The organism is Devosia sp. J20-27 (assembly GCF_055808595.1).
The window spans coordinates 3,388,758-3,443,371 of the sequence record NZ_CM147875.1; the positions used below are offsets into that span (position 1 = coordinate 3,388,758).

At 64.9% G+C, this 54,614-nt stretch carries 57 protein-coding genes and 1 tRNA gene (2 of these 58 cut by a window edge); 29 read left to right on the plus strand and 29 right to left on the minus strand.

Going from position 1 to position 54,614, the window contains the following annotated elements; all coding sequences use genetic code 11:
- The 4 genes from AC0L4C_RS16790 to AC0L4C_RS16805 all read right to left on the minus strand — a co-directional run.
- On the minus strand, window positions 1-8 hold the beginning of the coding sequence (locus AC0L4C_RS16790) for a LuxR C-terminal-related transcriptional regulator (RefSeq protein ID WP_473400853.1). The gene continues 163 nt to the left of window position 1, outside the view; only the first 8 of its 171 coding nucleotides appear in the window; the start codon lies at window positions 6-8; its stop codon lies beyond the left edge, outside the window.
- 138 nt (window positions 9-146) lie between these two features.
- Complete coding sequence (locus AC0L4C_RS16795) at window positions 147-1,490, minus strand: UDP-glucose dehydrogenase family protein (RefSeq protein ID WP_473400854.1); 1,344 nt, start codon at window positions 1,488-1,490, stop codon at window positions 147-149.
- 687 nt (window positions 1,491-2,177) lie between these two features.
- Complete coding sequence (locus AC0L4C_RS16800) at window positions 2,178-3,137, minus strand: tyrosine-type recombinase/integrase (RefSeq protein ID WP_473400855.1); 960 nt, start codon at window positions 3,135-3,137, stop codon at window positions 2,178-2,180.
- A gap of 529 nt (window positions 3,138-3,666) precedes the next feature.
- Window positions 3,667-3,757 (minus strand) — tRNA-Ser (locus tag AC0L4C_RS16805).
- A gap of 262 nt (window positions 3,758-4,019) precedes the next feature.
- On the opposite strand from AC0L4C_RS16805, the gene AC0L4C_RS16810 reads away from it, so the two are divergent.
- Window positions 4,020-4,514 carry a DUF2147 domain-containing protein gene (locus tag AC0L4C_RS16810; RefSeq protein ID WP_473400856.1) on the plus strand — a complete coding sequence of 165 codons (495 nt, stop codon included), beginning with the start codon at window positions 4,020-4,022 and terminating at the stop codon, window positions 4,512-4,514.
- A gap of 32 nt (window positions 4,515-4,546) precedes the next feature.
- Here AC0L4C_RS16810 and AC0L4C_RS16815 read toward each other — a convergent pair whose 3' ends face one another.
- Window positions 4,547-5,263, minus strand: coding sequence for a glutathione S-transferase N-terminal domain-containing protein (locus AC0L4C_RS16815; protein ID WP_473400857.1), 717 nt, complete (start codon window positions 5,261-5,263; stop codon window positions 4,547-4,549).
- A 109-nt stretch (window positions 5,264-5,372) separates the two neighbouring features.
- Window positions 5,373-5,807 carry a glyoxalase superfamily protein gene (locus AC0L4C_RS16820; RefSeq protein ID WP_473400858.1) on the minus strand — a complete coding sequence of 145 codons (435 nt, stop codon included), beginning with the start codon at window positions 5,805-5,807 and terminating at the stop codon, window positions 5,373-5,375.
- A gap of 287 nt (window positions 5,808-6,094) precedes the next feature.
- Between AC0L4C_RS16820 and AC0L4C_RS16825 the strand changes: the two genes are divergently transcribed.
- The gene (locus AC0L4C_RS16825; RefSeq protein ID WP_473400859.1) at window positions 6,095-6,853 is read left to right on the plus strand and encodes a sulfite exporter TauE/SafE family protein; all 759 of its coding nucleotides are present in this window, start codon (window positions 6,095-6,097) and stop codon (window positions 6,851-6,853) included.
- On the opposite strand, the gene AC0L4C_RS16830 is transcribed toward AC0L4C_RS16825, so the two are convergent.
- Together AC0L4C_RS16830 and efp are read right to left on the minus strand one after the other, a co-directional pair.
- The gene (locus AC0L4C_RS16830; RefSeq protein WP_473400860.1) at window positions 6,854-8,941 is read right to left on the minus strand and encodes a molybdopterin-containing oxidoreductase family protein; all 2,088 of its coding nucleotides are present in this window, start codon (window positions 8,939-8,941) and stop codon (window positions 6,854-6,856) included. It lies immediately after the preceding gene.
- A 76-nt stretch (window positions 8,942-9,017) separates the two neighbouring features.
- Complete coding sequence (efp, locus tag AC0L4C_RS16835; RefSeq protein ID WP_473400861.1) at window positions 9,018-9,587, minus strand: elongation factor P; 570 nt, start codon at window positions 9,585-9,587, stop codon at window positions 9,018-9,020.
- 139 nt (window positions 9,588-9,726) lie between these two features.
- On the opposite strand from efp, the gene epmA reads away from it, so the two are divergent.
- Both epmA and AC0L4C_RS16845 read left to right on the plus strand, forming a co-directional pair.
- Window positions 9,727-10,785, plus strand: coding sequence for an EF-P lysine aminoacylase EpmA (gene epmA / locus AC0L4C_RS16840; protein WP_473400862.1), 1,059 nt, complete (start codon window positions 9,727-9,729; stop codon window positions 10,783-10,785).
- Window positions 10,779-11,825 carry a lysine-2,3-aminomutase-like protein gene (locus AC0L4C_RS16845; RefSeq protein WP_473403544.1) on the plus strand — a complete coding sequence of 349 codons (1,047 nt, stop codon included), beginning with the start codon at window positions 10,779-10,781 and terminating at the stop codon, window positions 11,823-11,825. Before epmA ends, AC0L4C_RS16845 begins: the two co-directional genes overlap by 7 nt.
- Before the next feature lie 46 nt (window positions 11,826-11,871).
- Here the strand turns inward: AC0L4C_RS16845 and AC0L4C_RS16850 are convergent, their stop codons facing one another.
- Window positions 11,872-12,063 carry a hypothetical protein gene (locus AC0L4C_RS16850; RefSeq protein ID WP_473400863.1) on the minus strand — a complete coding sequence of 64 codons (192 nt, stop codon included), beginning with the start codon at window positions 12,061-12,063 and terminating at the stop codon, window positions 11,872-11,874.
- 185 nt (window positions 12,064-12,248) lie between these two features.
- On the opposite strand from AC0L4C_RS16850, the gene AC0L4C_RS16855 reads away from it, so the two are divergent.
- Window positions 12,249-12,671, plus strand: coding sequence for a DUF1801 domain-containing protein (locus tag AC0L4C_RS16855; RefSeq protein ID WP_473400864.1), 423 nt, complete (start codon window positions 12,249-12,251; stop codon window positions 12,669-12,671).
- Here AC0L4C_RS16855 and AC0L4C_RS16860 read toward each other — a convergent pair.
- The 3 genes from AC0L4C_RS16860 to ndk all read right to left on the minus strand — a co-directional run bounded on the left by AC0L4C_RS16860 (window position 12,658) and on the right by ndk (window position 13,978).
- On the minus strand, window positions 12,658-12,843 hold the full coding sequence (locus AC0L4C_RS16860; RefSeq protein ID WP_473400865.1) for a tautomerase family protein: 186 nt from the start codon (window positions 12,841-12,843) through the stop codon (window positions 12,658-12,660). The genes AC0L4C_RS16855 and AC0L4C_RS16860 overlap by 14 nt on opposite strands.
- A 43-nt stretch (window positions 12,844-12,886) precedes the next feature.
- Window positions 12,887-13,387: an SH3 domain-containing protein gene (locus AC0L4C_RS16865; RefSeq protein ID WP_473400866.1), complete on the minus strand. Its 501-nt coding sequence runs from the start codon at window positions 13,385-13,387 to the stop codon at window positions 12,887-12,889.
- A gap of 168 nt (window positions 13,388-13,555) precedes the next feature.
- Window positions 13,556-13,978, minus strand: coding sequence for a nucleoside-diphosphate kinase (gene ndk / locus AC0L4C_RS16870; RefSeq protein WP_473400867.1), 423 nt, complete (start codon window positions 13,976-13,978; stop codon window positions 13,556-13,558).
- Window positions 13,979-14,175: 197 nt separating this feature from the next.
- Here ndk and AC0L4C_RS16875 point away from each other — a divergent pair, with 197 nt between their 5' ends.
- The 5 genes from AC0L4C_RS16875 to AC0L4C_RS16895 all read left to right on the plus strand — a co-directional run bounded on the left by AC0L4C_RS16875 (window position 14,176) and on the right by AC0L4C_RS16895 (window position 18,914).
- On the plus strand, window positions 14,176-14,673 hold the full coding sequence (locus tag AC0L4C_RS16875; protein WP_473400868.1) for a hypothetical protein: 498 nt from the start codon (window positions 14,176-14,178) through the stop codon (window positions 14,671-14,673).
- A gap of 197 nt (window positions 14,674-14,870) precedes the next feature.
- The gene (blaOXA, locus tag AC0L4C_RS16880; protein WP_473403545.1) at window positions 14,871-15,632 is read left to right on the plus strand and encodes a class D beta-lactamase; all 762 of its coding nucleotides are present in this window, start codon (window positions 14,871-14,873) and stop codon (window positions 15,630-15,632) included.
- 131 nt (window positions 15,633-15,763) lie between these two features.
- Window positions 15,764-17,644, plus strand: a complete 1,881-nt coding sequence (locus tag AC0L4C_RS16885; protein WP_473400869.1) for an ABC-F family ATP-binding cassette domain-containing protein — start codon at window positions 15,764-15,766, stop codon at window positions 17,642-17,644.
- Window positions 17,641-18,063 (plus strand): cupin domain-containing protein, encoded by a 423-nt coding sequence (locus tag AC0L4C_RS16890; RefSeq protein ID WP_473400870.1) that lies wholly within the window; start codon window positions 17,641-17,643, stop codon window positions 18,061-18,063. Before AC0L4C_RS16885 ends, AC0L4C_RS16890 begins: the two co-directional genes overlap by 4 nt.
- A 41-nt stretch (window positions 18,064-18,104) precedes the next feature.
- Complete coding sequence (locus AC0L4C_RS16895; RefSeq protein WP_473400872.1) at window positions 18,105-18,914, plus strand: DUF4344 domain-containing metallopeptidase; 810 nt, start codon at window positions 18,105-18,107, stop codon at window positions 18,912-18,914.
- Window positions 18,915-18,918: 4 nt separating this feature from the next.
- Here AC0L4C_RS16895 and AC0L4C_RS16900 read toward each other — a convergent pair whose 3' ends face one another.
- A complete protein-coding gene (locus AC0L4C_RS16900; protein WP_473400873.1) occupies window positions 18,919-19,365 on the minus strand; it encodes a DNA polymerase III subunit chi in 447 nt (148 codons plus the stop codon).
- A 9-nt stretch (window positions 19,366-19,374) separates the two neighbouring features.
- Complete coding sequence (locus tag AC0L4C_RS16905; RefSeq protein ID WP_473400875.1) at window positions 19,375-20,868, minus strand: leucyl aminopeptidase; 1,494 nt, start codon at window positions 20,866-20,868, stop codon at window positions 19,375-19,377.
- 204 nt (window positions 20,869-21,072) lie between these two features.
- Here AC0L4C_RS16905 and AC0L4C_RS16910 point away from each other — a divergent pair, with 204 nt between their 5' ends.
- The 5 genes from AC0L4C_RS16910 (at window position 21,073) to pdxA (ending at window position 27,586) form a co-directional block, all read left to right on the plus strand.
- Window positions 21,073-22,155 carry an LptF/LptG family permease gene (locus AC0L4C_RS16910; protein WP_473400876.1) on the plus strand — a complete coding sequence of 361 codons (1,083 nt, stop codon included), beginning with the start codon at window positions 21,073-21,075 and terminating at the stop codon, window positions 22,153-22,155.
- Window positions 22,152-23,210, plus strand: a complete 1,059-nt coding sequence (locus tag AC0L4C_RS16915) for an LptF/LptG family permease (RefSeq protein ID WP_473400877.1) — start codon at window positions 22,152-22,154, stop codon at window positions 23,208-23,210. The genes AC0L4C_RS16910 and AC0L4C_RS16915 overlap by 4 nt, the downstream gene beginning before the upstream one ends.
- A complete protein-coding gene (locus tag AC0L4C_RS16920) occupies window positions 23,207-25,498 on the plus strand; it encodes an LPS-assembly protein LptD (protein WP_473400878.1) in 2,292 nt (763 codons plus the stop codon). The genes AC0L4C_RS16915 and AC0L4C_RS16920 overlap by 4 nt, the downstream gene beginning before the upstream one ends.
- An 87-nt stretch (window positions 25,499-25,585) precedes the next feature.
- Entirely contained in the window at window positions 25,586-26,461 is an 876-nt protein-coding gene (locus AC0L4C_RS16925; protein WP_473400879.1) for a SurA N-terminal domain-containing protein, read from the plus strand.
- A 90-nt stretch (window positions 26,462-26,551) separates the two neighbouring features.
- Window positions 26,552-27,586 (plus strand): 4-hydroxythreonine-4-phosphate dehydrogenase PdxA, encoded by a 1,035-nt coding sequence (pdxA, locus tag AC0L4C_RS16930; RefSeq protein WP_473400880.1) that lies wholly within the window; start codon window positions 26,552-26,554, stop codon window positions 27,584-27,586.
- On the opposite strand, the gene copM is transcribed toward pdxA, so the two are convergent.
- Window positions 27,587-28,012, minus strand: a complete 426-nt coding sequence (gene copM / locus AC0L4C_RS16935) for a CopM family metallochaperone (RefSeq protein ID WP_473400881.1) — start codon at window positions 28,010-28,012, stop codon at window positions 27,587-27,589.
- A gap of 93 nt (window positions 28,013-28,105) precedes the next feature.
- Between copM and rsmA the strand changes: the two genes are divergently transcribed.
- Together rsmA and AC0L4C_RS16945 are read left to right on the plus strand one after the other, a co-directional pair.
- Window positions 28,106-28,945: a 16S rRNA (adenine(1518)-N(6)/adenine(1519)-N(6))-dimethyltransferase RsmA gene (gene rsmA, locus AC0L4C_RS16940; RefSeq protein WP_473403546.1), complete on the plus strand. Its 840-nt coding sequence runs from the start codon at window positions 28,106-28,108 to the stop codon at window positions 28,943-28,945.
- A complete protein-coding gene (locus AC0L4C_RS16945) occupies window positions 28,945-29,304 on the plus strand; it encodes a hypothetical protein (RefSeq protein ID WP_473400882.1) in 360 nt (119 codons plus the stop codon). The genes rsmA and AC0L4C_RS16945 overlap by 1 nt, the downstream gene beginning before the upstream one ends.
- Before the next feature lie 66 nt (window positions 29,305-29,370).
- Here the strand turns inward: AC0L4C_RS16945 and gmk are convergent, their stop codons facing one another.
- From gmk to AC0L4C_RS16985, 8 genes are all read right to left on the minus strand, one after another.
- Window positions 29,371-30,009, minus strand: a complete 639-nt coding sequence (gene gmk, locus AC0L4C_RS16950; protein WP_473400884.1) for a guanylate kinase — start codon at window positions 30,007-30,009, stop codon at window positions 29,371-29,373.
- Between the two features lie 60 nt (window positions 30,010-30,069).
- Window positions 30,070-30,963, minus strand: a complete 894-nt coding sequence (locus AC0L4C_RS16955; RefSeq protein ID WP_473400885.1) for a YicC/YloC family endoribonuclease — start codon at window positions 30,961-30,963, stop codon at window positions 30,070-30,072.
- Window positions 30,963-32,099 (minus strand): endolytic transglycosylase MltG, encoded by a 1,137-nt coding sequence (gene mltG / locus AC0L4C_RS16960; protein WP_473400886.1) that lies wholly within the window; start codon window positions 32,097-32,099, stop codon window positions 30,963-30,965. Before mltG ends, AC0L4C_RS16955 begins: the two co-directional genes overlap by 1 nt.
- A 67-nt stretch (window positions 32,100-32,166) precedes the next feature.
- On the minus strand, window positions 32,167-33,435 hold the full coding sequence (fabF, locus tag AC0L4C_RS16965) for a beta-ketoacyl-ACP synthase II (RefSeq protein ID WP_473400887.1): 1,269 nt from the start codon (window positions 33,433-33,435) through the stop codon (window positions 32,167-32,169).
- Between the two features lie 29 nt (window positions 33,436-33,464).
- Window positions 33,465-33,701: an acyl carrier protein gene (locus tag AC0L4C_RS16970; RefSeq protein ID WP_473400888.1), complete on the minus strand. Its 237-nt coding sequence runs from the start codon at window positions 33,699-33,701 to the stop codon at window positions 33,465-33,467.
- 268 nt (window positions 33,702-33,969) lie between these two features.
- Window positions 33,970-34,707, minus strand: a complete 738-nt coding sequence (gene fabG / locus AC0L4C_RS16975) for a 3-oxoacyl-[acyl-carrier-protein] reductase (RefSeq protein WP_473400889.1) — start codon at window positions 34,705-34,707, stop codon at window positions 33,970-33,972.
- A 10-nt stretch (window positions 34,708-34,717) separates the two neighbouring features.
- On the minus strand, window positions 34,718-35,668 hold the full coding sequence (gene fabD / locus AC0L4C_RS16980) for an ACP S-malonyltransferase (protein ID WP_473400890.1): 951 nt from the start codon (window positions 35,666-35,668) through the stop codon (window positions 34,718-34,720).
- 153 nt (window positions 35,669-35,821) lie between these two features.
- Window positions 35,822-36,760 carry a threonine/serine dehydratase gene (locus AC0L4C_RS16985; RefSeq protein WP_473400891.1) on the minus strand — a complete coding sequence of 313 codons (939 nt, stop codon included), beginning with the start codon at window positions 36,758-36,760 and terminating at the stop codon, window positions 35,822-35,824.
- 344 nt (window positions 36,761-37,104) lie between these two features.
- On the opposite strand from AC0L4C_RS16985, the gene rpsF reads away from it, so the two are divergent.
- The 3 genes from rpsF to rplI all read left to right on the plus strand — a co-directional run bounded on the left by rpsF (window position 37,105) and on the right by rplI (window position 38,515).
- Window positions 37,105-37,500 carry a 30S ribosomal protein S6 gene (gene rpsF, locus AC0L4C_RS16990; protein ID WP_473400892.1) on the plus strand — a complete coding sequence of 132 codons (396 nt, stop codon included), beginning with the start codon at window positions 37,105-37,107 and terminating at the stop codon, window positions 37,498-37,500.
- A gap of 21 nt (window positions 37,501-37,521) precedes the next feature.
- Window positions 37,522-37,776, plus strand: coding sequence for a 30S ribosomal protein S18 (gene rpsR, locus AC0L4C_RS16995; RefSeq protein WP_473400893.1), 255 nt, complete (start codon window positions 37,522-37,524; stop codon window positions 37,774-37,776).
- Between the two features lie 160 nt (window positions 37,777-37,936).
- On the plus strand, window positions 37,937-38,515 hold the full coding sequence (gene rplI, locus AC0L4C_RS17000; RefSeq protein WP_473400894.1) for a 50S ribosomal protein L9: 579 nt from the start codon (window positions 37,937-37,939) through the stop codon (window positions 38,513-38,515).
- A gap of 71 nt (window positions 38,516-38,586) precedes the next feature.
- Here the strand turns inward: rplI and AC0L4C_RS17005 are convergent, their stop codons facing one another.
- Window positions 38,587-39,120 (minus strand): cytochrome b, encoded by a 534-nt coding sequence (locus tag AC0L4C_RS17005; protein WP_473400895.1) that lies wholly within the window; start codon window positions 39,118-39,120, stop codon window positions 38,587-38,589.
- A gap of 69 nt (window positions 39,121-39,189) precedes the next feature.
- Between AC0L4C_RS17005 and AC0L4C_RS17010 the strand changes: the two genes are divergently transcribed.
- Window positions 39,190-39,630: a MarR family winged helix-turn-helix transcriptional regulator gene (locus AC0L4C_RS17010; RefSeq protein WP_473400896.1), complete on the plus strand. Its 441-nt coding sequence runs from the start codon at window positions 39,190-39,192 to the stop codon at window positions 39,628-39,630.
- Between the two features lie 16 nt (window positions 39,631-39,646).
- Here AC0L4C_RS17010 and AC0L4C_RS17015 read toward each other — a convergent pair whose 3' ends face one another.
- Window positions 39,647-40,906, minus strand: a complete 1,260-nt coding sequence (locus AC0L4C_RS17015) for a DUF2254 domain-containing protein (RefSeq protein WP_473400897.1) — start codon at window positions 40,904-40,906, stop codon at window positions 39,647-39,649.
- Between the two features lie 206 nt (window positions 40,907-41,112).
- Between AC0L4C_RS17015 and AC0L4C_RS17020 the strand changes: the two genes are divergently transcribed.
- The 8 genes from AC0L4C_RS17020 to AC0L4C_RS17055 all read left to right on the plus strand — a co-directional run bounded on the left by AC0L4C_RS17020 (window position 41,113) and on the right by AC0L4C_RS17055 (window position 50,205).
- Window positions 41,113-42,600: a replicative DNA helicase gene (locus AC0L4C_RS17020; protein ID WP_473400899.1), complete on the plus strand. Its 1,488-nt coding sequence runs from the start codon at window positions 41,113-41,115 to the stop codon at window positions 42,598-42,600.
- On the plus strand, window positions 42,600-43,739 hold the full coding sequence (gene alr / locus AC0L4C_RS17025; protein ID WP_473400900.1) for an alanine racemase: 1,140 nt from the start codon (window positions 42,600-42,602) through the stop codon (window positions 43,737-43,739). Before AC0L4C_RS17020 ends, alr begins: the two co-directional genes overlap by 1 nt.
- An 18-nt stretch (window positions 43,740-43,757) precedes the next feature.
- Window positions 43,758-44,108, plus strand: a complete 351-nt coding sequence (locus tag AC0L4C_RS17030; RefSeq protein WP_473400901.1) for a hypothetical protein — start codon at window positions 43,758-43,760, stop codon at window positions 44,106-44,108.
- A gap of 93 nt (window positions 44,109-44,201) precedes the next feature.
- Complete coding sequence (locus AC0L4C_RS17035) at window positions 44,202-44,867, plus strand: 2'-5' RNA ligase family protein (protein ID WP_473400902.1); 666 nt, start codon at window positions 44,202-44,204, stop codon at window positions 44,865-44,867.
- A 68-nt stretch (window positions 44,868-44,935) separates the two neighbouring features.
- Window positions 44,936-46,330: a DNA repair protein RadA gene (gene radA / locus AC0L4C_RS17040; protein WP_473400903.1), complete on the plus strand. Its 1,395-nt coding sequence runs from the start codon at window positions 44,936-44,938 to the stop codon at window positions 46,328-46,330.
- An 859-nt stretch (window positions 46,331-47,189) separates the two neighbouring features.
- Window positions 47,190-47,837, plus strand: a complete 648-nt coding sequence (locus AC0L4C_RS17045; protein ID WP_473400904.1) for a CvpA family protein — start codon at window positions 47,190-47,192, stop codon at window positions 47,835-47,837.
- 74 nt (window positions 47,838-47,911) lie between these two features.
- Window positions 47,912-49,402, plus strand: coding sequence for an amidophosphoribosyltransferase (gene purF / locus AC0L4C_RS17050; RefSeq protein ID WP_473400905.1), 1,491 nt, complete (start codon window positions 47,912-47,914; stop codon window positions 49,400-49,402).
- 68 nt (window positions 49,403-49,470) lie between these two features.
- Window positions 49,471-50,205: an SDR family NAD(P)-dependent oxidoreductase gene (locus AC0L4C_RS17055; protein WP_473400906.1), complete on the plus strand. Its 735-nt coding sequence runs from the start codon at window positions 49,471-49,473 to the stop codon at window positions 50,203-50,205.
- Window positions 50,206-50,209: 4 nt separating this feature from the next.
- On the opposite strand, the gene AC0L4C_RS17060 is transcribed toward AC0L4C_RS17055, so the two are convergent.
- From AC0L4C_RS17060 to guaA, 4 genes are all read right to left on the minus strand, one after another.
- A complete protein-coding gene (locus tag AC0L4C_RS17060) occupies window positions 50,210-51,487 on the minus strand; it encodes a hemolysin family protein (RefSeq protein ID WP_473400907.1) in 1,278 nt (425 codons plus the stop codon).
- Between the two features lie 82 nt (window positions 51,488-51,569).
- On the minus strand, window positions 51,570-52,997 hold the full coding sequence (der, locus tag AC0L4C_RS17065; protein ID WP_473400908.1) for a ribosome biogenesis GTPase Der: 1,428 nt from the start codon (window positions 52,995-52,997) through the stop codon (window positions 51,570-51,572).
- A 30-nt stretch (window positions 52,998-53,027) separates the two neighbouring features.
- Complete coding sequence (locus tag AC0L4C_RS17070) at window positions 53,028-53,855, minus strand: tetratricopeptide repeat protein (RefSeq protein ID WP_473400910.1); 828 nt, start codon at window positions 53,853-53,855, stop codon at window positions 53,028-53,030.
- 161 nt (window positions 53,856-54,016) lie between these two features.
- Window positions 54,017-54,614 carry the 3' end of a glutamine-hydrolyzing GMP synthase gene (gene guaA / locus AC0L4C_RS17075; protein WP_473400911.1) on the minus strand. Its footprint extends 974 nt past the window's final position, so the window shows 598 of its 1,572 coding nt (coding positions 975-1,572); its start codon lies beyond the right edge, outside the window; its stop codon occupies window positions 54,017-54,019.

Genomic DNA, 54,614 nt, shown 5'->3' on the forward strand with positions numbered 1-54,614 from the left:
CGCAGCACCGTCCTCTCCGCGAGGTCCAGAGACTTATGCCCGGTGGCGCTCGCAGACTGACTGGTCATAGGCAGTGTTATGCCACAGGGGCAGATAACGTTCCATCACTTGAAGCGCGCACGAACCCGAGCAAGGCCCTTCACCTACTACTCGGCCGCGTCGGCGAAAGGCGGCTCTGAAAGTTCAACCGGGCGACCGATGCTGGTATATTGCAGCCCAGACGCCTCAACGTCCGGACGGCGATACACATTGCGCAGATCGACAAATACAGGCGTCCTCAGGAGAGAGGCAACGCGCCGCAGGTCGAGCGATCGGAATTCGTTCCACTCGGTGACCAACACCAGCGCGTCGGCGCCGGTCGCAACCTCGTAGGCGTCCGAACAGCAGCTAAGTTCATCGATCATGGTTTTGGCCATCGCCATGCCCTCAGGGTCATACGCTCTAATCTGCGCACCGGCATCCTTTAGCGATTGAATTATAGCCAGCGACGGCGCTTCCCGCATATCGTCGGTGTTGGGCTTGAAGGTCAGGCCGAGAATGCCGATCGTCTTGCCTCGGACATCGCCTCCCAAGGCAGCGATGACGCGCCGAGCCATGGCGCGCTTGCGCTGATCATTGACGGCGACGGTGGTTTCGACCAAACGCAACGGACTCTCATTATCCTGTGCAGTCTTGACCAACGCCAAAGTGTCTTTCGGGAAGCATGACCCGCCGTAACCCGGACCGGCATTGAGGAATTTGGGGCCGATGCGGTTGTCCAGGCCGATGCCGCGCGCTACGTCCTGTACATTGGCACCCGTTTTCTCACACAGATCGGCAATCTCATTGATGAAGGTGATCTTCATGGCAAGAAACGCGTTGCCAGCATATTTGATGAGCTCGGCTGTCCGGCGAGCCGTAAACATAAGTGGAGACTGATTGAGGTAGAGCGGACGATAGACTTCGGTCATCACGCTCTTTGCACGAACGTCCTCGAAACCGACGACAATGCGATCGGGACGTTTGAAGTCATCGATTGCGTCCCCCTCCCGAAGGAACTCAGGGTTTGACACGACGGCAATGTCCGCCTGCGGGGCGGCTTCACGCATGATACGTTCAACCTCGTCGCCTGTCCCAACGGGCACGGTTGACTTGGTCACAATAACCGTAAATCCCCGAACCGCTCGCGCGACTTCGGCAGCGGCGGCATAAACATAGGACAAATCCGCATAGCCATCGCCGCGCCGGGAGGGCGTCCCCACCGCGATGAACACGACGTCCGCTCCAGCCACTGAATTGGCCAAGTCTTTGGTAAAAAACAGCCGGCCTGCCTTTGAGTTCTCATTGACCAGAGTCGCAAGACCCGGTTCGTAGATCGGCATCTTCCCCGCCTGAAGGCTCTCAACCTTCCTCTCATCCATATCAACGCAGATCACGTCATGACCGAAATCGGCGAGACATGCGCCGCTGACAAGGCCCACGTAGCCACTGCCAATCATGGTTATTTTCATTGTGCACTCAATGTTTTAGCGGCGTATTGCCCAGTCTTGGCAGGGTAGGGTTTTGACGTACTGTGGAGGACTGGACGCGGATCATTACCATGATCCCAAAACAGCTGTCAGGCCGCTAGCATTGTCTGGAAAGTTGCTGCGTAGCGCTTGAGCCTAGCCAAAAACGTGCCCGATTGAAACCGTCGGTCCGATAATCAAGACGTCGAGGCGCAGTGTCCACTCTCGCTATTGCCGCTTCGACGTTTCGTGTGGATCCACGCAAGGAGCCTCTGGGAGCTGGAGTGAGAGAAGTGGGCATCTGAGCTGCTGCTGGCAGCGGCTCCAACCACAGCCGTTTTCCAACACCGGGCTAATTTACGCTCTACCGCCCCATCTGCCCTGGTCCTTCTGGGCAGGTCAAGCTCGCTTACCCCCACATCCAAATCCACCTTCTCGACATATCGCGCAACGACGTTCAGCGATCGCTAGCCGCCGGCGCGCACGGCCTACAGGATGTCAAAACCATAGAGGGTCACCTGTTGGGCGGCACCCACGCGCAAGGAATGGCCGGACACCCGGACTGCAGTTTCGGCCGAGGTGGCGACGCGGCTGGACAGCTTTGAGGACGCGACCGGCCGTGAGAGGCCCAAGGTAGTGGGCCAGGTCCTCTTTCCATAGAAGGCCGTACTCGCGATCCCCTATCGGAGCCTAACCCCACACGTTGATGTCTACATTCTCCACATATCGTGCAACGACGTTGGTCGAGCGCCAACCACCCGCCCTCATAATAGGGAGCAGTTGAACCCCGTTGATCGTGAGTTGCTGAGCGGCGCCCACACGGAGTGAATGGCCGGAGATGCTGGCGACGGTTTCAGCGTCCATCCCAGCTGCCGCAGCCAACTTCTTGAGGATGCGGGTGACGGCAAATGGGTTCATGTGGCGGGAGAGGGCGACCGATCGATAGACCGGGCGGAAAAGTGGGCCGCTGGTGAGGTTGGACGCTTCCATCCAGACGCGCAATGCCTGCAATCCGAGGGGAGTCAGGTGGGCGATACGACCTGCACCATCCGGGTCGTTCTTGGCGCGGCGGATGAGGAGGCTGGCGGTGCCGAAGTGGTTGGGCTGGAGGTCTTCGGCGCGGAGTGCGACCAGTTCGCTGCGGCGGCAGAGGGTGTCGAAGCCGACGGCGACGAGGGCGCGGTCGCGGAGGCCGGTGAGGTCGGAGCCGCAGGCGGCGAGCAACTGGTCACGCAGGTCGGCGGTAATGCCGAGCGCCTGGTCAGGTCGTTGCGGTTTCAGGCGGCGGGCGCGGCGGATGGCGAGGTCGACTTCCACATCGCCGGTGGGGTCGCCCAGGCGCAGCAGGTAGTGGATCTTGCGGATGCCTGCGAGTTTGCGCTTCAGAGTCGATGGTTTCAGTCGCGTCGTCTCGGCTGCGAGGTAGGCCGCAACTGTCGCTGGCTCGGTCGGCAGGAACGCGAGCTGCTTGGCTCTGCACCAGATCTCGAAGGCGGAAAAATCCGATTTATAGCTGAGAAGCGTGTGGGGCGAGTAGGCGCCGTCGAGACGCTCGAGGGCCTTGGGCCAGTCGGCGGGCTCAGGGGTTCCGCCCAGCAGGAATCCCGGCGGGCGGCGATGGCGGTGCGCCATCCCGGTGCGATGTTGCATGGCGCCCTCCCCTAACGGGACGGCGCGGCGCGGTCACGCGCCGGCGGGAGCGCCGTGGGAAGGCGTTTCGAGGCGGCTTTGAGGATGCGCCGAAGCGCACTAAAGAGAAGGTCAACCATGTCCGGTCCTGTCTTCAGCAGGCGTGGGTGTGGCCAGGTCGCTGCCGCGGCACCACCCGCGGTGGCGACCGACCTTTTATCAGGCCGAGCGCCGGAACTGGCAGCCTTCCCGAGGGAAGGTCATGGCAGAATCATAGGGCAATCATCGGGGGACGCAACGGCTATTTGGGGCCGGCAGATGGCGTGAGAGCCCAGTATTTCCCGGCAAATCCCGCTTCTTCCCAGCCGTTCCCGCTATCTCCGGTTCCAGCTGCGGACGTGCAATAACGCCCCGACTGGCGTATTATGCTCAATGTCAACGGAGAGGCCGACGGACCCTGGAGACCGCAAGGAAGAGTTTGGGAGCGGCCGGTGGGTGCTTCCATGACGGGCTTGGCGTCAACTGGCTGCTTGGGGGGACCTCAGAAGGGTGGCGGAGAGGATGGGATTCGAACCCACGAGGCCCTTTAGGAGCCTGCGCCCTTAGCAGGGGCGTGCCTTCGACCACTCGGCCACCTCTCCGTCCCGCGCTGGATAAGGGGATGACGCGGCGGGCGCAAGGCTTTTGTCGCGGCAACGGAGCCGGCCAACAGAAAATGCGACAGACAGGCACTCTCCGGCCGGGTGATGCCGAACTGCCGCGCCCAGAAACAATTGCGGTGGAAGGCGGCCCGGGGATAGCTTTTACTGGCGAACAGCGCGATGAATATTCGTTCGTCCAAGTGAAAACACCGCCGGGACCTTCATGCGACGGGTCGTGGTGAGCGGACAGCAGGAGAGGTCCATGCACATTTCCATTCCAGGACTACTGGCTATCGCGACGCTGGGCATCGCGGTGCCGGCGCAGGCCGTCGCCGGCGCCCTTGTCGAGGGGACATGGGTGACACCGGACAAGGCGGAAATGACCATCGCCGAATGCCTCGAAGGCTATTGCGGGACGTTGAGCAAGATCGTGATCAGCGATGAGCAGGTCGCTGCCTATGGTGCCCGGGCTGCCGACATCAAGGTCGAAGACCTGACCGACACGTTCAACGAAGATCCGGCACTCAAGGGCCGGCCGATGCTGGGGCTGCAGATCCTGTCGCTCAAGGCAACGGACAATCCCTGGCACTTCGAGGGCGAGATCTACAACCCGCGGGACGGCAAGACCTATGCCGGCTACATGGAAGTCACCGGTGCCGACAGCGTCGTGCTCAAGGGCTGTGCGCTCTATGTGCTGTGCCAGGAGCAGACGTGGACGCGAGTGGTCGAGGCTGACTCGACCGTCGCGGCGCAATAGCCGGGCCGCGGCGCGACCCGGCCTGATCGGGGTTAGCGCTGGTTGAACATGACCTTGTGCGCTTCCTTGTCGGTCGCCAGGTTCACTTCCTTGGCCGGGTCCTGCTTGATCGCCATGGCGCGCGCCACGCCGGGCCGGGCCAGCATGCGGTCGCGCCAGGTGGCAAAATTCCTGAACTCCTCGGGATCGATCTCGTAGCGCAGATAGCTGTTGGACCAGTCGAGAATGGCCATGTCGGCGATCGAGATGTCGCCGGCGACATACTCCTTGCCAGCGGCGAACATCTTGCCCAACTGGGTGTCGAGGACGCGGAACAGGCGATGCGTCTCGTCCTTGTAGCGCTTGATGGCGTAGGGGATCTTCTCGGGCGCGTAGACAGAGAAGTGATTGTTCTGGCCGAGCATCGGGCCGAAGCCGCCCACCTGCCAGAACAGCCACTCGTCGACCTTGACCTGGGCGCGGGGATCGGACGGATAGAACTGGCCGAACTTGAGGGCGAGATACTTCATGATGGCGCCCGACTCGAAAATCGAGATCGGCTCGCCGCCCGGCCCTTCGGGGTCGACGATGGCGGGAATCTTGTTGTTGGGCGAGATCGCCAGAAACTCGGGCGTGAACTGATCGCCCTTGCCGATGCTGATCCAGTGCAGCGTGTACGGCACTCCCAACTCTTCAAGCAGGATGGTGATCTTCCGGCCGTTCGGGGTGCCGGCGTAGTAGAGATCGATAGGCTTGGTCTGGGTGGTCATATCGCTGTCCATTCTGCTGCTGGTGCCGAAAGATATATCGGCAGTTACCGATGGATGGCAAGGCGCGCGCAAAACGGTGAAGCGGCGAGAGCGCCCGCCGCCTCACTGATCAGGCACGCTGGATGCGCATATGCGGCTCGCCGTCGCTGGTCTGCGACAGGGAAATGCCGCGGACGTCGACGGTTGCGGTGACGCGCTGGCGGTTGTTGACCATGGAGGCGAACTTGGAGACGTTCACCGGCTGGTCGAACTTAACCGTCACCGTGTAATGCGGCGGCATCAGTTGCAGGCCGATCACCATGCCGGTGAAGGGCTTGCTCAGAAAGGTGCCCTTGACGCGCTGCCCCACCTGCACGGGCGGGACAAAGCGCTCCGGCAGGGCAGCGGCGGCGGTGTTCCAGTCGCGGTAGCCGTGCCGGCGGGCCACCTCCTCAAGCGCGGCACCGTGCGTCACGGAAGCGCCAGTCGCCAAGCGTTCCTCACGCAGCAGCTTGGCCTCGGCCTTGAGAGTGGCGGTGGTGGGGGTATCAAGTGAATACGACATATCGATCCTCGTCAAAAACGGAGGCCGGATTTGCCATGGGCGCCCGCCTTGCCATGCACCGCCTCGGTTTCGAGCGATCACGTCAGTTGTCCGCTTGCGCGGGCTGGACTTCACCGTCGGGTTTCCCCGGCGAGCGGCAGGCGCCAGCAGCCTCGGCGTAAATGACCCCGGCCCTATCGGAAGTCAAGATGCTCCATTCGCAAGGCTGATCCGCCCATCACGCAAATGCGCTGGCAACGGCGGGCCCGGAGCCCTACGGTGCCGCGGGAATTTGCGAGTAGTTGCCTGTGACTGAACTGTTATTGCTTTGCGCCGGCCTTGTGGCCGGGGCCCTGAACTCGCTTGCCGGCGGCGGGTCATTTGTGCTGTTCCCCGCCCTGCTGGCAGCGGGTCTGCCTCCTGTGATCGCAAATGCCTCGAACACCTATGCCAGCCTGCCCGGTTATATGAGCGGAGTAGCAGGGTTCTGGACCGACCTGCTGCGCTACCGCGACCGGCTGGTCCCCTACACGCTTGTCGCGCTGCTGTTTGGCTATCTGGGCGCCGAACTGCTGCTGCACGTTTCCAACGAAACATTCGCCACCGCTGTCCCCTGGCTGATGCTGTTTGCGGTGCTGCTGTTCAGTTTCGGCGGACGGCTCAACGCATGGGTGGTGCGGCGCGGGCATGGCCAGGGCCGGACCTTTGCCGCACTGATCTGGGTGCTGCTGGCGGCGATAGCGCTCTATGGCGGTTTCTTCAACGCAGGTCTCGGCGTGCTGCTGCTGGCGTTCCTGGCGTTTGCCGGGCTTACCGATATCCACGCCATGAACGGGCTGAAGCTCTGGGTGTCGTCGGTGGTGTCGACGGTGGGGGTGGCGCGGTTCGCCATGTCGGGCGCCATCGACTGGTATCACGGCTCTATCGCGCTGATCGGGGTGACGATCGGCGGCTATGCCGCGGCGCGGCTGGCGCATCGCATCCCCACGCCGGTGATCCGGGCCCTGGTGATCATCTACTCCAGCGGACTGACCGTCTGGTTCTTCTGGCAGACCTATTTTGCCTAGCTAGCCCCTGCGAAGCCATACAGCAGTATCGTGGAAGGCGGCGCCGCCGAACGGGCGCACCGGGTCGGAGCCGATCAGGGTATTGATCCCCCTGCCGTTGCGGTGGGCATCATTGGGAAATATGCCTTCCGCAATCAGCACGCCGCGCTGCATGCCGTCGAAGAGGCTGGCATTTAGGCCCACCTCCCCGCGCCGATTGCCCAGCGTGACCGCGTCCCCTTCGGCAATGCCCAGCGCGGCCGCATCGGCTGAATGGATCATCACTGTCGGCGAAGGCTGACGTTTCCGGCTGCCGACAGTTTCGGCGAAGCTTGAGTTGAGAAAGCCGCGCGACGGGCTGGTGGCCAGACGGAACGGCGTTTCCTCGTCCACCCCCTCGGTGACGTCCCAATGGTCGGCGAAGGCCGGCATCTCGGCGGGATCGCAGACCCAGTTGTAGCCCTTGGCCCGGGCGACGCCATCCCAGTTCGGGGCGAAACGGTAGCGGCCGTCGGGCCAGCCGAAGCCATCGCCGAAATGCGCCTCGCCAAACGGCTGGCGGCCATCGACAAAGCCGCTGCGTTCGATGACGTCCAGCTCACCGAAACCGGAACGGCGGAAGGTCTCGGCTACCATCTCGCGGTCAGTGAGGTGCATCGAGGCGTGGTCGGCGCCGAGCCGCCGCAGCAGTTCGTTGACGACATCGAAGTTCGAGCGGCATTGGCCCGGCGCCTCGACCAGCTTCGGGCCGAAGAGGACCCGCGTGTGGCCGCCGCGGCGGTAGTAGTCGTTGTGCTCGAGGAACATCGTTGCCGGCAGCACGATATCGGCCATCTTCGCCGTGTCGGTCATGAACTGCTCGTGGACGACGGTGAAGAGATCCTCGCGCTCGAATCCAGCGCGAGTCAGCCCCTGCTCGGGCGAGACGTTCACAGGGTTGGTGTTCTGGATGAACAGCGCCTTGACCGGGCCCGCACCGTTCAGCGCCCTGGCGTCGCCGGTCAGCACCTTGCCGATTTCGCTCATGTCGAGCTGGCGACCGCCCTGCCCCAGATCGGCGCCGAGGATCAGCGACTTGTCGAGCGTCCAGGCGCCGGAGTTCGAGTGGAACGCGCCGCCGCCGGTGTGCTGCCATGCGCCGGTCATGGCCGCAATCGAGAGCGCCGCGTGCATGCTGACGGCGCCGTTGCGCTGGCGGGTAAAGCCATAGCCGAGGCGGAAATAGCTGCGCGGCGTGGTGCCGACGAGCCTGGCGAAGGCCTCGATCTCGTCTACCGTCAGCCCGGTGATCGCGGCCGCCCAAGCGGGCGTGCGGCTGGCGAGATGCGCCTCGAACTCGGGCGAGAAGTCGGTGAACTCTGCCATGTAGGCACGGTCGGCGAGGTTGTCGCGCAGCAGGATATGCATGACGGCCACAGCCAGCGCACCATCCGTGCCGGGGCGGAGCACCAGGGCCATGTCGGCCTGTTCCATGGTGGCGTTGCGATAGATGTCGATGGCAACGATCCGGGCGCCGCGTTCCTTGCGGGCCCGAACGGCGTGGGTCATGACATTGACCTGGGTGGCAACCGCGTTGGTCCCCCAGATGACGATGCAGTCGCTCTCGGCCATTTCCTCGGGGTTTGGGCCCTGCAGTTTGCCGGCGCCGGCCAGAAAGCCGGGCCATGCCGTGCCGGTACAGATCGTGTCGTATTGCAGCGAGTAGCCGCGGGCGTGCCGCAACCGCTCGATGCCGTCGCGGTGCACGTGGCCCATGGTGCCGGCGTAGAAATAGGGCCAGATGGCCTCGGGGCCATCTGTACGCTCGATCTCGAGCCAGCGCGCCACGATCTCGTCGAGCGCCTCGTCCCAGCTGATCTGCTGCCACTCCCCCGCGCCCTTTTTGCCAACGCGGCGAAGCGGATAAGTCAATCTGTTCGGGTGATGAATCCGCTCGGCATAGCGGGCTACCTTCTCGCAGATGACGCCTGCGGTATAGGGATCGTCCTTGGCGCCGCGGACGCGGCCAATGGTGCGGTCATCCAGCAGTTCGACATCGAGCGCGCAGGTCGACGGACAGTCATGCGGGCAGACGGAGCGGGCGACTTTCGGGGCGGCGAGCTGGTTCATGCGACGGTGATAGCACGCAAAAAAGCCGCACGACAGGTCGCGCGGCTTGCAGCATGCTGGTGCCTGGAGCGGCCGGTCAGTCCTTGGCGCGCTCGACGTAGGAGCCGTCTTCGGTCATCACGACGATACGGGTGCCAACGCCGATGTGAGGCGGCACCATGGTCTTGGCGCCGTTCGAGAGCGTGGCGGGCTTGAAGGATGACGATGCCGTCTGCCCCTTCACGACGGGCTCGGTGTCGACCACCTCGAGGGTCACGCGAGCCGGCAGCTCGATGGCGATGGCAACGCCTTCGAAGGTCTTGAGATAGACCAGCATGCCGTCCTGCAGATAGGCGCCCTGATCGCCGACGACGTCTTCGCCGACAGCCAGCTGCTCATAGGTCGTCGGCTCCATGAAATGGTAGCCTTCGGCGTCGTGATAGAGGAACTGGTACTCGCGCTCATCGACATCGGCCTTCTCGACCATTTCAACGGTCCGCCAGCGACCGACGACCTTGGTTCCGTCCGACATGCGTCGCATGTTGACGTTCGTCACGGAATTGCCCTTGCCGGGGTGGACGTTTTCGGCGGTGAGAACGACGTGGAGATTGCCGTCCTGCTCGACGACGTGGCCCTTGCGGAGCGACGAGGCGATGACCTTGACCATAATTCTTCCTTGTTCAAGCGTTTGAGGCGGCCTAGAGGAGCGGCAACTTGGCCGGGCCGGCACTGATCCATATGTTCGGTGCCGCCCGATACATGAATTTCCTGCGAACCGCCAGTCCCGAGCACGAAAGACCGCCGCCTTGCCGCAACCGACTGCTACGCCCTGGTGGACACCGCACAAGCATGCCGACCGGCGGCCGGCGCTGCTGGCGCGCAACCGGATCGATGCGGCGGTGCGGGGGTATTTTGGCCAGCAGGACTTCGTGATGGTCGATCCGCCGGGGCTGCAGCGCTCGCCGGGCAACGAGACGCATCTGCATGCCTTTGGCACGACGATGATCGGCAATGACGGCGCCGGCACAGCGATGTACCTGCATACCTCGCCGGAATTCTCCATGAAAAAGCTGCTGGCAGGGGGCGAGGAACGCATCGCAAGTCTTGGACATGTCTGGAGAAACCGCGAGCGGAGTGCCCTGCACCATCCCGAGTTCACGATGCTCGAATGGTATCGGGTCAACGAAAGCTATGACGCGGTGATTGCCGATTGCGTGGCGCTGCTGCGGCTGGCGGCGAAGACGGTCGGAGCGCCGGTCTTGCGGTACAAGGACCGGGTCTGCGATCCGCAGGCGGAGCCGGAGCGGACTAGTGTTTTCGAGGCATTTCAACGGTTTGCGGGGATCAATCTGGCCGCGACGATGGATGAGGCGGGCAGCACGGACGGAGCAGCGCTGGCGGCGCAGATGCGACAGGTCGGGCTTGCGGTGCCGGAAGACATCAGTTGGTCCTATCTCTTCAGCCGTGTGCTGGTGGAAAAAGTCGAGCCAAATCTTGGACTTGGGCGGATCACCGTGCTCGATCGCTACCCCGCGGCGGAGGCGGCGCTGGCGCGGCGGACGGCCGATGACATCCGGGTTTCGGAGCGGTTCGAGGTCTATGCCTGCGGCGTGGAACTGGCCAACGGCTTTGGCGAACTGACCGACGCGGTGGAACAAAGACACCGTTTCGTCACCGAGATGAACGAAAAACAACGGATCTTTAACGAGCGCTACCCGATCGACGAGGACCTGCTGGCCGCCCTGCCCCTGATGCCGGAGGCCAGTGGCGTTGCCCTCGGGTTTGACCGGATGGTGATGCTGGCGCTCGGCGCGCCGCGGATCGAGGATGTGATCTGGGTGCCGGTGGCGGAGAGCGGATCGTGAGTGCCATCCGGACATCGGACGACCTGATCGCGGCGGGACTGGCGCCAGCGGCACGACGCGACGAACTGGATGCGGTGGCGGCGCGCTATGCGGTAGCCATTCCCCCTGCGATGGCAGCCCTGATCGACGCGGATGATCCCAACGACCCGATCGCCAGGCAGTTCCTACCCGATGGGCGGGAGCTCGTCACCACGCCCGATGAGCGGGCGGACCCGATCGGCGACCTGGCGCATTCGCCGGTCGAGGGGATCGTGCATCGCTACCCCGACCGGGTGCTGCTCAAGGCCGTGCATGTGTGTCCGGTCTATTGCCGCTTCTGCTTCCGACGGGAGATGGTCGGACCGCAGGGGCTCGGGACGTTGACGCCGGAGGCCCTCGACGCAGCCATCGGCTATATCGCCGGGCATCCTGAAATCTGGGAAGTCATTCTCACCGGCGGCGATCCGCTGATCCTGTCGCCACGGCGGCTTGCCGACATCCTGGAGCGGCTGCAGGGTATTGCGCACCTCAAGGTCGTGCGGTTCCATACACGGGTGCCGGTTGTGGAGCCGGAGCGCATTGACGACGCGCTGATCGCGGCGCTGAAGGCCAGCGGCAAGACCACCTATCTGGCAGTGCACGCTAACCATCCGCGTGAACTGACGGGCGCGGCGCGGGATGCGATCGGGCGTATGGCGGATGCCGGGATCGCGCTGATCAGCCAGACGGTGCTGCTCAGGGGCGTCAATGACGACGCCGATGTGCTGGCCGAGCTGATGCGCAGCTTCGTGGAGTTGCGAGTGCGGCCCTATTACCTGCATCACCCCGACCTGGCGCCGGGGACGAGCCATTTCCGGGTCACGATCGAGGCCGGGCAGGCGCTGGTCGCCGGACTGCGCGGACGCGTATCCGGGCTCTGCCAGCCGACCTACATTCTCGATATTCCCGGCGGCTACGGCAAAGCCGAGGTGGCTTCGGCCAGCATCCGGCCCAGCGGCGACGGCTGCTATGCGATCCGCGACTTCCGCGGCGGAGAGCACACGTACAAGGATGCGCTATAGGCTCAAGCGCAGGCGGCCTTTCGACGGGCGCTGCTCATCCGAAGCCCTATTCCTCGGCGCGGAGGCGGGCCAGTTCGGCGTTGTAGATGCGCAGGGCGAGGAAAATGGCGAAGCTGAAGCAGACGATGCCGGTCATCTGCGCCAGCGGCAGGAATGACAGGGCCGGTATGTGCTTGGCGGTGAGGAAGGCCAGGACGAGGCCAAGGACGGGAAGGACTTCTGAAAAGCGGACGAGCATAGTGGTGTTGCAACCCTTTCATCAAAGCGCTGACGCTAAGCGCGACATCAGTTTGATGATCCGCAGACCGGACCCCAAATCACACGTTACGGAAAATGCCCAAAGGTTCCATCAACATTTTCGTTAATGACGATTTTTGATGATCGACGGGTGTTCGTGCAACATGCGGTCGATCGGAGGCCGAGATGAACGAGCAATTCCAGACGCCCGAAGTGGCGGAGAAGTTCGCGTCCTATCCGGAGCCGTTGCGCGACCGGATGCTGGCGTTGCGTCGCCTGATCCTCGATACGGCGGCGAAGACGCCCGGCGTCGGGCGCATTGCGGAAACCCTGAAATGGGGGCAGCCGAGCTATCTGACGCCCGAGACCGGCAGCGGCACAACCGTACGGATCGATGCGCACCGCACAGGCGGCGTTGCCCTCTTTGTGCATTGCCAGACCAGCCTGATCGCCAGTTTCCGGACGCAGTATCCGGAGCTCAGCTACGAAGGGGACCGCGCCATCTTACTCGGCGATGCCGCCCTTGACGCACCTGCCCTGGCGCATTGCGTGGCCATGGCCCTCACCTATCACGCCCGGAAGGCGAGCGGGGCGGCTACATCTCGCTGAAGGGGATGCCGCCGCGCGACTTGCTGTCCTTGGGGGATTCGACGAGCTGCACGACGACACGCTCGGCCGGCACGCCGAAATTGCGGACGACGGCGTCGGTGATGTCCCTCATCAACGCCTTCTTGGCGTCAGCGGGGCGACCTTCGGCGAGATAGACGACGATTTCAGGCATGACAATCCTCCTGCCCTAAGGGGACGGGAGTCGGGAGAACGCGTCAATCGGCCGGAGTGAGGAAGTTCTGGCTCAGCCAGCCGGCGGTGCCGTCGGCGGTCGTGACATAGGCCCAGGAGCCGGCGGTCTCGCTGACCTCAACCCTGGTGCCTCGGGGCAGGCTGGCGATCAGCCCGGCATCCTTGTTGGGCTCGGTGCGCATGTTGAGGGCGCCGGCGGTGATGCTGCGGATGTCTTTCTGCACCTGGGGTTCAGGCTGCACCTCAACCGGCAGCACGGCCGCGGCCGGGACCTCGGCGACAGCCTGCGGCTCGGAGAGCGGCGTCACCTCGACGGTCATGGAGGCCACCTGGATGACGGGCACGACCTTGGTCTCCGGACGCGGCAGGTTGGGACCAGGCGCCGTGGCGTCGGCGACGAAGGGCGACGGCGTCTTGACCACGCTCGAGCGCATCACATCCTTGGGCGTCAGAACGATTGCGGCAGTGGTACCGGCCAATAGTATCGTGACAACGAAAACGGGGAACCCTAGCGAGCCCATCATTCCCTCCCAAACGACTGCTGTGATTATGGAGGAAGACTAGCACAAGCCACCTGACAGCAGGATGAACGAATGAGTGATAGGGCAAAAAGTGAAGAGGCCGCCCGAAGGCGGCCCCTCGAAACCGGATAGCCGGGCCAGCTGACCCGAAAAACCACTCAGTGGAGCGGCTTAGCCGACGATTTCGTCGTCGCTGAAGAAGAACTTGATCTCCTGGGCAGCGGTTTCGGGAGCGTCCGAACCGTGCACCGAGTTCTCGCCGACCGAGAGAGCGAACTCCTTGCGGATGGTGCCGTCGGCAGCGTTTGCCGGGTTGGTGGCGCCCATGATCTCGCGGTTGGCGAGGATGGCGTTCTCGCCTTCCAGAACCTGCACGACGACCGGCGAGGCAATCATCTGCTCGACCAGTTCACCAAAGAACGGACGGTCCTTGTGAACCGCGTAGAAGCCCTCGGCCTGGGCGCGGGTCATGTGGATCTTCTTCATCGCCACGGGGCGCAGACCGGCATCCTCGAACTTGGTGAGTATCTTGCCGATGAGGTTGCGACGGACGGCGTCGGGCTTGATGATGGAGAAAGTGCGTTCGATGGCCATGTTTACTGGTCCCTTGATTGGTCTGCCTGAAAGGTGGGGCCTTGTATCCAAGGGTTTTGACGGGCGCAAGACGGCTCGCGGCGGGCCAGCGCATTCTGCCCCCACCTGGCTCGGAACGTGGACCGTCGGTCAAGCTTCCGGGCCGATGTTACCGATGCTAGAGTACAGCAGTTCCGGTGGCGCAATAGAGGATGCCGATGACGCGGACCAGCACGTGCCTGAAAGCGACCGCTCTTGCTTGCATGGTCTGCCTGAGCTCGCCTGCGCTGTCAGCACCTTGGACGTTTGGGACCGAGCCTGGACTGTTCGAGATCCAGTTCGCCTCCCAGCTCGATACCAGCGGAAACTACAAGCTTGTCGTCGACTGCTCATCTGCGATGGGCTCAGCCACGCGATCGCTTGCTATCGTCGAGACAGAGCCATGGGATGCAACGGCCGACTATGCGCCCGAGGTTCCGACTGTGTTTGAGGTTGATGGCAGTTCGCGGCAAGTCGACCTATACTTTGCCGAGCATGCCGGACAGCAATCGGTGGCGCTGTATGAGGATCCCACGGCGGGGGACGACTTCTTCGAGTTCATCACGGCCGCCATGGTGGACGAGGAGCCGATTGCGATCCGCTATTTTGACAGGGACCTGCAGTTCTCGGGCGAGGGATCGAGTGCCGGTCTCAGCCATGTGACGCTCTTCTGCTGAGTGGCGGCGCTGCACTTGGGCACTGGGCATGATCGCGTCACATCTATTACCCTGCCCGTCCCTGCAGCGCTTGAGGTGCAAATCGACTTCACATATCGGCCACTCGGGCTTGGCTAGTCGCAACCAGTCTTTCATCCGGGAACACCATCGTGGTTCTACGTATTCGCAGCCTGCTGCTTGTATTCGCCGCCATCGGGATGTTTGCTCCGCCCGTGACGGCAGCCGAGCCGTTGGGTTGCACGGTGATCATCGATGCGCGCAGCGGCGACGTGCTGGTGCGGCAAGGCACTTGCGACCAGCGCTTTGCCCCTGCCTCGACGTTCAAGCTGCCGCTGGCCGCGATCGGCTTTGACGCCGGCATCCTTGTCGATGCCACGACGCCGCGCTGGGACTGGCACAAGGGTCTGACGGCCCCCAAGCGTGACCAGAAGGCGGTGGATCCGACAATCTGGGAGCGGGACTCGGTGCTGTGGTACTCCCGCGAGATCACCCGAAAGCTGGGAGCCGAGGCCTTCGCGACCTATGTGTCGGCGCTGGGCTACGGCAACATGAACGTGTCAGGCACACCGGGCAAGAAGAACGGACTGACCCATTCGTGGATCGGTGGCTCGCTGACCATTTCCCCGGACGAGCAAGCGGCATTCGTGCGCCGGCTGTTGCTGGGTCAGTTGCCGCTGGACACGCCATCCCAGGCCATGGCGGCGACGATCCTGCCCGATTTCGAGGCCGGCGAGTGGACGGTCAGCGGCAAGACGGGGAGCAGTTGGGTGACCAACGCCGCCGGCACGTATCTGAAGGACCGGCCGCTCGGCTGGTTTATCGGCTGGGCGGTTCGCGGCGACCGGGCGGTTGCCTTCGCGCGGCTGCGGGTCGACGGCAAGCCCAGCGACGCGTATCTCGGGCCGCTGACGCGGACGCAGATGCTCGAGGATCTGCCGGCACTGCTGGCCGACCGCTAGCCCGGCAATCCAGCACGCGGCGTGTCCGGCAACGGCTGGACCGGCGACCGCGCGGGGCCGGCATGCCGGAGCGGCGGTTGCCAAGCGTGGCGCCAAACCTTATGTGACCGGCTCCCCCGGAACGTATAGCCATGCTGACAATCAACAATCTCACCTATCGCATTCAGGGCCGCCCGCTGTTCGAGGGGGCGTCGGTGGTGCTTCCGGACGGCTCCAAGACCGGCTTTGTCGGCAAGAACGGCTCGGGCAAGACGACGCTGTTCAAGCTGATCCAGGGGCAGATTGCGGCCGATGGCGGCACGATGGAAGTCAACAAGCGGGCCCGTATCGGCGGCGTGGCGCAGGAGGCCCCGGCGACCGATCTCTCCGTGCTCGAGACGGTGATGGCGGCCGATACCGAGCGCGCCGAACTGATGGCCGAGGCCGAGACGGCGACCGACGGACACCGGATTGCCGATATCCACATGCGGCTGGCCGATATCGATGCGCATACCGCAGAGGCGCGCGCCGCGACGATCCTGAAGGGGCTGGGCTTCGAGCAGGACCGGCAGCTGGGGCCGACCTCGGAACTGTCGGGTGGCTGGCGGATGCGCGTGGCACTGGCGGGCGTGCTGTTTTCGCAGCCCGACCTGCTGCTGCTCGACGAGCCGACGAACTACCTCGATCTCGAAGGCACGCTGTGGCTGGAAAAGTACCTCGCCACCTATCCCTACACCGTGTTCATGATCAGCCATGATCGCGACCTGCTCAACAAGGCGGTCGACTCGATCGTGCATCTCGAGCACGGCAAGATGACGTTCTACAAGGGCGGCTACGACACGTTCGAAGAGACCCGTCGCATGCAGATGGAGCTCAACAACAAGAGCCGCGAAAAAACCCTGGCGCAGATCGCGCATCTGCAGAAATTCGTCGATCGCTTCAAGGCCAAGGCCACCAAGGCGGCGCAGGCGCAGGCGCGGGTCAAGATGATCGCCAAGCTGCGGCCGCCGGCGGCGATGTTCGACGAGCATTCGGCGCCCTTCACCTTCCAGCAGCCCAAGAAGGTGCCGGCGTCGCCGATGATGACCTTCGATGACGTGTCGGTGGGCTATGGCGACAAGGTGGTGCTGCGGCGCATCAGCAACCGGCTCGACCCGGAGGACCGCATTGCGCTGGTCGGGGTGAACGGCAACGGCAAATCGACCTTCGCCAAGCTGCTGGCCGGCGAGCTCAAGCCGATGGGCGGCGAGATGCGCAAGGGCAAGGGGCTGGAGATCGCCTATTTCGCCCAGCACCAGATGGACAGCCTGAAGCCGGAGCAGACGCCGTTCGAACATGTCATCGACCTGATGCCCTATGACAGCGAGGCCAAGCGGCGCAGCCGCGTGGCGCAGATGGGGCTGACGACCAGCCGCATGGACACGCCGGTCAAGAACCTCTCGGGTGGCGAGCGGGCGCGGCTGCTGCTGGGGCTGATCACCTTCGGCGGGCCGAGCATGCTGATCCTCGACGAGCCGACCAACCATCTCGATATCGACAGCCGCGACGCGCTGGTGTCGGCGCTCAACGAGTATGAGGGCGCCGTGCTGATCATCTCGCACGACCGCCACCTGATCGATGCGACGGTGGACAAGCTCTGGATCGCGCAGAACGGCACGATCGAGGAATTCGACCACGATCTCGACACCTACCAGAAGATGCTGACCGGCAAGGACCAGGGCAAGGGCGGCAAGAAGGCGGCAGCGCCGGTGGTCGAGGACCGCAAGGCGGCGCGGCAGGATGCGGCGGCACGACGCGCCGAAGTGGCACCGCTGCGCAAATCGATCAAGGAAGCCGAGCAGAAGATCGCACGGCTGCGGACCGAGCTGGGCAAGGTGGACGCCATTCTTGCCGATCCCAAGATCTATGACGGGGCGCCCGAGCGGATCATTTCGCTGGGCAAGGACAAGGCGCGGTTCGAGGCCGAAATCGGCAAGGTCGAGGAAAAGTGGCTGGAGCTCAGCAGTCAGCTGGAAGAGGCGGAAAAGGTATGACGGCGCAGGAGATCGTCGCCCTGCTGGGGCTGGAACCGCACCCGGAAGGCGGCTTCTACACGCAGACCTTTGCCGATGACGCATCGGGCGGACGCCCCTACTCCACAGCGATCTACTACCTGCTCGAAGGCGGGACCGCGGGACGCTGGCACCGCGTCGACAGCGCCGAAGTCTGGCATTACTACGCCGGCGCGCCGTTGCGGCTGACAGTTGCGCCGGATGGCCGGACGACGGAGGACAAGATCCTCGGTCCTGCTCTGGGCGCCGGACAGCGGCCGCAGGTGGTGATCCCGCGCGGCCAGTGGCAGGCAGCGGAAAGCCTGGGCGCGTGGACGCTGGTGGGGTGCACGGTGGCGCCGGGCTTTGACTTCGCGCATTTCGAAATGGCGGAAGCAGGCTGGAAACCGGGCGGTAATTGAGGTCAGCTAGTCTCCGGGCCACACAAGGCTGGGGGACGGGAATGACACGACTGATTGCCGGGGTGGCGCTGGCGGCGGCGCTTTGCAGCGGGCCGGCACTGGCCGATGCCAAGCTGACGGCCGAGGCCGAGGCTTATGCGGTCAGCAATGCCTACAGCGCGCTTTACCACGAGTTCGGGCACCTGTTCGTCGACCAGTACGCGCTGCCGATCCTGGGCGGCGAGGAATATATCGCCGACGCCATCGCCACGCTATTCCTGCTCAAGTCGGCCGATGACGCGTCGGTGACGATCTCCTACGATACGGTGGACGGCTACCTGAAATCGTCCGAGCTCTATGGCGAGACCGATCCGGGCAATGTCGATTTCAACGACGAGCACGGGCTGGATGTGCAGCGCGCCTACCAGATGACCTGTCTGCTGGTGGGCGGCAAGCCGGAGGACTACGGCGATCTCGCCGACCAGGTCGGGCTGGACAGGGAGCGGCAGGACGCCTGTGCCGATGAATTCGCCACGGCGACGCGTGGCTGGGACAAGCTGATGGCCGGTCACCTGCGGGCCGGCGGCAGCGCCGGCCCCAAGCTTTCGGTGGTCTACGAGACCGGGACCGGTGAATACGGCAAGGTCGAGGACCTGCTGAAGCGCGACAAGGTGCTGGAAACGGTGGCAGCGGCAATCGAGGCGGAGTTCGTGCTGACGCGGCCGGCGACGCTCAAGGCGACGACCTGCGGCGAGGAGAATGCCTTTTACGACCCGGAAACCAGCGAAGTTTCGATCTGCTACGAGTATGTGCAGTTCTACTACGATCTGATTGCCGATCCGGACAATGCCGGGATGGACGAGGCGGAGTAGCGCCCTAGCCCTTCTTGGTCCAGCGGCCGTTGCCGTCCTGCTGCCAATAGGTGACGTCGTTGCCGTCGCGCAGCGCCTTCCAGGCCTCGCGGGCCTCGGCGACGGCATCGGGATCGTGGCCGGAGAACAGGTAGACGATGCGCTGGTAGCCCTCGCCCGAGCGGGGAACGGCGCGATCGACGAAGAACCGCACCGTTGCGCCATTGGGATTGCTGTCATCGGTGGCGATGAGGATGGGCTGGTCAGCGTCGAACTGCCCGCCACCCACGGCGTGCGGCAGGAAGCTGTCGTCGCGATAGGTCCAGAGCATGGAGTCCAGCACTTCGGCGCGCTCGGGGCTGGCCGTCTCCACCACGGCGCGCCAGCCGCGCTCGAGCGTCTTTTCGAGGAGCACGGGCATGACGCGCTCCAGCGGCTGGCTTTCGAGATGGTAGAACAGGACTTCGCTCATGCGGCTGGTTTAGCCCTCGTAGTTGTCCCTGACCAGCCGGTCGAGCAGCGCCACGCCAAAGCCTGCCGCCCATGAAGTGTTGACCTCGTTGTTGCCGGCACCAAAGGCCATGCCGGCGATGTCGAGATGCGCCCAAGGTACGTCGTTGACGAAATGCTGCAGGAACTGGGCGGCAGTGATCGAGCCGGCGGGACGGCCGGCCGAGTTCTTGATGTCGGCGAAGCGGCTTTCGATCAGCTTTTCGTAGGCGGGGCCCATGGGCAGGCGCCAGAGCTTTTCGCCAGAGGCGAGGCCGGCGGCGAGCAGCTTGGTGGCGAGATCGTCATTGTTGGAGAACAGCCCTGCGTGATCGTGGCCGAGGGCGACGAGAATGGCGCCGGTCAGGGTTGCCAGATTGATCATGAACCTGGGCTTGAAGCGGTCCTGCGTGTACCAGAGCGCGTCGGCGAGCACGAGGCGGCCTTCGGCATCGGTATTGATGACCTCGATGGTGGTCCCCGACATCGCCTTGACGATGTCGCCCGGACGGACCGAGCGGTCGGACGGCATGTTCTCGACGAGGCCGATGACGCCGACGACGTTCACCGGGGCCTTGCGGGTGGCCAGGGCATGCATCAGGCCGGTGACGGCCGCGGCGCCACCCATATCGCCCTTCATGTCTTCCATGCTGCCGGCCGGCTTGATGGAAATGCCGCCGGTATCGAAGACCACGCCCTTGCCGACAAAGGCCAGCGGCGCCGTACCCGGCGTGCCGCCATTCCACTGCATGACGACGAGGCGCGGCGGGCGCGCGGATCCCTGCGAGACGCACAGCAACGAGTTCATGCCGAGCTCTTGCATCTGCGGTTCGTCGAGAATGTCGATGGTGACGCCCAGATCGGCCAGTGCCGCGGCGCGTTCAGCGAACTCCAGAGTGCCGAGCACATTGGCCGGCTCGTTGACCAGTTCGCGCGCCAGCAGGGTGCCCTGCACGACAGCGTCACGATCGGCAATTGCCGCATCGGCTGCAGGCTTGTCGGCGACATAGACGGTGACCACGAGCCGCCGGGCATTGGCCTCGTCGCCCTTCTTGGGGCTCTTGTAGCGGTCGAAGCGATAGTGCCGGAGCTTCAGCCCGGCGACGATTTCCGCAATCTCGGCCGATGTCGCGTCATCCAGGACCACGGCAGCGCGCTCAATGCGCGCGCCGATCAGCTTGCCGGCGAGCGAACCTCCCCGGTCGCTTGAGGCGGTCGCCGGGGTGACGCCGGCGGCCGGCTTGCCGGTTCCCAGCACAAGAAGCCGGTCGGCCTCGACGCCGGCCGGTGCCAGCAAATCGAGCATCTGGCCCTGCTTGCCCTTGAAGCCGGCGGACTCGCTGACCTTGCTCCAGTCGAGGCCGGTAGACGCCCAGATCTGTGCGGCGGTGCCGCCGGGCGCAGCGCCTTCGGCGCAGTAGATAACCAGCGTACCGGTGGGAACGACCGGCAGGGAAGCGGTCTTGACCTCGATGGAATGCGACATGAAGAAAACCTTGTTCGGGCGGGAGAGGACGGGCGGGCAGTGCACAAGTAGACGCTTGAGGCGCCGCGTCAATCCCGCAACACCCAGGCGAGTTTGAGGCGAAGCAACTTGCTTTGCCTTGCCTTGGCCGCCAAAGCACATCAGGGTGATCGAGCCGTCCGAGTGCTCGGCAAGCGATCCTCCCAAGGCTGCGGACAGGGGCAGATGAAACGGCTAAGTCTCTATTTGGCAAGACTTTTTGCCGTGGATGCGATCGCCCTTTTCGCCGTGGCGCTGTTTCTGCTGTTCCTCATCCAGTGCCTGCGGATTTTCGACGTGGTGTCGGTCAAGGGGCAGAGCTTTTTCACCCTGCTGGGACAGGCGCTGCTGACCATGCCGACGCTGGCCGTGGTTTTTCTCTATGTGTGCGTCGGCATCGGGCTGGGACGGGCGCTGCGCAACATGCAGGCCAGCCAGGAACTGCACATTATCCACACCAGCCGTGGCCTGCCGGCCCTGATGGGCGCGGTCGGCATCTACACCAGCGGCTGCGCTCTGCTGCTGCTGCTGCTATCGAACTTTGTCGAGCCCTACACGACGCGGCAGTTCAACGACTGGTCGGCCAGCGTCACGGCCGATCTGGTCGGGCGGACGCTGCGGCCGCACCGGTTTGCCGAAGTGGTGCCCGGCGTCAACATGGTGATCGGCGGCCGGCAGGGTGACGGCAATCTCACCAATTTCTTTGCCGACGACGCCCGCGCACCGGACGGCCGCCGCACCTATATCGCCAAGACCGCCGTCATTGCGCAGGACGAGGAAGGCTATGTCCTGCAGTTGTTTGACGGGGCGATCCAGTTCATGTCGGACGACTTCCAGTTCTCGCAGGTGGCCTTTGTCCGCTACGACCTGGCGCTGGAGCGGCTGACCGGGGCGGGCACTTCGCGCGACGAACTGGCCGAGAAGAATTCCTACGACCTGGTGTCGGAGGCGATTTCGAGCGGCACCTGGAGCGCCGGGGTCACGCAGACGCTGATCAAGCGGCTGGGTGAAGCCTGGCGGGTGATCGCCATCTGCATCTTCGTTACGGCACTGGCGGCGTTCCCGCACGGCCGGCGCGGCCAGGAGATGCCACTTGAACTCGTGGTACTGGGCGCCGCATTTCTCGAACGCGGGGTGGCGTCGCTGCCCGGCATTGCCGATGTCTACGGACCGCTGACGGGGACGACGCTGCTGCTGGCGGTGTCGCTTGTCGTCCTGCTCTACCGGCTGCGGGTGTTCGCACCCGTGTGGCGGAGGGTCGAGGCATGACGCTGATCGACTGGGTGGTGTTGCGCCGGCTGGGGAGCCGGATCGCCGTGACGGTGATCGTGATGTTCGGCATCATTGCGCTGGCAGACTCGCTCAATGTCTGGCGCTTCCAGCACCTGTCGTCGGTGGGCGGGCCGCTGCTCGGCATCCTGGCCATCGTCACCTCGGCGACGCGCTGGTCGCTTGGCGTCTTGCCGGTGACCCTGCTGGTGGGCGCCATTATCGGCCTGCTCGACCTGCAGTCGCGCCGCGAAATGACGGTGATCAAGGCGTCAGGCGTCTCGATCTGGTCGGTGCTGCGGGCGCCGGTTGTGGCGGTGATCCTCGTCAGCCTGGTTGCTGCCGTCGTGGTGGATACGGCGGTGGTGCTGGTCAACCGCACGCTGTCGCTCAGCCTGCCGTCGAGCGGTGGCGCCGGGACGCTCTGGCTGGAGCAGTCGCGTGACGGGGTGGATTACGTGGTGCGCGCGACCCATCCGCATGCCGACGGGACGACGCTTGAGGACGTGACGATCTTTTTCAACAGTTCGGAGACCGGCGAGCGCATTCATGCCAAGCTGATCGAATTGCGGCCCGGGCACTGGCTGATCCCCGAGGGCATCCGGTTCCAGCCCGACTCGCCGCCGCAGCGGATCGAGAACCACGAGCTTCCGACCTTCACGACCCGCGCCGATATGGGTGTGAAGTTCGCCAATCCCGACGATCTGACGATTTTCGAGGTGTTCGGGGCCGTCGGGGCGCGGCTGAGTGATCCGCAGCTCAAGAACCGGGTTGGCATGCGGCTGGCGAAGCTCCTGGCCAGCCCGCTGGCGCTGGTCGGTTCGCTGCTGATTGCCTTTGCATTTACCGCCGGTTATCGAAGGACGAATAAGTATGGAATAGCCGTGCTTTATGGTGTTGTTCTTGGCTTTGTGGTTTATGTCATCCAGGAGATGGCGGCCATGGCCGGGGGCGCGGGGGTGCTCGATCCGTGGTTTGCCGCCACGGGGCCGGCCTTCGTGGCAATTGTAATCGGGGTGACGGTGCTGTTGCACAAAGAGGACGGGTGGGCGTGAGAACACTGCGCCACCAAGGAGCGAAGGCACTGCTGCGCTGGATCGGCGCAGGGCTTTGTGCTGCGCTTCTGGTCACGGTGCTGCCGTCGGCCGCCTCGGCGCAAGGCACGCCGGCCGGCTATTTCGACCAGGTGCCGGACGAAGGCGGGCAGGCGCAGGTCGAGGCCGACACGATGACCTACGATTCGGCGACCAACACCATTTCAGCCGATGGCGCCGCAATCCTGATCTACAAGGGGCACCGGGTCAAAGCCGACCGGCTGACCTATGACCGCACCACCGGCAGCATGATTGCCACCGGCAGCGTGCACATCACCGCACCGGACGGCAACCAGTACACCGCCGACCAGATCGAGGTGACCGGTGGCATCAAGCAGGCCTTCGTGCGTTCGCTGACACTGGTGACCAAGGACGGCGAGCTGATCACGGCCAACGACGTCAACTACGAATCCGAACTCACCACCGTGCTGACCGAGGCCAGCTACTCGCCGTGCGGCGCGTGCATCGACGACAAGGGCCGCCGCATCGGCTGGAAGGTCTATGCTGCCAAGATCATCCGCGACGAAAAGGGCAAGGTGATCTATCTCGAACAGCCCACCATCGAGGTTCTCGGCGTTCCGGTGGCGTGGATCCCGTGGATTGCCCTGCCCGACCCGACGCAGCGCGCCGCCGGCTTCAAGCTGCCGCGCTACAGCTATTCGCAGAAGCTCGGTCACTCGATCGAGGCACCCTACTTCATTCCGATCGGCGACGATATCGACCTGCTGCTGTCGCCGCGCGCCATGACCCGGCAGGGCTTCCTGATGGGCGCCGAGTGGGAGCAGCGCTTCGACTATGGCCGGTTCAACATCAGGGCTGCCGGCACCTATCAGCTCGACCCTTCGGCCTTCGCGGCCGGGATCGGCGACGGGACGTGGCGCGGCGGGCTCAACGCCTCGGCCGAATTCACGCCGCTGGAGGACTGGAAAGCCGGGTTCTCAGTGACGACCTTCACCGACGCAGCGTTCTTCAACGACTACGAGATTTCGACGGCCAAGAGTTCGGTCAACGAGATCTATGCGACTTACCTGACCGACGACTATTACGCCGACCTGCGGGTGCAGAAGTTCAACTCGCTGGGCGATGTGACCTGGGCCGACCAGGAAAAGCAGGTCAAGGCGATCCCCAACATCAAGGCCAACAACTATATCGACCTGGGCGAGTGGGGGCAGTTGCGTACCTCTGCGCGGATCCTGGGAATCCAGCGCGGCCTCGATTCCACCGGCACCTATGGCGGCGTGCCCTATGTCTTCGGCTACGAGGAAAACAAGGTCCACGCCACGCTCGAGGGCTCCTGGCAGAAGCAGTGGGTGTCGCCGGTCGGGGCGGTGGTGACACCCTATCTGGGGCTGCGCGCCGACTATGCCAGCTATGACGGGGCCAGCGCCCTGTCGCCAACCGCAGTCTCGCTGTTCTCGGCGACGCCGATCGCCGCGATGGACGTGCGCTTCCCGCTCATCGCCACGAACGGCGTCGACAGCCACCTGCTCGAGCCGATTGCGCAGCTGGTCTATCGCGGCAGTTCGACCACCCTGCCCGGCATCGTCAACGACAATGCCCAGAGCTTCGTCTTCGATGACACCAACCTTTTCTCCTACGACCGCTTCAGCGGTACCGACCGGCAGGAAACCGGGCTGCGCGCCAATATCGGTGGCCGCTACATGGCCAATTTCGGCGATGGCAGCTGGCTCGAGCTGATCGGCGGGCAGAGCTATCATCTGGCCGGCCTCAACGCGCTGGGCGTGGCCGACGCGTCGCAGACAGGCGTCAGCACCGGACTGGGCTCGACGGCGTCCTATGTCGTGCTCGGCGCGCAGGGTTCGCCGGGCCACGGCCTGACCTTCGGTGGCAAGGTGCAGCTCGACCCCACCAGCTTCCGGGTGGCGCGGGCCGGGATTGCCGCCGAGGCCGCCTATGAGAAGCTGACGCTGGGCGTCGACTACTTCTACCTGGCGGCCGACACGGCCACCGGCACGCTGGCCGATCAACATGAAGTGACCATGCGCGCCTCGGCGCCGCTGCCGATGTTCGACTACTGGTCGGTGGATGGCAGCCTGTCCTGGGACCTGGCGCAGCAGCAATTCCTCAAGGCAACCGGCGGCCTGACCTATGACGACGGCTACTTCGTGGCCGGCGGCTTTGCCTCGCTGACCGGCGCCACGCACACCTCGCCCAATGCCCTGACCTACGGTATCAAGGTGTTGCTGCGGACGCCGTCGACGTCGTTCAATCCGCTGGGGCTGCAGTAAACCGATTTTGGCCGTATTCTTGCCCGACAAACCGCCCCTGCCCGCGGGGGAATGCGGGCACTGTTTCCAGACGAACGGATGATCACCATGGTACGCACGCTCGGCGCCCTTCTCATTGCCCTGATATTTGCCGCCGGCTCCGCCTTTCCGGCATCTGCCGCCGTCGTCGCGACGGTCAACGGCGTCAGCATCACCGATATCCAGGTGGCGCAGCGCCTCAAGCTGTTCAAGCTGGAAGGCAAGAGCGGCAGCAAGGCCGCGCTCGAGGAGCTCATCGACGAGCAGGTGATGATCCAGGAAGCCAAGCGCATCGGCGTGACCATCAGCGACGCGCAAGTGGAAGAAGCCGTGCTCACGGTGGCGCGCAACATCAAGGTCAGCCGCGACAAGCTCACCGGCATCCTCAACCAGAGCGGCGTCAATGTCGAAACGCTGAAAGACCGGCTGCGGGCTAACCTCGCCTGGAACCAGGTGGTGACGCAGGTGGTGATGGGGCGCGTGCAGCTTTCGGATGCCGAACTCGACGCCCGGGCCGCGAGCAAGCTGACCGCGGCAGAAAGTTTCGACTACATCCTCAAGGAAGTGATCTTCATCGGCAAGGGTACCTCGGCCCGTACCGGGCAGGCCAACCAGTATCGCAAGAGCTTCCAGGGCTGCGACAATGCCGTGCAGCTGTCGCTGTCCTATACCGATGCGGCAGTGATCGAGGTGGGGCGTCGCCACGCGACGCAGCTGCCGGACGCCATTGCCAGCGAACTGGCCAAGCTCAATGTCGGCGGCATCACCAAGCCGCGCGTGGTCGAGCAGGGCGTATCGATGCTGGCCGTGTGCTCGAAGACGGAAGCCAAGGACCTGACCTTCATCAAGAGCAATATCCAGCAGGAAGTCGGACAGGACGCCCTCAAGGCCGAAGCTGCCAAATATCTCAAGGAAGTCCGCGGCAAGTCCAAGATCAGCTACTGATTGTAGCAAATATCGACAGGTTGCCTTAGCCTGCCGATGCTAGACTATGCCGTCCGGGTCACCGGGCGGCATTTTTGCAGGAGACGCGTCTTGAGCACCATCAGCTCGCTTCCGCTTGCGATCAGCATGGGTGAACCGGCCGGCATCGGCCCTGACCTCATCCTGCGCCTGTTTGCCGAGCGCCAGGCGCTGCAGCTGGCGCCGTTCATCGTCTATGGCAATGCCGGCTTCCTGGCGGCGCGCGCCAGGCGCCTGGGGCTGGATATCGAGCTGGCCGAAGCCACACCGGCCTTCGCCCCGACATTATTCGAGACGGCGCTGCCGGTCGTCGATCTTGCCGGGCTGGTGTCGGACAGTCCGGGCGATACCAGTCCGCTCTCGGCCAAGGTGGTGATCGAGGCGATTCGCCAGGCGGTGGCAGCGACGCTGAGCGGCGGTTGCCGCGGCGTGGTGACGGCGCCGATCCACAAGGCTGCGCTCTATTCGGCAGGCTTCAAGTTTGCCGGGCATACCGAATTCATCGCGTCCCTCTGCGCCCGGGGCGGGGTGACGCCGATGCCGGTGATGATGCTGGCGCATGAGGACTTGCGCGTGGTGCCGGCGACCATCCATGTGCCGCTGCATCAGGTGCCCAGACTGATCACCAACGACCTACTGGTGCGGACCGGCAGGATCGTGGCGCAAAGCCTGCGGACGCGGTTCGGTATCGCCGCGCCGCGCCTGGCACTCACCGGGCTCAACCCGCATGCGGGCGAAGGCGGCTCGATCGGCATGGAAGACCTCGACGTCATCGCGCCGGCGATCGCGAACCTGCGGTTCGAAGGTATCGAAGTCGATGGCCCCCTGCCCGCCGATACGGCGTTCCACCTGCCCAAATGGCGGCGGTACGACGCGGTGATCGCGATGTATCACGACCAGGCGCTGATCCCGATCAAGACCGTGGCGTTCGACGAAGCAGTCAATGTGACTCTGGGGCTGCCGATGGTGCGGACCTCACCCGACCACGGCACGGCATTCGACCTTGCCGGCACGGGCGAAGGATCGACGGCGAGCCTGCTCGCCGCCATCCGGCTTGCCGACAGGCTGACGCGGCACGGGACACTGCACCAGACCGCCGCCGAGTAGTCAGAGCGGCTGCTTGTCCAGCCAGGCCAGCATATCGGCGATCTCCTGCTCCTGCGCGGCGATGACCTGCTCGGCTAGGGCGCGGACCCAAGGGTCATCGCCGTGCGCCAGCTGGGCTTTCGCCATGTCGATGGCACCGCGATGGTGGGGGATCATCGCGCAGACGAAGGCCACGTCGATGTCGGTTGCCGTGGCGCCGGCATCCATGTCGGTCATCATGCGGTCCATACCCGCCATGAGCTCGGTATGGGCGGCGTCGCCAGTGGCGGGCGCCATATCCATGGTCATGCTGTGCTGAGGCGTGCCGGCGTTGGCGAGGCAGACAGCGGGCAAGTCGATTGGCGTGCCATGCGCGGCAGCGTCCTGGGCCAAAGCCGGAGCGGCGCCGAGGGCGAGAACGAGGGTGGTTAAGGCCAGAACCTTCATGGTGGTCTCCTGTGACGATGGCGTTGTGCAGCTTCCCATCGTGGCAAGGTCAAGCCCCCTGTGCGCGCGACGGAAAATCCGCTATCGCGGGGCATGCAGATCGACAACCTTCCCCCGCTTCGCGAGGTCATCGCCACTCACGGGCTACAGGCCAAGAAGCAGCTCGGGCAGAATTTCCTGCTCGACCTGAACCTGACCGCCCGCATTGCCCGCGCCTCTGGCCGGCTCGAGGGCATGACGGTGATCGAGGTCGGCCCGGGTCCCGGCGGGCTGACGCGCGCGCTGCTGGCCGGCGGCGCCAATAAGGTGATCGCCATCGAACGCGACGAGCGCGCCCTGCCCGCCCTTGCCGAAATCGCCGCCGCCTATCCGGGCCGGCTCGAGGTGATTTCGGGCGACGCCATGCAGACCGATTACCGCGCCCTGGCTGACGGGCCGACACGGATCGTTGCCAACCTGCCCTACAATATCGGCACCGAACTGCTGACCGGCTGGCTGACCAGCGAGCCGTGGCCGCCGTTCTTCGAGAGCCTGACGCTGATGTTCCAGCGCGAGGTGGCCGAGCGCATCGTGGCAAAACCCGGCGACAAGCCGTTCGGGCGGCTGGGGGTGCTGTGCGGCTGGCGGACGGAGGCGCGGATCATGTTCAACGTCGACCGCAATGCCTTCACCCCGCCTCCCAGCGTCACGTCGTCGGTGGTGCATCTCAAGCCGAAGGCCATCGAGGCAACGCCCAAAGTGGCGCGGCTCGAGGAGGTGACCCGGTCCGCCTTCGGGCAGCGGCGCAAGATGGTGCGTCAAAGCCTCAAGTCCCTTGGCTTGCCTGTGCCGGACCTGCTGGAGGCCGCGGGATTGCGGGGCGACGAGCGGGCCGAGGACCTGCCGATCAGCGCCTTCCTCGATATCGCCAGAGCGGTGGAGACGCGGCGCTAGTGGGCGGGGTGTTCGCCATCGCGCTGGCGCTGCTGAGCTTTCTGGTGCCGATGGCGGTTCCGCTGTTTGCCATGCGCTGGCGGACGCTGCTGATGATCATCGGCGGCGGCGTGCTGTTTTTCGGCTGGATGACGCTGGAAATGTCGACGCCGGGAACCATTCCATCGGCCGTCGGGGCATTTCTGGGCGGGCTGATGCTGTTCGGCTTTGCCGCGGGAGTTATCGCCCGGTCCGTGGGGCTGCTCGGGAGACGGCGAGATGCAGCCGACGACGGCGGGTCACCGGATGGCCAACCCAGCGAGTCTTCGGGAGATCCTGCGGGCTCGAAAGATGGATCCTCGGGTCAGGCCCGAGGATGAGGGTGGCTGGGGTGGTGACTATAGACGGGGACCGAGAGCGGACTGGAGCCGGAGCCCGGCTACCTGTCAGATTGAATCAATCTGCGCCTGCAAGTCCCTGACGAAATTGTCCAATTGGCCGAGGCGGTCGCGGCGCAGACGTGCCGCGGCGAGGATGGTGCGGACCTTCTGCGTCGAATCCTCGAGGTCCTCGTTGACGATGACGTAGTCATACTCGCCATAGTGCTCCATCTCGATGCGGGCGTTTTTCAGCCGCTTGTCGATGGTGCCCCTGGAATCCTGGGCGCGGCGTTCGAGACGGGCGCGCAGTTCCTTGATCGAGGGCGGCAGGATGAAGACCGTCACCATGTCCTGACGGCATTTCTCGTAGAGCTGCAGCGTCCCCTGATAGTCGATGTCGAAAAGGATATCGCGTCCGGCCGCCAGCTGCTCCTCAACGCGGGCGCGCGGCGTGCCGTAGTAGTTATCATGCACCCGCGCCCACTCGAGCAGTTCGCCATCGTCGCGCATGCGGGTGAAGGTCACCTCGTCGAGGAAGTGGTAGTGGACGCCGTCCTTCTCGTCGGTCCGGCGGGCCCGGGTGGTGGCCGAGACCGACAGCCCGATATGCGGGTCCTGGCCGAACAGGGTCCGGGTGATCGACGACTTGCCTGCCCCGGACGGGGAGGCGAGCACCAACATGACGCCGCGACGCGGAAAGTTCATTTCAGGATCATGCCCCTCTGGGCTGCCGGACCTGCGCGTGTGCGGAGATCGGCCGCCACTCTACTCGATGTTCTGGACCTGCTCGCGCAACTGGTCGATGACCGCCTTGAGGTCAAGCCCGATGCTGGTCAGGTCCACGGCGTTGGACTTCGAGCACAGGGTATTCGCCTCGCGGTTAAATTCCTGTGACAGGAAATCGAGCTTGCGACCGACCGGGCCGCCGGCGGCGAGCAATTGCCGGGCGGACGCGATATGGGCCGTCAGCCGGTCGAGCTCTTCGCGGATGTCGGCCTTGGTGGCCAGCAGCAGGGCTTCCTGCGCCAGGCGTTCCTCGGAAACACCGGAATTGGCGGCGCTCAGATCGGCGATCTGCTGGCGCAGACGCTCGAGGATAACCTCGCGGCTGCGGCCCGGATGGGCCTCCGCGGCGCGCGTCAGGGTCTCGATCTCATCGATGCGGTCGGAGAGGACCGAGGTCAGGCGCGCGCCTTCAGCCTTGCGGGCACTCACCAGGTCGAGCAGCGCCGCGTCCATGGCGGCGAGAACCGCGGCATGGAGCTCTTCCTCGGCCTCGGCGGTCATCGGGCTGTCGCGCTGCTCCAGCACGCCGCGGAGGCCCAGGATGCCTTCCGGCGAGGGCTTCCGGAGGTCGAGACGCTGGTCCAGGTCGGCAATGGCGGTCAGGACGGCCTCAAGCGCCTCCTGGTTGACCAGCACCGGGCCGCCGTCGCCGAGCCGCTCGACATTGAGCGAGAGGGTGATCGAGCCGCGGGTGAGCGACTGGTTGATACGGCGGCGCAGCTCGGCATCGAGGCTGTCGAAACCGGGCGCCAGGCGCATGCGGATATCGAGACCACGGGCGTTGACCGACTTGATCTCGAGACCGAAGTTGACACCCGATGCGCCGCCGCCGGCCCGGGCGTAGCCGGTCATGCTGGCGAGCGGCCTCGTCATTATTGCGGAGTCGCCGCGCCGTCGGTGGCGGTGTCGTCCTTGGCCGCCTCGGTCGCCTCGAGGGCCTCCTTGGCGCTTTCCGCCTCGGCTTCGGCGCTGGCCTTGCGGTAGGCGGCGACGTTCTTGCGGTGCTCCGCATAGGTGGCAGCAAACAGGTGGCCATCGCCCGGGTTGGCCGTCCTGGCAACGAAGTAGAGGTCTTTGGTCTCGGCCGGATGGGCAACAGCGGTCAGTGCCTCGACGCCCGGGTTGGCGATCGGACCGACGGGCAAGCCATCGATCTGATAGGTGTTGTAGTCGGTCCTCGCCTCGATTTCCGACTTCCGGATGGGCCGGTCGAGCTTCCCGACGCCCTGGATGATGCCATAGATGATGGTCGGGTCCGACTGCAGGCGCATGTTCTTTCTGAGCCGGTTGATGAACACGGCAGCGACCTGCGGCCGCTCGGAAGCGACGCCGGTTTCCTTTTCGACGACGGAAGCGAGAGTCACCAGTTCGTCAGGCGACTTGATGACGCCGCCCTCACCACAGACCGTCGGATCGCAGCCGGCGTAGATCTCGGCCAGCTTCTCGGTCATGGCCGTCTGCATGGCAGCGAGCACTTCGCTGCGCGGCATGCCGCGGTCATAGTCATAGCTGCCCGGCAGGACGGAGCCTTCCTCGGGCGTTGCCGGCGGCTCGCCGGTCAGGTCCGGGTGCTGGGCGAGGCGGTCGGCGACCTGCCAGGACGTCCAGCCTTCGGGGATGACAACGGCGAGCAGGATGGGCTTGCCCTCGGTCAGTTCCTTGAGGATGTCGGCCATGGAATAGTCGGCCTTGAGGATGAACTCGCCGGCCTTGATCTGGCTCTGCTTCTTGAGCGCCCAGGAGCCGATCTGGAAGATGTACTTGTTGTCGACGAGCCCCTGCTCCTCGAGGCGCTCGGCAATGCTGCCGAGCCGGGCGCCCTTTTCGACGACGAAGTTGGTGTCAGCCTTGACCGCACCCTGCGAATAGAAGGCGTTGGCGCCGTAAAAGAACACGCCGCCGGCAACGACAAGGCCCAGCACCAGCAGGGTCAGCAGGCCGTTGAGGATATCGAGGAAGCCACCACGACGGCGGCGGCGCTGGCGCTTTTCTTTCCGGTCGGCAGACATAGCGGAACGCCCTCCTGGCGCGGCACGAAACGAGTCACACGGCTGCGGGGCTGCGGCGCCCGCGGGGTCAATATGCCTTGCGGAAGATCAGCGAGGCATTGGTGCCGCCAAAGCCGAAGGAATTGGAGAGCGCGACGTCGATCTCCTTTTTCAGCGGCGTGTGCGGTACCAGATTGATCACGGACTCGACCGAGGGGTTGTCGAGGTTGAGGGTTGGCGGCGCCACGCTGTCGCGCATGGCGAGCAGCGAGAAGATGGCCTCCACTGCGCCGGCAGCCCCGAGCAGGTGGCCAATGGCCGACTTGGTCGAGGACATGGCTGCGCCGGAGGCGGCATCGCCGAGCAGCCGGGTGACGGCGCCCAGTTCGATTTCGTCACCCAGCGGCGTCGAGGTGCCGTGGGCATTGATGTAGTCGATGTCGCCGGGCGCAATGCCGGCGCGCTTGACCGCCGCGGACATAGCGCGGAAGCCGCCGTCGCCGTCCTCGGACGGGGCGGTGATGTGGTAGGCGTCGCCGGACATGCCATAACCCACGACTTCGCCGTAGATCCTGGCGCCACGGGCCTTGGCCCGCTCGTATTCCTCGAGCACCAGCACGCCGGCGCCCTCGCCCATGACAAAGCCGTCGCGGTCCTTGTCGTAGGGACGCGAGGCGGCCTGCGGGTTGTCGTTGAAACCGGTGGAGAGGGCGCGGCAGGCAGCAAAGCCGGCCAGCGCGATGCGGTTGACGCAGGATTCCGCGCCGCCCGCCACCATCACATCGGCATCGCCCATGGCGATAATGCGCCAGCTGTCGCCGATCGCATGCGCGCCAGTCGAACAGGCCGTCACCACCGAGTGGTTCGGGCCCTTCAGGCCGAAGCGAATGGAGACGTAGCCAGAAGCAAGATTGATGAGACGCCCGGGGATGAAGAACGGGCTGATGCGGCGCGGGCCCTTCTCGTGCAGGATCACCGAGGTCTCGTAGATGCCGCCCAGACCGCCGATGCCGGAGCCGATCAGGGTCCCTGTCCGCTCGGCATCATCCTGGGTAACCGGTTCGACGCCGGCGTCGTCGATGGCCTGCTTGGCAGCAGCCATGGCATAGACGATGAAGGGATCAACCTTGCGCTGATCCTTCACGTCCATCCAGTCGTCGGCGTTGAACTTGCCCTCGGCGGTGTCGCCGATGGGCACGCGGTGCGCAATCTGGCAGGCGATATCGTCGACCTGGAAGTCGTCGATCCGCCTGGCGCCGCTCTTGCCGGCCAGGATGTTTGCCCATGTGGGTTCGATACCGCAGCCCAGCGGACTGACGATCCCCATCCCGGTGACGACGACGCGACGTAGTTCCATATGGATATCAGCCGGTTAGCGGACCGAAATCAGCCGACGGCCTTGGTCAGGAACGAAACGGCGTCGCCGAAGGTCTGGATCGATTCAGCAGCATCGTCCGGGATCTCGACCGAGAACTCTTCCTCGAATGCCATCACCAGCTCGACCTGATCGAGCGAGTCGGCACCCAGATCGTCGATGAAGCTGGCCTTTTCGACGACTTTTTCTGCATCGACATTGAGGTGCTCGACGACGATCTTGCGGACGCGATCAGCGATATCGCTCATGTTTGACTTCCCTTTTACCAGACTGGTTCGTTGATGTTTGTTGGCCGTGTGCCAAGAGGATTTGCATTAACCCCGCGGCTCCGCAAGGCAGACTGTAGGCGCGCCGACTATCCCTCGCAAGACAGGCGGGTGCCCAGTTCAGCGGCGGACGTAACACACTTCTCTGGCATTTGCCATATTGTGAAATGCGCTCTCCAATGCCGGGTTTCCGGGCTCCTGCACGCGGTTGGACGACGCTGCTCCTGTAACGAAACACGCGCCGCCGGGTTCAAAGCATGACCATGCCGCCGTTGACGTTGAGGGTATGGCCGGTGATGTAGCTGGACTTATTGGACGCAAGGAAGACGGTCGTCGCCGCCACTTCCTCGGCAGTTCCGAGACGGCCCGCCGGGACCTTGGCGAGGATGGCGTCCTTCTGCTTGTCGTTGAGTTCCTCGGTCATCGACGAGGCGATGAAGCCCGGGGCGATGGTGTTGACGGTGATATTGCGCGAGGCGACTTCATAGGCCAGGGCCTTGGACATGCCGATCAGGCCGGCCTTGGAGGCGGCGTAGTTGCCCTGCCCAGGATTGCCGACGACGCCGACCACCGAGGTGATGCCGATGATGCGGCCGAAGCGCTGCTTCATCATGCCGCGCAGCACGGCGCGGCTGAGATGGAAGGCGGCGGTGAGGTTGACCTTGATGACCTCGTCCCACTCCTCATCCTTCATGCGCATGAAGAGATTGTCGCGGGTGATGCCGGCATTGTTGACGAGAATGTCGATGCCGCCCATGGCGGCCTCGGCCTTGGGCACCAGCTGGTCGACCTCGGCCATGTCCGAGAGATTGCAGGGGATGATGACCTGCTCGCCGTCCATGTCGTGCGCCGTCGCTTCGAGGGCCGACAGGCGGGTGCCGCTCAGGGCGACAGTGGCGCCGGCCTTGCCGAGGGCCTTGGCGATCTCCCGGCCGATGCCGCCGGATGCGCCAGTGACGAGCGCCCGTTTACCTGAAAGATCAAACATCTAGGCGCTCCTAAAGAGAAAGAGATTCAATGAAGGCATCGACATCGGCAGGGGCGCCGATGGAGACCGCGGCAACGTCGGGATTGATGCGGCGGGCGAGACCGGAGAGCACCTTGCCGGAGCCGAGCTCGACCAGTTCGGTGACGCCACCCGGGCCGGTCATCCACTGCACGCATTCGGTCCAGCGCACCATGCCGGTGACCTGCTCGACGAGGCGCTTGCGGATTTCATCGGGGTCCGAGATCGGCTGGGCCAGCACGTTGGCGACGACCGGGACAACCGGCGCCTGCATGGCGACGCCGGCGAGTGCCGCCTCCATGGCGTCAGCGGCGGGGCGCATCAGTGCGCAGTGGAACGGCGCGCTGACCGGCAGCGGCAGGGCACGCTTGGCGCCGGCGGCCTTGAGGGCCTCGATGGCGCGGGCGACGGCGCCGGCGTGGCCGGAGATCACCACCTGGCCAGGGGCATTGTCATTGGCAACGCCACAGACCTCGCCATCGCTGGCAGCGGTTGCGGCGGCGAGCACGGTTTCGAGATCGAGCCCGAGGATGGCCGCCATGGCGCCCTGCCCGACTGGCACAGCCTGCTGCATGGCCTGACCCCGGATCCTGAGCAGCCGTGCGGCGTCGCCCAGACTGAAGGCACCGGCCGCGGCCAGTGCCGAATACTCGCCGAGCGAATGACCGGCGACATAGGCGGCATGATCGGCGAGAGCAGCGCCGCGGGCGGCGAGCACGCGGGTGACGGCCACCGAAACGGCCATCAGTGCCGGCTGGGCGTTCTCGGTGAGGCGCAGCGCGTCGTCGGGGCCTTCGAACATGATGGTCGAGAGCTTCTGGCCGAGTGCGTCATCGACTTCGGCAAAGACATTGCGGGCTTCCTGGTAGGCATCGGCGAGATCCTTGCCCATGCCGACAGCCTGGCTCCCCTGCCCGGGGAAGGTAAACGCGCGCTTGGCCATGATGCCTCCCGTTTTCCGTCGAGACTAGGCCGCGGGCGCGGCTCCGTCCAGTTGGGCGCGCCAAGTGCCGGAGGGGTGCGGCAAAGTCAAGGCAAGCCAGCCGATGACGGGAGTTCGCTCACAGCAAATGATGGCGGCAGGCGGCCGCTGTCCCTAGGCGAGGCTGGCCGGATTGGTATTGGCGCCACAGAGCACCACACCGACCCGCTCGCCGGGCGAAGGGACATAGCGGCCCGAGAGCAGCGCAGCGAGCGCGGCGGCACCGCCGGGCTCGGCAATGACGCGCAGGACGTCCCATAGGGCATGCTGCGCGGCCGTGATGGCGCCGTCGGACACCAGCACGGCGCGGTCGATCTGCGCGGCCAAAGCGAAGGTCGTGTCGCCGATGCGGCGGGCGCCGAGGCTGTCGGCGGCCACGCCGCTGACGGCGACATCCACCGGGGCTCCGGCGGCAAGGGCGCGTTCGAGGGTTGGGGCGGCTTCGGGCTCGACGCCGACAATATGGACGTCGCCACCAAACCAGGCCGCGGCGCCGCCGATGAGGCCTCCGCCGCCGACGGCAATCAGCACGGTATCGAGATCGGGCGCCTGCTCGGAGAGTTCCAGGGCCATGGTGCCCTGCCCGGCCACGGTTTCGAAGGCATCGTAGGCGTGCAGTTGCAGACCGCCATTGGTTTCGGCCCAGTCGCGGCTGGCGGCATAGGCTTCGGCGTAGCTGTCGCCGACAATGATGACCTCGGCGCCGTAGGACTTGATCCGCGCGAGCTTGGCCGGCGAGGAAATCGACGGCACGTAGATGCGGGCGGGATAGCCCAGCTTCTGCGCTGCATACGCGACTGCAGCGCCATGATTGCCTCCGGACGCCGCCACGACGCCCTGCTCGGCGCCAGGACGGCTCAGGATATTGTTGAAAGCACCACGGGCCTTGAAGGTGCCCGAGTGCTGCAGGAATTCAAGCTTGAAGGTCAGCGGCCCGCCGGCGAGTTCGAAGTCGGCAGCGTCGACCTCGATCACCGGCGTGCGGCGCACATGCGGACGGATCAGGGCTTCGGCGGCGACAATGTCGGATCGGGTGGGGATGCGGATGGCCATGGACAATCGTGGCACGTTCTCGAGTGTCTACCAAGGGCCTCGCTTGTTGGTGCTGGCCTTGCATTGAGCAACGCCACATCTCTGTGCGATACTCGTTTCGAGGGTAGACCTCAGGATCCAGCTTCTTACGCGCATCCCTTGCCAGTTGGACCCTTTTCCCCTATAGCCCGCCTCGTATTCGTTCGGCCGGGGGCTGAACGGAGGGTCGGCCGCTGCCGATAGGGACTTGTCCCGGCCTCCCGTGTTCCCGCTCTTTGCAAGACTGCTTTGGCGCCTTTCCGGCTTCAAAGGGGCTCCGCGCCGAAAGAGTACAGTGTGAAACCACTCGCAAAGGAAGGCGCTTCATGGCCCTCTACGAGCATATCTTTCTCGCCCGGCAGGACGTTTCCGCCCAGCAGGTCGAAGAACTGACCAACACCCTGACCGAGGTCCTGTCCCAGGGCGGCGGCAAGGTGACCAAGAACGAGTACTGGGGCCTCAAGTCGCTCTCGTACCGCATCAAGAAGAACCGCAAGGCACATTACAGCCTGCTCAACATCGACGCTCCGTCGGCCGCCGTGGCCGAAATGGAGCGCCAGATGCGCATCAACGAAGACATCCTGCGCTTCATGACCGTGCGCGTTGACGAGCTGGAAGAAGGCCCGTCGGCAATGATGCAGAAGCGCGATCGCGATGATGGCGATCGTCCGGGCGGCCGTGGCGGTTTCGACCGCGGCGAACGCCGTCCCCGCCGTTTCTAGTACTGGAAAGGATCATTTCCCATGGCCATTCGTGACCTGACCACTTCGCAGGCTCGCCGTCCCTTCCAGCGCCGGCGCAAGACCTGCCCGTTCTCGGGCGCCAACGCTCCCAAGATCGACTACAAGGACGTCCGCCTGCTGCAGCGCTACGTGTCCGAGCGCGGCAAGATCGTCCCCTCCCGCATCACTGCCGTGTCGGCGCTGAAGCAGCGTGAACTGGCCCGCGCCATCAAGCGCGCCCGCTTCATCGGCATCATGCCCTACGCCGTCAGCTAAGCTGCGGAACTGAACAAGGCGGTCAGCGCTGAAGAGCGCGCTGACTGTCTGCACTAAAAGGCGGCCAGCGCTGAAGAGCGCGCTGACTCGCCGTTGGAGTGCGAGATGGTCTCGCGCCCCTAACCGCCAATCCGGCGGGACAGCACAGAAAGAATCCAAGATGAAAGTCATTCTCCTCGAGCGCGTTGGCCGAATGGGCCATATCGGCGACGAAGTCACCGTCAAGGACGGCTTTGCCCGCAACTTCCTGCTGCCGCAGCAGAAGGCCCTGCGCGCCACCGAAGCCAACCGCGCCCGGTTCGAGCGCGATCGCGCCCAGATCGAGTCGCGCAACCAGGAACGTCGCGAGGCCGCAGCCGGCATTGCGACCGGTCTCAATGGCAAGGTGGTCGTCGTGATCCGCCAGGCCGGCGAAACCGGCCAGCTCTATGGTTCGGTCAGCTCGCGTGACATCGCCGATGCCCTGAGCACCGACGGCCAGACCGTTTCCCGTTCGCAGGTGGTTCTCGCCGATCCGATCAAGACCGTCGGCCTGCACACGGTGCCGCTGCACCTGCACGCCGAAGTCGACGTGACGGTCACCGTCAACGTGGCCCGCTCGGAAGACGAGGCCGCCCGTCAGGCCAAGGGTGAAGACCTCACGGTCAACACCTTTGACGATGAAGCAGCCGAGGAATTCGCTGCTGGCCAGGCCGAAGTCGGCTCAGCTGCCGAAGATGGTTACGGCGACGACGAATAAATCTGCTCCGGCAGACAGCAATGAAAAGGCCGGGAGCAATCCCGGCCTTTTTCTTTGTCTGGCGGATTGCCTCAGGGGCGACCGACGCCCATCCGCGCCAGCAGATTGTCGCGCAGCACGTACTGGTGCCAGAGGGCGGCGGCGACGTGCAGCACAAAGAGCAGCAGCAGGACCTTGCTCATCAGGCCGTGCGTGACGCGCGGCAGGAGGCCCGAGAAGTCGGGCAGCGGGCCGCCGCTAAGGATCGCCGGCAAGGCACCCGAGAGCACCGTGGTAGCGATGCCGCTGATGGCCATCAGGATCAGGATGGCATAGAGGCCAAGATGCACGGCGCGGGCGGCGATATGGCGCCAGGCCGGCTCGGCGGCGCTATGGGCCGGCGCCTTGTCGACCGCCCACCACCAGACAATGCGCAGCAGCGTCAGAACTAGGACGCTCAGCCCCAGCATGATGTGCACCAGCAGTACCGGCGCCTGCTGAGCGGTTGGCAGCAGGTCGGCGACGGCGAAGCCGGCGGCGAAAGCGAGGATGACGGCCGCAGCACTGGCCCAATGGATCAGAACGGCGACACTGCCATAACGGTCAGGTGTACTTCTGGCGACCATCTGGAAACTCCTTGCCCGGATATCACTTCCGTGATTTTGATAGCATACTATGCAAATCAATAGCAAGCTATGAACTATCAGCGCGAACGATCAGCTGGTTATCTCAGCAACTGGGCGGCGCGGCTGTTCATTCGAGCGGTCGAGCGGCGGCTGGCGGGTGGCTCGGCGGGCTGCATGCCGGTGTTCTTTGCACTGACCGATGGCTCGGGCATGACCCAGAAGCAGCTGGCGCTCTATGCCGCCGTCGAACAACCGACCATGGCCAACACGCTGGCACGGATGGAGCGGGACGGCTTGATCCTGCGGCAGCCGTCGCCCAGCGACCGGCGCAGTTCGGTGATCCGCCTGTCTCCGGCCGGGCAGCAGCGGGCGGACGTGGCGTTCAAGGCCGCATTCGAGACCAATGATCTGGCGCTATCGGGGCTCGATGCAGCCGAGCGCGAGGCGTTCCTGGACATGCTCAAACGGGTCATTGCGGCACTGGACGCGGATCCAATGGGCCAGTCCTGACGCCCTGCCCCGCGGCTCAGGCCTGCGCGAGGCGCGCCAGATCGCGGACCCGCTCCTTGTCGCTCTCCAGCGGCAGCGCCGCTTCAGCGCGTTCGAGTGCGATGCGGGACATGTGGCGGGCGGACAGACGAAAGGGTTCGTTGCCGACACTGGCGAGGATGCGCAGGGCTTTTTGCAGCCGGATCTGCACTTCCACCTTGTCGGCGCCATCGCGGGCGATCATCGAGAAGGCGTCGTCGAAGAGATCGTCGTCCCGGATCGGGGGAACGAAGATCAGCGGGCACTTGAGTTCCCTGGATTCCTCCGTCGGCGGCTTTGCCCATTCGAGCATCAGCCGCAGCTGACGGCCAATGACGTCTATTGCAGTACCGGAATCGTTGATGCCCGGCGACAGCGCGCGCGAGGCGATCTCGCTCAGCACGATCAGGCCAAAGCGCGGGTCCTGATCGTAGGTGCGCTCCTTGGCGATCGTCACCGCGCTGCGCAGGGCCTCCTGGCGATCCTCCATCTCGCATTCATCAGCCCCGTCGATCCAGCCGATCTTGCGGCCGGGATGGGCAAAGGTGCCCGGCAGGACGGCAAGGTACACCCGCGCCTTGTTGCGATTGCACCAGCTCTGCAGCGCGCCGGCATCGATATGCTGGACATAGCCGGCGCTGGTCGCCTCGATGCCCATGGCGCTCTGCGGCACCTGCAACTTGGCATCGACCAGAGGGTGACCGCCGAGACAGGGTGTCATGAGCCTTGCATCGATCGCCTTGAGCGCGGCGCGTTCGACCAGGCTGGTCGTCTCCCCTACCCGGCCGAGGCCGTTGACGTGCTCGATCCAGCGCAGCAGCGTCGCGACGATGACGCCCAGGGTGACGACGAAGAGCACGATGCGCCCCGTCTGGCCGTAGCCCTCGATGCTGAGGGTGACAATGCCGACGAGGCTGAAGAGGAACGAACCGATGAAGGTCGAGAGCACGTTCTGCGAGGTGGAATCGCGGCGCAGCAGGCGGGTGGCGCGCGGCGTCACGTTCGAACTGGCGGCGCTGTAGGCGGAGATCATCACGCCGAGCGAGAAGGTGGTGACGGCGAGCATGCTGCTGGCCAGGACGTTGAGCACCGTGCCCACCGAGTCGGCGCCGATGACGTCGCCGACTTCCCAGGGGGTGAATGTCTCGGCCAATACGCCGAGCAGCGCCGTCGCCACGCCGACGGCGGCAAACAGCGTGGCGCGGACCCATAGCCGGGCGGTGAACTGCTCCAGGAGCCAGCGCCACTTCGAAATCATGCGTTTCCCCTGTACTGTTGGTCGGTCAGCTGCGGCTGCGACCCGATTCGCAACCGGCAGTGTCGGTTTCCCCCGCTTTCAACACTACCCACAGGAGACGGCCGGGAGGCAAATGATGTTGCCTTGATGGCGGCCTTTTCCAGTGCGGCGCCTGCTGCAAGTGGTTAAGGAATTCTTAGCGAAGACAGGAAAGACTCACAGACGACATGGCAGAGAACGTTCGGCGGCTCCACCCGGAAGAAGACAAGAGCTTTCGCCTCGCTCCACACAACGTGGAAGCCGAGCAAGCGTTGCTGGGCGCCGTGCTGGTCAACAACGAGGCGTTCTACCGTGTCTCCGATTTCCTGCTCGCCGACCACTTCTACGAGCCGATCCATCGCGAGATATACGAGGTCGTCGCCAAGGTGATCCGCGCCGGGCGGACGGCAACGCCAGTGACGCTCAAGACGCACCTGCCCGAAGCGCTGACCGCCGAAATGTCGATGCCGCAATACCTGGCACGCCTGGCCGCCGAAGCGACGACGGTCATCAATGCCGGCGACTACGGACAGACCATCTACGACCTCGCCATCCGCCGCAACCTGATCCAGATCGGCGAGGAGATGGTGTCGACGGCCTATCACTCGGAAGTCGAGGAGACGGCCAACAAGCAGATCGAGGAAGCCGAGAAGCAGCTCTTCGATCTGGCGGAAAAGGGCCGCTATGATGGCGGCTTCCAGCCGTTCAACGAAGCGCTCAAGCAGGCCATCACCATGGCCGGTGAAGCCTATTCGCGCGATGGCACGCTGTCGGGCACGGCGACCGGGCTGAACGATCTCGACCGGCTGATGGGCGGCCTGCAGCGCTCCGACCTCATCATCCTCGCGGCGCGTCCGGCGATGGGCAAGACCTCGCTGGCAACCAACATCGCCTTCCATGTCGCCAAGAACTGGAAGGGCGACGTGACCCCCGACGGACACCGCAAGACCGTCGATGGTGGGCAGGTGGGGTTCTTCTCGCTGGAAATGAGCGCCGAGCAGCTGGCGACGCGTATTCTGGCCGAACAGTCGGAAATCTCGTCGTCCGACATCCGCCGCGGCAATATTCACGAGAGCCAGTTCTCGCGGCTGGTGGATGTCTCCAACCTGATGGCGGCGGTGCCGCTCTATATCGACGATACCGGCGGCATTTCGGTGCAGCAGCTGGCGGCGCGGGCGCGGCGACTGAAGCGGCAGAAGGGCCTCGACCTGCTGATCGTCGACTATCTGCAGCTGCTCTCGGGCTCGTCGAAGAAGTCGAGCGAGAACCGCGTGCAGGAACTGACCGAGATCACCACCACGCTCAAGGCGCTGGCCAAGGAGCTCGAGGTGCCGATCATCGCGCTCAGCCAGCTCAGCCGTCAGGTGGAAAACCGCGACGACAAGCATCCGCAGCTGTCGGACTTGCGCGAATTGGGGTCGATCGAGCAGGACGCCGACGTGGTGCTGTTCGTCTATCGCGAGGAGTACTACCTCAAGAACAAGGAGCCCAAGGAGGGCACGCCGGAGCATCTGGCGTGGCAGGGCGAGATGGAACAGGTGCATGGCAAGGCCGAAGTGATCATCGGCAAGCAGCGCCACGGCCCGACCGGCACGGTGCAGCTCAGCTTTGAGGCGCAGTTCACGCGCTTCGGCAATCTGGCCAAGGCCGACTACCTGCCGGAAAGGATGGAGTAATGATGCCGGCACCGGCGGTGGCGACGGGATACGGAGCGCGCCTCACGGTCGATCTTGGGGCGCTGAAGCGGAACTGGCAGGCGCTCGACAAGGTCAGCCGCGGGGCGCTGACCGGCGCTGCGGTGAAGGCAGACGCCTATGGCGTGGGCCTCGTGCAGGCGTCGCGGGCGCTCTACCAGGCGGGCACCAGGTTCTTCTTTGTGGCAACGCCCGACGAGGGCATTGCGGTGCGCGCCGCGCTGCCCGACGACACCCATATCTTCATCCTCAACGGGCTCTACCCCGGCGCCGCGCCGCTCTATGTCGGTGAGCGGCTGATGCCATGCCTCTGCTCGATCCCGATGCTGGAAGAGTGGATGCAGGCGTGCCTCGCGCGCAACGAGTTGCTGCCGGCGTCGCTGCATTTCGATACCGGCATCAACCGCCTCGGCTTCCGCCTCAACGAGGCCGGTGTGGTCAAGCGGATGATCGATGAACTCGGCTATTCGCCGCAGATGATCATGAGCCATTTCGCCTGTGCCGATCAGCCGCAACACGAAAAGAACCGGACGCAGCTGGCGCTGTTCACCTCGGTGCTGGCGCAGTTTCCGAATGTGCCGGCCTCGATGGCCAATTCGGCGGCGCTGATGACCGGCCGCGAGAACCATTTCCAGATGGTGCGCCCCGGCATTGCGCTCTATGGCGGCCGCGCCGTGCAGGGCCGGCGCAACCCGATGTCGCCGGTTGTGACGCTGGAGGCGCCGATCCTGCAGATCAAGGAGATCCGCACCGGCGAGTCGGTCGGCTATGGCGCGCTGCAGACGGTGGCGCGGGACAGCCGGGTGGCGGTGGTCGGCATCGGCTATGCCGACGGCTTTTTCCGGCACCAGTCGAGCACCAACAGCCGGACCGGCGGACGCGTGGTGATCAACAACCAGTTCGCACCGGTGCTCGGGCGGGTGTCGATGGACATGACGCAGATCGACATTACCGACCTGGGCGAAATGCCCAATCCGGGCGACATGGTCGAGGTGCTGGGTCCCAACATTTCGATCGACGACCAGGCCGATGTCGGCAACACCATCGGCTACGAGATCCTGACCAGCCTGAAGGGCCGCTATTCGCGCAGCTATGTCGAGAGCGAGCCGGCTTCGGAGTAGCCAACGGCGGAGCAAGCGATGACCACCGACGCACAACGTCTCGCCATCATCCGCTTCGTCCACACCGCGATCTATATCGTGATGGCCTTCTCGACCTTCGTACTGCTCTATGCGGGGATCACAGGTGCGCAAGGCATCTGGCTATGGGTGGCGCTGGCCCTGCTCGCCGTCGAAGTCGTGGTGTTCGTCGGCAATGGCCTCAAGTGCCCGCTCTCGGCGATCGCGGTGCGGTACGGCGCCACCCGGGGACAGGTCTTCGACACCTTTCTGCCCGAGCGGGCAACACGATACACCTTCCGGTTTTTCGGCACCGTCATGACAGCGGGCCTGATCCTGCTCGTCCTGCGCTGGACCGGCGTGCTGGCGTAGGCGACGGCGGCCGGTGGTGAATTGTTCGCACTTTGTTCTTGTTCGACTCGGATGACCTGCTAGGTTTACCGGACCCACGAACTGGACGAGACCATGGCGCGATCGCATCCCGGTCAGCTATCGCTGTTTGACGATTTCAGGCCGCCGGCAGCCTTGCTGACAGCGGCCGAAGACCCCAATCCGGCCACCGCAGACGACACGGCGCCGGAGGCGTCCGGCGCCGCTGACACCCTGTTGCTGGCTGTGCTGCTCGGCGGCAAGTCGGCCGGCGCCATTCTGGCCATCGGCGAGTTGCTGGCGTCGCGGCACGGACTGACCGACCACCTGCTGGTCTCGGACCTGTTTCATGTCCCGCTGCTGCATCTGGGGTCGGCCGAGGATATCGAAACCGAGGAACTCGACCACATCGCCGCCTGCGGCGCGAGCATCGAGATGCGCCGCTTTGCGCTGGCGCTCACCGACGTCGAGAGCCAGATCGGCCCGGACGGACTGCATCCGGTGGTCGTCGGGTTGCAGTCGGTCGCCGAGATCGAGGTCCTGGCTGACATGCTGCGCGCCGGCCTGCGGGAGCGCGGACTGGGCTACCGCATCGAGACCGGCGAGGGACCGATGCTGGTGCTGGGCGAAAGCCCGAGCCTCGTGCCGCACGCGCCGCTGGCGCGGTCCGTCGAGGTGCCGGTGCGCGAGTTTGCACTGGTGCGCCACGTGGCCAGCGAGGGTCGCTACGAGTTGCTGCGCAAGTGGTCGCTGGCAGCTTAAGTTCACTCTTTGTTCTTGATGATCTGTCAGGGGTTGTCTAGAAACGTTTCTTTCCGGGGAGCAGTGCCGTGGCCAGGACCAAGACATCTTATGTGTGCCAATCGTGCGGTGCGGCGACGGCCCGCTGGGTGGGTCGTTGCGAGGCCTGCGGCGAGTGGAACACCATTGTCGAGGAGATCGTCGATTCCGGTGTCGGCGCCGGTCCCAAATCGGCAACGGCCAGTGGCCGCCCGACGCAACTGGTGCCGCTGTCGGGCGAGATCGAAAGCGCGGCGCGCGTTGTCACCGGGCTGGCTGAACTGGACCGGGTGACCGGGGGCGGCTTCGTCATGGGGTCGGCGGTGCTGGTCGGCGGAGATCCGGGCATCGGCAAGTCGACGCTGCTGCTGCAGGCGGCAGCAGCGCTGGCCAATTCAGGCAAGCGGGTGGTCTATGTGTCGGGCGAGGAAGCTATCGCCCAGGTGCGGCTGCGGGCACAGCGGCTCGGCCTCGGCGACAGCGAAGTGCTGCTGGCCAGCGAGACCAATGTCGAAATCATCCTCGCCACCCTGCAGCAGGGCCCTGCCCCGCATCTGGTGATCATCGACTCGATCCAGACGCTGTGGACCGACCGGGTCGATTCGGCGCCCGGCACGGTGACGCAGGTGCGAACCTCGGCACAGGCGCTGACCCGCTTTGCCAAGAAGTCGGGCGCGGCCGTGGTGCTGGTCGGCCACGTCACCAAGGACGGGCAGATTGCAGGGCCGCGCGTGGTCGAGCACATGGTCGACGCGGTGCTCTATTTCGAGGGCGATGCCAGCCACACCTTCCGCATCCTGCGCGGGGTCAAGAACCGCTATGGCGCCACCGACGAGATCGGTGTCTTCGAAATGTCGACGCTCGGCCTGCAGGAGGTCGCCAATCCGTCGGCCCTGTTCCTCGACCAGCGTGACCGCGATTCGGCCGGCTCGGCGGTGTTCGCCGGCATGGAGGGCACCCGCCCGGTACTGTGCGAAATCCAGGCGCTGGTGTCGCCGTCGCCCCTGGGCACGCCGCGGCGGGCCGTGGTGGGCTGGGAGTCCTCTCGTCTGTCGATGGTGTTGGCCGTGCTGGAAACGCGCTGCGGCGTGCGCATCGGCGCCAACGATATCTACCTCAATGTGGCGGGCGGACTGAAAATCAACGAACCGGCTGCCGATCTCGCGGTCGCAGCAGCGCTGATCTCCTCGCTCGCCGGTTCGCCATTGCCAGCCGATGCGGTCTATTTCGGCGAGATTTCCCTTGCCGGCGGGGTCCGCCCGGTGGTGCATGCCTCGCTGCGGCTGCGCGAGGCGCAGAAACTGGGGTTCAAATCGGCCGTCACCGGCCGGCTCGGCGCCGGCGACAAATCCGGCGGCATCGACGTCACCGAATACTCCGACCTCGCCGACCTCATTGGCCGCATCGCGGCCAAGGGACAGCCAAGACAGGAAGCGGCGGAATAAGCCGCCCTCAGTCTTCGCCAGTCTCGTGACCGTCACCCCTCATGGTGAGGCTCCTCATGGTGAGCCCTGTCGAACCACGAGGGGCTGCATCGGCGCCCGACCTTGCGGCGCACTCGACCTCGTCCTTCGACAGGCTCAGGATGAGGTCTCTCTGCCGTTGGTGCCCCTCACTTGCCACCCCACCGGATGTCATCCCGGCGTACGCCGGGACCCAGTATCCGCCGGCGCCTGCGGCACCCCACCGGCCTCTCCATCACCCTCCCCCTTGCGGGGAGGGTCGGGGTGGGGGCGAGAGCCACGATGGGTCATTCATCCCGCCGATATCACTCGCGCGCCGACGACACCTCCAAGCCACTGACGCAGCAGGATGATCCAGCCCCATCGTAAAACTTGTCCCCGCCCTCACCGCTGAGCGTACTCTATCCCCATCTCCCCGCGACGGACGGGAAGCGCGACGAACGCTTGCGGAGGGGACTGCCGGGAGGGGGAAGGGAGTCGTCTCACGCCCCTGGGCCAAGTGCACGGAGTTGAAAAGGGGCGGCAAGTCGGGCTCCAGTCTCCCGAAGCGCGGGACAATGCCACAAAACCCGGTTCCCCGAGGCGGCTACCGTCTCGTTATTATCATACCCAGAGACGGCAAGCGCCTCGGGGCCCGATCCAACTTCAGCAACCGGAGGCGGCAACGCCGGCCGGGCGGAGAGGCATGCCAGAGGGCGAGATTGACGTGGCGGGCACGGCACCACAGCGCTGCCGGGCATGCTTTCCGTGAACATCGGCAATGCGATGGCCGCGGCGACTTGGCAGAGGGAGGAGAAGCGGCTAAACGGGGATTGATTTCCCATGGGGCGGGCCTGAATCCATGTTGACCGCATTCGACGTCGGCGTCGGCGTACTTATCCTGATTTCGGCGATCCTGGCGACGGCACGCGGTCTAACCCGCGAAGTGCTGTCGCTGGCGACCTGGGCCGGCTCGGCGGCAATTGCCGCCTACATGTATTTCAACCACCTCGATTTCGCCCGGCAGTATATCCAGGAAGAGATCGTGGCGGACGTGGCGACGGTGGTCGGCAGCTTCATCGTGGCACTGATCGTGCTGCACGTGATCACCATGCGCATTGCCGACTTCGTGGTCGACAGCAAGATCGGGCCGCTCGACCGCACCCTGGGCTTCATCTTCGGGGTGGCGCGCGGCGTGCTGATCGCCGTGGTCGTGGTGGTGTTCGGCGAGTGGCTGCTCAACACCAACGGCCCGGGCGGCCAGGACAAGATGCCGAGCTGGGCCCGCGACTCCAAATCGCTGCCCTATCTGCAGGACACCGGCGACAAGCTGATTGCGGTGCTGCCGGACGATCTCGAGCAGCAGGTGACCAAGCTGCTGCAGCGCGGCGGCGATGCCGACGAGTTGCCGGTCAATGACGCCGTGCCGGCCGAAGAAGGTACGGATGCAGGCGAAGACGACTCGCCGCTGCCGCCGGTGGACGTGCAGGTGCCGCAGGCGCAGACCTGACGTTCGCTTGAACGCGTTGCTTTTTTTCTGCCGGGGCCGCATATGCGGTCCCAATCCGTTTCTGAAGGTGCGCAATGACCGAGATGTCCCGCGACCCGCTTGAGCTCGATGGCGACACACTCCATGAAGAGTGTGGCGTTTTCGGCGTTCTGGGCCACCCGGAAGCCGCAACGCTGACGGCGCTGGGGCTGCATGCCCTGCAGCACCGGGGCCAGGAGGCCGCCGGCATCGTCAGCTTCGACGGGCGGCAGTTCCATACCGAAAAACGCATGGGCCTGGTCGGCGACCACTACACCGACCCGGCGGTGCTGGCCCGCCTCCCCGGCTCGATCTCGATCGGGCATACCCGCTACTCAACGACCGGCGAAGTGGCGCTGCGCAATGTGCAACCACTGTTCGCCGAACTCGAGGAAGGCGGGATTGCCATTGCGCATAACGGCAATTTCACCAACGGCCTGACGATGCGCCGGCAGATCATCGCCACCGGCGCCATCTGCCAGTCGACGTCGGATACCGAAGTGGTGCTGCATCTGATCGCCCGCTCACGCCATACCTCGACCACCGACCGCTTCATTGATGCCATCCGGCAGATGGAGGGCGGCTATTCGATGCTGGCAATGACCCGCACCAAGCTGATCGCGGCGCGCGACCCGATCGGCATCCGGCCGCTGGTGATGGGCGATCTCGATGGCAAGCCGATCTTCTGTTCGGAGAGCTGTGCCCTCGACATCATCGGCGCCAAGTTCGTGCGCGATGTCGAGAATGGCGAGGTGATCATCTGCGAGATCCAGCCCGACGGCAGCATCAGCATCGACGCGCGCAAGCCGAAAAAGCCGACACCCGAGCGACTGTGCATGTTCGAATACGTGTATTTCGCCCGTCCGGACTCGGTGGTCGGCGGTCGCAACGTCTATGTGACGCGCAAGAACATGGGGCACAACCTGGCCCAGGAAGCGCCGGTCGAGGCCGACGTGGTGGTGCCGGTGCCCGACGGCGGCACGCCGGCGGCCATCGGCTATGCGCAGTCGAGCGGCATACCGTTCGAGCTGGGCATCATCCGCAACCACTATGTGGGCCGCACCTTCATCGAGCCGACGCAGTCCATCCGCGCCTTCGGGGTCAAGCTCAAGCACTCGGCCAACCGGGCGATGATTGCCGGCAAGCGCGTGGTGCTGGTGGACGACTCCATCGTGCGCGGCACCACCTCGATGAAGATCGTGCAGATGATCCGCGAAGCCGGCGCCACGGAAGTGCATATCCGCGTGGCCAGCCCGATGATCTTTTACCCCGACTTCTATGGCATCGACACGCCGGACGCCGACGGGCTGCTGGCCAACCGGTTCGACAGCGTGGAAGCGATGGCCAAATTCATCGGCGTGGACTCGCTGGCATTCCTCTCGATCGACGGGCTTTACCAGGCAGTCGGCGGCGAACCGCGCAACAATGCTGCACCGCAGTTCACCGACCACTACTTTACCGGCGAGTATCCGACGGTACTGACCGACCTCAACGGTCGCGGCGCCTATGGCTCGAAGACGATGGCAATGATGAAGGAAGCCAGCTGACGCGGTTTCCGCTTTCCCCCTCGTCGCTGCCCCGCTAGAAGGCTCGCAACCCAATTGCGAGCCTGATCATGACCACTGAAAATACCCTGTCCGACAAAGTCGTCCTCGTTACCGGGGCGTCGCGCGGCATCGGCTATCAGGCGGCCAAGGAGGCGGCGCGCCGCGGCGCGCATGTCATCGCCGTGGCGCGCACCGTGGGCGGGCTCGAGGAGCTTGACGACGAGATCCAGGCCGCCGGCGGCTCGACGACGCTGGTGCCGCTCGACCTGCGCGATGGCGACGGCATCGACCGGCTGGGCGCCGCCATCTTCGAGCGCTGGAAGAAGCTCGACGGCCTCGTGGCCAATGCCGGCATGCTGGCGACGCTGAGCCCGGTGCCGCATGTCGAGATCAAGGAGTTCGACCAGTCGATGGCCGTAAATGTGACGGCAAACTACCGGTTGATCCGCTCGCTGGACCTGCTGCTGCGGCAATCGACAGCGGGACGCGCCGTCTTCATCTCGTCATCGTCCGCCCGTTCGGCCAAGGCGTTCTGGGGCCCCTACGCTGCCGCCAAGGCGGCGCTGGAGGCGATGGTCAAGAGCTACGCGGCCGAGGTGGCCACCACCAATCTCAAGGTGAACCTCTATTATCCCGGTGCGGTGCGCACGGCGATGCGGGCCAAGGCGATGCCGGGAGAAGATCCCGATACGCTGCCCATGCCCAGCGCGATCGCCGGCGGCCTGATCGACATGATCGAGCCGGGATATCTGCACAACCGCATGCTGTTCGACCGCGAGAGCGGCGAGACGACAGCCGCCTGAGGCGCTAGCTGCGCTTGACCAGCACCTTGTCGATGCGGCGACCGTCAAGGTCGACGACTTCGAATGTCCACGGGCCACGCACAAAGGTCTCGCCGACCGCGGGCAGGTGATTGAGCTCGGCGAGGACGAAGCCGGCCACGGTCTCGAACTTGGCATCCTTGGGGATCGGCACGCCGATGCGGTCCTCGAACTCGTCGGCCTGCATCCAGCCCGAGACAAGGAAGCTGCCGTCGGCGCGCGTGACATAGGCCGGCTCGTCGCCCTCTTCTTCCTGAAACGCGCCGGTGATGGCCTCGAGGATATCCCCGGGCGTCACGATGCCTTCAAAATGGCCGTACTCGTCGAAGACGAGCGCCAGGTGGACGAGGGACGCGCGCAGCGCCTTGAGCACGTCGAGAGCGTCGGAGCGGTCCATGACCACCGGCGCCTGCTTGACCAGCGCGCGCGCATCGAGTGGGTCGCCCTTGAACAGCGTATCGAGCAAGTCCTTGCGCACGATGACGCCGACGATCTGGTCGTCGGAGAGGCCATCCTGCACCGGCAGCACCGAGTGACGGGTGGTCCGCAGCTTTTCGACGATCTCCTCCTGCGGATCGGCGAGGTCGATGACCTCGACATCGAGACGCGGCGTCATCAGGCCGCGCGCCGAGCGATCAGCAAAGCGCATGACGCCCGAAATCATGTGGCGCTCTTCGCTTTCGAGCACCCCCGCGCTTTCGGCCTCGGCGATGATGGTCTTGACCTCCTCGTCGGTGACCCGCTCGCCGGTGTCGCCGGCCTGGCCGAGCAGCTTGAGGAGGATGCGGCCGGAAACGTCGAGCAGCCAGACCACCGGCGCGCCGACCGAGGCGATGAACGCCATCAGCGGCGCGACGCGGGACGCCACGCGCTCGGGGTCGCGCAAGGCAATCTGCTTGGGCACCAGTTCGCCGACGATGAGCGAGAGATAGGTGATGATGATGACGACGATACCGACGCCCAGCGGCAGCGCGACGGCCGGGTCGGCGCCAGCCTCGATCAGCGCCCGGCCCAGCCGGTCGCCCAGCGTGGCGCCCGAAAATGCACCCGACAGAACGCCCACAAGGGTGATGCCGATCTGCACGGAAGACAGGAACTTGCCGGGGTTCTCGGCCAGCTTGAGGGCTGTGGTGGCACCCTTGTTGCCCTCGGCAGCGAACACCTTGAGGCGGGCGGGACGGGACGAAACCACAGCCAGTTCCGACATCGAAAGCAAGCCATTGACCAGCGTCAGAATGGCAACGATGAGGATTTCAACGAACAAGGCGCAACCGAAAATTGACTAAGGGACGCCCGTATATAGCCAATCGGGCCGGGACCCGAAAGTTCCGTCAGGGGCAGACGGATCAGTCTTTGTCAGCATAGGGATTCTTGCCGCCGCGCATCCACATGCGGATCGGCGTGCCCGGCATGTCGAAGGCGTCGCGCAGGCCGTTGACGAGGTAGCGCGAATAGGAGGCCGGCACGGCGTCGGGCCGGGAGGCAAAGACGATGAAGCTCGGCGGGCGGATCTTGGCCTGCGTCATGTAGCGCAGCTTGAGGCGCCGCCCCGATACGGCCGGCGGGGGGTGCCCTTCGGTCATGCCGGCCAGCCAGCGATTGAGGCGCGCGGTGGACACGTGGGTGTTCCACTTCTGCTCGGCCACGAAGATCGATTTCATCAGCCGGTCGAGATTGCGGCCCTGAAGCCCGGAAATGGTAACCAGCTGGACGCCTCGCAACTGCGGCAGGAGGCGGTCGCAAGCCTCGCGAAGATCGGCCAGCGCCTTGTTCTTGTCTTCGACGAGATCCCATTTGTTGACCGCGATCACCAGTCCCCGGCCCTCGCGCTCGACCAGATCGGCGAGCTGCAGGTCCTGCTTTTCGAACGGGATAGTGGCATCGAGCAGCAGCACGACGATTTCGGCATACTGGATCGAGCGCAGGGAGTCGCCGACTGCCAGATGTTCGAGCTTGCCGCTGACGCGCGACTTGCGCCGGATGCCGGCGGTGTCGACGAGATTGATCTTGCGCCCCTCGAATTCCCACGGAACGAGGATGGAATCGCGGGTGATGCCGGCCTCCGGACCGGTCAGGACGCGTTCTTCGCCGACCATGCGATTGACCAGCGTCGACTTGCCGGCATTGGGCCGCCCGACAATGGCGACGTTGAGATGGCGCCGCGGGTCCCAGCGCAGGGCCGGACCTTCCTCGGTGGAGCCGTCGTCCTCGGGCAGCTCGATCTCGACCTGCGGCAGGTCGATTTCCTGCAGCTCCTCGCCGGCGGACTTCTCGGCGGCCCTGTCGATGGCCTCGGAGACGATGCTGTGGAGTTCGGAGAGGCCGAGGCCGTGCTCGGCCGAGAGCGCGATCGGTTCGCCAAAGCCGAGCTTGAAGCCCTCGGTGATGCCGGGATTGGCCTCGCGGCCTTCAGCCTTGTTGGCGACAAGGTGCACGTCCTTGCCGGCCTTGCGCAGCACCTGGGCGAAGCGCTGGTCGAGCGGCACGACGCCGGCACGGGCGTCGTACATGAAGAGGATGACGTCGGCCTCGCGGATCGCCAGCTCGGTCTGCTGGCGCATGCGGTCCTCGAGCGAGCCGTCGGTCACGTCTTCATAGCCGGCCGTGTCAAGCACGCGGAATTTCAGGTCGGCAATATGCCCTTCGGCCTCGCGCCGGTCGCGGGTGACGCCGGGGGTGTCATCGACCAGCGCGATGCGCTTGCCCACCAGACGGTTGAACAGCGTCGATTTGCCGACATTGGGACGGCCGACAATGGCTACGGTGACACTCATCGTCGAATCCCTGTGCGCGCGCGGTCCGGCCTAGTTGCTGGCCGCAGCGCCCTCTGTCGTCGTCGCGGCATCGGCAGCCGGTTCGGTCACGTCGATTGCCGGCGCATCACCCACGGCTGCGTCACCGGCGGCAGGAGCGGCCTCGGTGGCCGAAACGGCGTCGTCGACGGCAGCTGCCGCAGCAGCGGCATCGGCCGAACTCTTGGCGCCCATAGCAGTCAACTGGGCAACGTAAACCTGAATGCGGCCGACCATTTCGCGGCTGCCGAGCGGATCGGCGAGGATTTCCTCGAATGCGACAACGGCTGCATCGAGATTGCCGGCCTTGTACTCGGCCAGACCAACGGTTTCGCGCGCGGCATTGCGCATCGGATTGCCGGCAACCGTCAAACCCTGGACGCGCTGCTGAACCTGAGCGACGTCACCTGCATCGACGAACAGATTGGCCGCAAAGACCAGCGCCAGCGACTTGATGTGAGGATTGCTCTCGGAGGTGGCGAGGGCATCGTAGGCGGCAATTGCCTCCTGGGTCTTGCCCTGCTCGGCGAGCAGGCCGGCCTCGCGGAAGCGGGCCAGCGTGGCATAGCCGGCCGGAGACGTCGCCTCTACATCGGCGAAAGCCTGCTGGGCAGCAGCCGCGTCGGAACCGTCAGCGATCTCGAGTGCGGCATAGAACTTGTCGGATGCAGCGGCCGACTGCGAGTTCTGCCACCAGCTCCAGCCTTCATTGACCGCGACCAGCAGCACGATCGCCACCGCCGCGCCGATCACATAGGGACCGAAACGCTTCCAGAGGGCCCGGAGGCGGTCACCGCGGAGCTCTTCGTCGACTTCGCGGAAGATCGTTTCGTTAGACATTTAAGGCCTTGGCTGGGTGGTCTGAATTCGGCGGCACAATAGTCAGGCGGTCTTTGGAATGCAAACGCCCAGTTTGTCACGCTCAGCGGCGCGCCCTGCCCTGAAACCGGGCCTCTGACCGGCCGCAGGACCTGCGGCGTCCGGCGGACGCTAGCGCCGCCTTACTCCCACTCGATGGTGCCGGGCGGCTTGCTGGTGACGTCATAGACGACGCGGTTGATGCCGCGCACTTCGTTGATGATGCGCGTGGCGGCGCGGCCGAGGAAGTTCATGTCGTAGGGGAAGAAGTCCGCCGTCATGCCGTCAACCGAGGTCACGGCGCGCAGGGCGCAGACGAATTCGTAGGTGCGACCGTCGCCCATGACGCCAACGGTCTGCACCGGCAGCAGCACGGCAAAGGCCTGCCAGATCTTTTCGTAGAGGCCGGCCTTGCGGATTTCGTCGAGGTAGATGGCATCGGCCTGGCGCAGGATATCGAGCTTTTCGCGGCTGACGCCGCCGGGAAGCCGGATGGCCAGCCCGGGCCCGGGGAACGGATGGCGGCCAACGAAGCGGTCGGGCAGCCCGAGTTCGCGACCCAGGGCGCGCACTTCGTCCTTGAAGAGTTCACGCAGCGGCTCGACCAGTTGCATGTTCATGCGCTCGGGCAGGCCGCCGACATTGTGATGCGACTTGATGGTGACCGAGGGACCGCCCGAAAAGCTAACGCTTTCGATGACGTCCGGATAGAGCGTCCCCTGCGCCAGGAACTGCGCGCCG

Excerpts from the sequence above, each read along its gene's own strand:
- AC0L4C_RS16795 (WP_473400854.1), bottom strand. The coding sequence starts at position 1,490 with ATGAAAATAACCATGATTGGCAGTGGCTACGTGGGCCTTGTCAGCGGC.
- AC0L4C_RS16800 (WP_473400855.1), bottom strand. The coding sequence starts at position 3,137 with ATGCAACATCGCACCGGGATGGCGCACCGCCATCGCCGCCCGCCGGGA.
- AC0L4C_RS16810 (WP_473400856.1), top strand. The coding sequence starts at position 4,020 with ATGCACATTTCCATTCCAGGACTACTGGCTATCGCGACGCTGGGCATC.
- AC0L4C_RS16815 (WP_473400857.1), bottom strand. The coding sequence starts at position 5,263 with ATGACCACCCAGACCAAGCCTATCGATCTCTACTACGCCGGCACCCCG.
- AC0L4C_RS16820 (WP_473400858.1), bottom strand. The coding sequence starts at position 5,807 with ATGTCGTATTCACTTGATACCCCCACCACCGCCACTCTCAAGGCCGAG.
- AC0L4C_RS16830 (WP_473400860.1), bottom strand. The coding sequence starts at position 8,941 with ATGAACCAGCTCGCCGCCCCGAAAGTCGCCCGCTCCGTCTGCCCGCAT.
- efp (WP_473400861.1), bottom strand. The coding sequence starts at position 9,587 with ATGGTCAAGGTCATCGCCTCGTCGCTCCGCAAGGGCCACGTCGTCGAG.
- AC0L4C_RS16850 (WP_473400863.1), bottom strand. The coding sequence starts at position 12,063 with ATGCTCGTCCGCTTTTCAGAAGTCCTTCCCGTCCTTGGCCTCGTCCTG.
- AC0L4C_RS16855 (WP_473400864.1), top strand. The coding sequence starts at position 12,249 with ATGAACGAGCAATTCCAGACGCCCGAAGTGGCGGAGAAGTTCGCGTCC.
- AC0L4C_RS16860 (WP_473400865.1), bottom strand. The coding sequence starts at position 12,843 with ATGCCTGAAATCGTCGTCTATCTCGCCGAAGGTCGCCCCGCTGACGCC.
- AC0L4C_RS16865 (WP_473400866.1), bottom strand. The coding sequence starts at position 13,387 with ATGATGGGCTCGCTAGGGTTCCCCGTTTTCGTTGTCACGATACTATTG.
- ndk (WP_473400867.1), bottom strand. The coding sequence starts at position 13,978 with ATGGCCATCGAACGCACTTTCTCCATCATCAAGCCCGACGCCGTCCGT.
- AC0L4C_RS16875 (WP_473400868.1), top strand. The coding sequence starts at position 14,176 with ATGACGCGGACCAGCACGTGCCTGAAAGCGACCGCTCTTGCTTGCATG.
- blaOXA (WP_473403545.1), top strand. The coding sequence starts at position 14,871 with ATGTTTGCTCCGCCCGTGACGGCAGCCGAGCCGTTGGGTTGCACGGTG.
- AC0L4C_RS16885 (WP_473400869.1), top strand. The coding sequence starts at position 15,764 with ATGCTGACAATCAACAATCTCACCTATCGCATTCAGGGCCGCCCGCTG.
- AC0L4C_RS16890 (WP_473400870.1), top strand. The coding sequence starts at position 17,641 with ATGACGGCGCAGGAGATCGTCGCCCTGCTGGGGCTGGAACCGCACCCG.
- AC0L4C_RS16895 (WP_473400872.1), top strand. The coding sequence starts at position 18,105 with ATGACACGACTGATTGCCGGGGTGGCGCTGGCGGCGGCGCTTTGCAGC.
- AC0L4C_RS16900 (WP_473400873.1), bottom strand. The coding sequence starts at position 19,365 with ATGAGCGAAGTCCTGTTCTACCATCTCGAAAGCCAGCCGCTGGAGCGC.
- AC0L4C_RS16905 (WP_473400875.1), bottom strand. The coding sequence starts at position 20,868 with ATGTCGCATTCCATCGAGGTCAAGACCGCTTCCCTGCCGGTCGTTCCC.
- AC0L4C_RS16910 (WP_473400876.1), top strand. The coding sequence starts at position 21,073 with ATGAAACGGCTAAGTCTCTATTTGGCAAGACTTTTTGCCGTGGATGCG.
- AC0L4C_RS16915 (WP_473400877.1), top strand. The coding sequence starts at position 22,152 with ATGACGCTGATCGACTGGGTGGTGTTGCGCCGGCTGGGGAGCCGGATC.
- AC0L4C_RS16925 (WP_473400879.1), top strand. The coding sequence starts at position 25,586 with ATGGTACGCACGCTCGGCGCCCTTCTCATTGCCCTGATATTTGCCGCC.
- copM (WP_473400881.1), bottom strand. The coding sequence starts at position 28,012 with ATGAAGGTTCTGGCCTTAACCACCCTCGTTCTCGCCCTCGGCGCCGCT.
- rsmA (WP_473403546.1), top strand. The coding sequence starts at position 28,106 with ATGCAGATCGACAACCTTCCCCCGCTTCGCGAGGTCATCGCCACTCAC.
- gmk (WP_473400884.1), bottom strand. The coding sequence starts at position 30,009 with ATGAACTTTCCGCGTCGCGGCGTCATGTTGGTGCTCGCCTCCCCGTCC.
- AC0L4C_RS16955 (WP_473400885.1), bottom strand. The coding sequence starts at position 30,963 with ATGACGAGGCCGCTCGCCAGCATGACCGGCTACGCCCGGGCCGGCGGC.
- mltG (WP_473400886.1), bottom strand. The coding sequence starts at position 32,099 with ATGTCTGCCGACCGGAAAGAAAAGCGCCAGCGCCGCCGCCGTCGTGGT.
- fabF (WP_473400887.1), bottom strand. The coding sequence starts at position 33,435 with ATGGAACTACGTCGCGTCGTCGTCACCGGGATGGGGATCGTCAGTCCG.
- AC0L4C_RS16970 (WP_473400888.1), bottom strand. The coding sequence starts at position 33,701 with ATGAGCGATATCGCTGATCGCGTCCGCAAGATCGTCGTCGAGCACCTC.
- fabG (WP_473400889.1), bottom strand. The coding sequence starts at position 34,707 with ATGTTTGATCTTTCAGGTAAACGGGCGCTCGTCACTGGCGCATCCGGC.
- fabD (WP_473400890.1), bottom strand. The coding sequence starts at position 35,668 with ATGGCCAAGCGCGCGTTTACCTTCCCCGGGCAGGGGAGCCAGGCTGTC.
- AC0L4C_RS16985 (WP_473400891.1), bottom strand. The coding sequence starts at position 36,760 with ATGGCCATCCGCATCCCCACCCGATCCGACATTGTCGCCGCCGAAGCC.
- rpsF (WP_473400892.1), top strand. The coding sequence starts at position 37,105 with ATGGCCCTCTACGAGCATATCTTTCTCGCCCGGCAGGACGTTTCCGCC.
- rpsR (WP_473400893.1), top strand. The coding sequence starts at position 37,522 with ATGGCCATTCGTGACCTGACCACTTCGCAGGCTCGCCGTCCCTTCCAG.
- rplI (WP_473400894.1), top strand. The coding sequence starts at position 37,937 with ATGAAAGTCATTCTCCTCGAGCGCGTTGGCCGAATGGGCCATATCGGC.
- AC0L4C_RS17005 (WP_473400895.1), bottom strand. The coding sequence starts at position 39,120 with ATGGTCGCCAGAAGTACACCTGACCGTTATGGCAGTGTCGCCGTTCTG.
- AC0L4C_RS17010 (WP_473400896.1), top strand. The coding sequence starts at position 39,190 with ATGAACTATCAGCGCGAACGATCAGCTGGTTATCTCAGCAACTGGGCG.
- AC0L4C_RS17015 (WP_473400897.1), bottom strand. The coding sequence starts at position 40,906 with ATGATTTCGAAGTGGCGCTGGCTCCTGGAGCAGTTCACCGCCCGGCTA.
- AC0L4C_RS17020 (WP_473400899.1), top strand. The coding sequence starts at position 41,113 with ATGGCAGAGAACGTTCGGCGGCTCCACCCGGAAGAAGACAAGAGCTTT.
- alr (WP_473400900.1), top strand. The coding sequence starts at position 42,600 with ATGATGCCGGCACCGGCGGTGGCGACGGGATACGGAGCGCGCCTCACG.
- AC0L4C_RS17030 (WP_473400901.1), top strand. The coding sequence starts at position 43,758 with ATGACCACCGACGCACAACGTCTCGCCATCATCCGCTTCGTCCACACC.
- AC0L4C_RS17035 (WP_473400902.1), top strand. The coding sequence starts at position 44,202 with ATGGCGCGATCGCATCCCGGTCAGCTATCGCTGTTTGACGATTTCAGG.
- AC0L4C_RS17045 (WP_473400904.1), top strand. The coding sequence starts at position 47,190 with ATGTTGACCGCATTCGACGTCGGCGTCGGCGTACTTATCCTGATTTCG.
- purF (WP_473400905.1), top strand. The coding sequence starts at position 47,912 with ATGACCGAGATGTCCCGCGACCCGCTTGAGCTCGATGGCGACACACTC.
- AC0L4C_RS17055 (WP_473400906.1), top strand. The coding sequence starts at position 49,471 with ATGACCACTGAAAATACCCTGTCCGACAAAGTCGTCCTCGTTACCGGG.
- der (WP_473400908.1), bottom strand. The coding sequence starts at position 52,997 with ATGAGTGTCACCGTAGCCATTGTCGGCCGTCCCAATGTCGGCAAATCG.
- AC0L4C_RS17070 (WP_473400910.1), bottom strand. The coding sequence starts at position 53,855 with ATGTCTAACGAAACGATCTTCCGCGAAGTCGACGAAGAGCTCCGCGGT.